Source organism: Azospirillum palustre (genome assembly GCF_002573965.1).
GTDB lineage: Bacteria > Pseudomonadota > Alphaproteobacteria > Azospirillales > Azospirillaceae > Azospirillum > Azospirillum palustre.
In genome coordinates this window covers 367005-424675 of the sequence record NZ_PDKW01000037.1, presented here as the reverse complement: position 1 = coordinate 424675, position 57671 = coordinate 367005, and the positions used below count along the sequence as shown (strand labels likewise).

48 protein-coding genes and 2 pseudogenes (1 of these 50 only partly in view) are annotated in these 57671 nt (G+C 63.9%); 22 read left to right on the top strand and 28 right to left on the bottom strand.

Features of this window, described 5'->3' with window-relative positions; genetic code table 11:
* From CRT60_RS03810 to CRT60_RS03780, 7 genes are all read right to left on the bottom strand, one after another.
* A protein-coding gene (locus CRT60_RS03810) for a siderophore-interacting protein (RefSeq protein ID WP_098735103.1) crosses the window boundary here: on the bottom strand, window positions 1-782 show its 5' portion. Its footprint begins 301 nt before the window's first position; 782 of the gene's 1083 nt are visible here — the first part of the coding sequence; its start codon is at window positions 780-782; its stop codon lies beyond the left edge, outside the window.
* A complete protein-coding gene (fhuB, locus tag CRT60_RS03805; RefSeq protein WP_098735102.1) occupies window positions 782-2776 on the bottom strand; it encodes a Fe(3+)-hydroxamate ABC transporter permease FhuB in 1995 nt (664 codons plus the stop codon). Before fhuB ends, CRT60_RS03810 begins: the two co-directional genes overlap by 1 nt.
* A 4-nt stretch (window positions 2777-2780) precedes the next feature.
* Window positions 2781-3704 carry an ABC transporter substrate-binding protein gene (locus CRT60_RS03800; protein ID WP_098735101.1) on the bottom strand — a complete coding sequence of 308 codons (924 nt, stop codon included), beginning with the start codon at window positions 3702-3704 and terminating at the stop codon, window positions 2781-2783.
* 19 nt (window positions 3705-3723) lie between these two features.
* Complete coding sequence (locus CRT60_RS03795; protein WP_098735100.1) at window positions 3724-6000, bottom strand: TonB-dependent siderophore receptor; 2277 nt, start codon at window positions 5998-6000, stop codon at window positions 3724-3726.
* A 105-nt stretch (window positions 6001-6105) separates the two neighbouring features.
* Complete coding sequence (locus CRT60_RS03790) at window positions 6106-7158, bottom strand: GNAT family N-acetyltransferase (protein WP_098735099.1); 1053 nt, start codon at window positions 7156-7158, stop codon at window positions 6106-6108.
* A 42-nt stretch (window positions 7159-7200) separates the two neighbouring features.
* A complete protein-coding gene (locus CRT60_RS03785; RefSeq protein WP_161957974.1) occupies window positions 7201-8499 on the bottom strand; it encodes a lipase family protein in 1299 nt (432 codons plus the stop codon).
* 8 nt (window positions 8500-8507) lie between these two features.
* The gene (locus CRT60_RS03780; RefSeq protein ID WP_098735097.1) at window positions 8508-9866 is read right to left on the bottom strand and encodes a lysine N(6)-hydroxylase/L-ornithine N(5)-oxygenase family protein; all 1359 of its coding nucleotides are present in this window, start codon (window positions 9864-9866) and stop codon (window positions 8508-8510) included.
* 864 nt (window positions 9867-10730) lie between these two features.
* Between CRT60_RS03780 and CRT60_RS37465 the strand changes: the two are divergent.
* Window positions 10731-11044, top strand: a pseudogene (locus CRT60_RS37465) (transposase); the annotation flags it as partial.
* 65 nt (window positions 11045-11109) lie between these two features.
* On the opposite strand, the pseudogene CRT60_RS03775 reads toward CRT60_RS37465, so the two are convergent.
* From CRT60_RS03775 to CRT60_RS03765, 3 genes and pseudogenes are all read right to left on the bottom strand, one after another.
* Window positions 11110-12044 (bottom strand): annotated as a pseudogene (locus CRT60_RS03775) (IS256 family transposase).
* Between the two features lie 432 nt (window positions 12045-12476).
* Window positions 12477-17114 (bottom strand): chemotaxis protein CheB, encoded by a 4638-nt coding sequence (locus tag CRT60_RS03770; protein ID WP_098735096.1) that lies wholly within the window; start codon window positions 17112-17114, stop codon window positions 12477-12479.
* A gap of 587 nt (window positions 17115-17701) precedes the next feature.
* Complete coding sequence (locus tag CRT60_RS03765; protein WP_098735095.1) at window positions 17702-18349, bottom strand: LuxR C-terminal-related transcriptional regulator; 648 nt, start codon at window positions 18347-18349, stop codon at window positions 17702-17704.
* A gap of 351 nt (window positions 18350-18700) precedes the next feature.
* Between CRT60_RS03765 and CRT60_RS36110 the strand changes: the two genes are divergently transcribed.
* Entirely contained in the window at window positions 18701-19147 is a 447-nt protein-coding gene (locus tag CRT60_RS36110) for a hypothetical protein (RefSeq protein WP_161957972.1), read from the top strand.
* A 117-nt stretch (window positions 19148-19264) separates the two neighbouring features.
* On the opposite strand, the gene CRT60_RS03755 is transcribed toward CRT60_RS36110, so the two are convergent.
* From CRT60_RS03755 to CRT60_RS03745, 3 genes are all read right to left on the bottom strand, one after another.
* Window positions 19265-20005, bottom strand: coding sequence for a YsnF/AvaK domain-containing protein (locus tag CRT60_RS03755; protein WP_098735143.1), 741 nt, complete (start codon window positions 20003-20005; stop codon window positions 19265-19267).
* A 68-nt stretch (window positions 20006-20073) separates the two neighbouring features.
* The gene (locus tag CRT60_RS03750) at window positions 20074-20475 is read right to left on the bottom strand and encodes a YsnF/AvaK domain-containing protein (RefSeq protein ID WP_098735093.1); all 402 of its coding nucleotides are present in this window, start codon (window positions 20473-20475) and stop codon (window positions 20074-20076) included.
* A gap of 51 nt (window positions 20476-20526) precedes the next feature.
* Complete coding sequence (locus tag CRT60_RS03745) at window positions 20527-21087, bottom strand: hypothetical protein (protein WP_098735092.1); 561 nt, start codon at window positions 21085-21087, stop codon at window positions 20527-20529.
* 348 nt (window positions 21088-21435) lie between these two features.
* On the opposite strand from CRT60_RS03745, the gene CRT60_RS36105 reads away from it, so the two are divergent.
* The 8 genes from CRT60_RS36105 (at window position 21436) to CRT60_RS03715 (ending at window position 27203) form a co-directional block, all read left to right on the top strand.
* Window positions 21436-21585: a hypothetical protein gene (locus CRT60_RS36105; protein ID WP_161957971.1), complete on the top strand. Its 150-nt coding sequence runs from the start codon at window positions 21436-21438 to the stop codon at window positions 21583-21585.
* The gene (locus CRT60_RS03740) at window positions 21582-21737 is read left to right on the top strand and encodes a hypothetical protein (protein WP_244592246.1); all 156 of its coding nucleotides are present in this window, start codon (window positions 21582-21584) and stop codon (window positions 21735-21737) included. Before CRT60_RS36105 ends, CRT60_RS03740 begins: the two co-directional genes overlap by 4 nt.
* A 43-nt stretch (window positions 21738-21780) precedes the next feature.
* On the top strand, window positions 21781-22380 hold the full coding sequence (locus CRT60_RS03735) for an exopolysaccharide biosynthesis protein (RefSeq protein ID WP_244592245.1): 600 nt from the start codon (window positions 21781-21783) through the stop codon (window positions 22378-22380).
* 343 nt (window positions 22381-22723) lie between these two features.
* Entirely contained in the window at window positions 22724-22879 is a 156-nt protein-coding gene (locus CRT60_RS36100) for a hypothetical protein (protein ID WP_158279295.1), read from the top strand.
* A gap of 49 nt (window positions 22880-22928) precedes the next feature.
* Window positions 22929-23213, top strand: coding sequence for a hypothetical protein (locus tag CRT60_RS03725; RefSeq protein WP_098735089.1), 285 nt, complete (start codon window positions 22929-22931; stop codon window positions 23211-23213).
* 88 nt (window positions 23214-23301) lie between these two features.
* Window positions 23302-23499, top strand: coding sequence for a hypothetical protein (locus tag CRT60_RS35465; RefSeq protein WP_143273071.1), 198 nt, complete (start codon window positions 23302-23304; stop codon window positions 23497-23499).
* 186 nt (window positions 23500-23685) lie between these two features.
* The gene (locus CRT60_RS03720) at window positions 23686-26841 is read left to right on the top strand and encodes a CheR family methyltransferase (protein ID WP_098735088.1); all 3156 of its coding nucleotides are present in this window, start codon (window positions 23686-23688) and stop codon (window positions 26839-26841) included.
* Entirely contained in the window at window positions 26838-27203 is a 366-nt protein-coding gene (locus CRT60_RS03715; protein WP_098735087.1) for a response regulator, read from the top strand. The genes CRT60_RS03720 and CRT60_RS03715 overlap by 4 nt, the downstream gene beginning before the upstream one ends.
* Window positions 27204-27366: 163 nt before the next feature.
* On the opposite strand, the gene CRT60_RS03710 is transcribed toward CRT60_RS03715, so the two are convergent.
* Window positions 27367-27732 (bottom strand): response regulator, encoded by a 366-nt coding sequence (locus CRT60_RS03710; protein ID WP_098735086.1) that lies wholly within the window; start codon window positions 27730-27732, stop codon window positions 27367-27369.
* A gap of 322 nt (window positions 27733-28054) precedes the next feature.
* On the opposite strand from CRT60_RS03710, the gene CRT60_RS36095 reads away from it, so the two are divergent.
* Complete coding sequence (locus CRT60_RS36095; protein ID WP_161957970.1) at window positions 28055-28228, top strand: hypothetical protein; 174 nt, start codon at window positions 28055-28057, stop codon at window positions 28226-28228.
* 46 nt (window positions 28229-28274) lie between these two features.
* Here CRT60_RS36095 and CRT60_RS03705 read toward each other — a convergent pair whose 3' ends face one another.
* Complete coding sequence (locus tag CRT60_RS03705) at window positions 28275-28787, bottom strand: cation transporting ATPase C-terminal domain-containing protein (protein ID WP_244592244.1); 513 nt, start codon at window positions 28785-28787, stop codon at window positions 28275-28277.
* A 14-nt stretch (window positions 28788-28801) separates the two neighbouring features.
* On the opposite strand from CRT60_RS03705, the gene CRT60_RS03700 reads away from it, so the two are divergent.
* Both CRT60_RS03700 and CRT60_RS03695 read left to right on the top strand, forming a co-directional pair.
* Window positions 28802-29314: a cation transporting ATPase C-terminal domain-containing protein gene (locus CRT60_RS03700; RefSeq protein WP_244592243.1), complete on the top strand. Its 513-nt coding sequence runs from the start codon at window positions 28802-28804 to the stop codon at window positions 29312-29314.
* 538 nt (window positions 29315-29852) lie between these two features.
* Window positions 29853-30218: a response regulator gene (locus CRT60_RS03695; protein ID WP_098735085.1), complete on the top strand. Its 366-nt coding sequence runs from the start codon at window positions 29853-29855 to the stop codon at window positions 30216-30218.
* 78 nt (window positions 30219-30296) lie between these two features.
* Here CRT60_RS03695 and CRT60_RS03690 read toward each other — a convergent pair whose 3' ends face one another.
* From CRT60_RS03690 to CRT60_RS03675, 4 genes are all read right to left on the bottom strand, one after another.
* Window positions 30297-30872, bottom strand: a complete 576-nt coding sequence (locus CRT60_RS03690) for a chemotaxis protein CheB (protein ID WP_098735084.1) — start codon at window positions 30870-30872, stop codon at window positions 30297-30299.
* Between the two features lie 114 nt (window positions 30873-30986).
* Window positions 30987-31352: a response regulator gene (locus CRT60_RS03685; protein ID WP_098735083.1), complete on the bottom strand. Its 366-nt coding sequence runs from the start codon at window positions 31350-31352 to the stop codon at window positions 30987-30989.
* On the bottom strand, window positions 31349-34651 hold the full coding sequence (locus CRT60_RS03680; RefSeq protein ID WP_244592242.1) for a chemotaxis protein CheB: 3303 nt from the start codon (window positions 34649-34651) through the stop codon (window positions 31349-31351). The genes CRT60_RS03685 and CRT60_RS03680 overlap by 4 nt, the downstream gene beginning before the upstream one ends.
* 325 nt (window positions 34652-34976) lie before the next feature.
* Window positions 34977-39566: a chemotaxis protein CheB gene (locus CRT60_RS03675; RefSeq protein ID WP_244592241.1), complete on the bottom strand. Its 4590-nt coding sequence runs from the start codon at window positions 39564-39566 to the stop codon at window positions 34977-34979.
* 626 nt (window positions 39567-40192) lie between these two features.
* Between CRT60_RS03675 and CRT60_RS03670 the strand changes: the two genes are divergently transcribed.
* The gene (locus CRT60_RS03670) at window positions 40193-41305 is read left to right on the top strand and encodes a response regulator (RefSeq protein WP_143273069.1); all 1113 of its coding nucleotides are present in this window, start codon (window positions 40193-40195) and stop codon (window positions 41303-41305) included.
* 95 nt (window positions 41306-41400) lie between these two features.
* Here CRT60_RS03670 and CRT60_RS35460 read toward each other — a convergent pair whose 3' ends face one another.
* The 4 genes from CRT60_RS35460 to CRT60_RS03650 all read right to left on the bottom strand — a co-directional run bounded on the left by CRT60_RS35460 (window position 41401) and on the right by CRT60_RS03650 (window position 43974).
* A complete protein-coding gene (locus CRT60_RS35460; protein WP_143273067.1) occupies window positions 41401-41652 on the bottom strand; it encodes a hypothetical protein in 252 nt (83 codons plus the stop codon).
* A gap of 235 nt (window positions 41653-41887) precedes the next feature.
* A complete protein-coding gene (locus tag CRT60_RS03665) occupies window positions 41888-42175 on the bottom strand; it encodes a hypothetical protein (protein WP_098735080.1) in 288 nt (95 codons plus the stop codon).
* A gap of 76 nt (window positions 42176-42251) precedes the next feature.
* On the bottom strand, window positions 42252-42551 hold the full coding sequence (locus CRT60_RS03660; protein ID WP_143273065.1) for a hypothetical protein: 300 nt from the start codon (window positions 42549-42551) through the stop codon (window positions 42252-42254).
* A gap of 496 nt (window positions 42552-43047) precedes the next feature.
* On the bottom strand, window positions 43048-43974 hold the full coding sequence (locus CRT60_RS03650; protein WP_098735077.1) for a PhnA-like protein: 927 nt from the start codon (window positions 43972-43974) through the stop codon (window positions 43048-43050).
* Window positions 43975-44315: 341 nt separating this feature from the next.
* On the opposite strand from CRT60_RS03650, the gene CRT60_RS03645 reads away from it, so the two are divergent.
* Complete coding sequence (locus CRT60_RS03645; RefSeq protein WP_098735076.1) at window positions 44316-44738, top strand: hypothetical protein; 423 nt, start codon at window positions 44316-44318, stop codon at window positions 44736-44738.
* 36 nt (window positions 44739-44774) lie between these two features.
* Here CRT60_RS03645 and nhaA read toward each other — a convergent pair whose 3' ends face one another.
* From nhaA to CRT60_RS03625, 4 genes are all read right to left on the bottom strand, one after another.
* Window positions 44775-46112: a Na+/H+ antiporter NhaA gene (gene nhaA / locus CRT60_RS03640; protein ID WP_098735075.1), complete on the bottom strand. Its 1338-nt coding sequence runs from the start codon at window positions 46110-46112 to the stop codon at window positions 44775-44777.
* Window positions 46113-46230: 118 nt separating this feature from the next.
* Window positions 46231-46959 carry a YsnF/AvaK domain-containing protein gene (locus tag CRT60_RS03635; RefSeq protein ID WP_098735074.1) on the bottom strand — a complete coding sequence of 243 codons (729 nt, stop codon included), beginning with the start codon at window positions 46957-46959 and terminating at the stop codon, window positions 46231-46233.
* A gap of 55 nt (window positions 46960-47014) precedes the next feature.
* Window positions 47015-47413, bottom strand: a complete 399-nt coding sequence (locus CRT60_RS03630) for a YsnF/AvaK domain-containing protein (RefSeq protein WP_098735073.1) — start codon at window positions 47411-47413, stop codon at window positions 47015-47017.
* A 38-nt stretch (window positions 47414-47451) separates the two neighbouring features.
* The gene (locus tag CRT60_RS03625; protein WP_098735072.1) at window positions 47452-48000 is read right to left on the bottom strand and encodes a hypothetical protein; all 549 of its coding nucleotides are present in this window, start codon (window positions 47998-48000) and stop codon (window positions 47452-47454) included.
* 344 nt (window positions 48001-48344) lie between these two features.
* Between CRT60_RS03625 and CRT60_RS03620 the strand changes: the two genes are divergently transcribed.
* The 4 genes from CRT60_RS03620 (at window position 48345) to CRT60_RS03605 (ending at window position 51433) form a co-directional block, all read left to right on the top strand.
* Complete coding sequence (locus tag CRT60_RS03620) at window positions 48345-49538, top strand: sensor histidine kinase (RefSeq protein ID WP_244592240.1); 1194 nt, start codon at window positions 48345-48347, stop codon at window positions 49536-49538.
* Between the two features lie 44 nt (window positions 49539-49582).
* On the top strand, window positions 49583-50182 hold the full coding sequence (locus CRT60_RS03615) for an exopolysaccharide biosynthesis protein (RefSeq protein WP_167421616.1): 600 nt from the start codon (window positions 49583-49585) through the stop codon (window positions 50180-50182).
* Between the two features lie 586 nt (window positions 50183-50768).
* On the top strand, window positions 50769-51065 hold the full coding sequence (locus tag CRT60_RS03610; RefSeq protein ID WP_098735070.1) for a hypothetical protein: 297 nt from the start codon (window positions 50769-50771) through the stop codon (window positions 51063-51065).
* A gap of 158 nt (window positions 51066-51223) precedes the next feature.
* The gene (locus CRT60_RS03605; protein WP_098735069.1) at window positions 51224-51433 is read left to right on the top strand and encodes a hypothetical protein; all 210 of its coding nucleotides are present in this window, start codon (window positions 51224-51226) and stop codon (window positions 51431-51433) included.
* A 63-nt stretch (window positions 51434-51496) separates the two neighbouring features.
* Here CRT60_RS03605 and CRT60_RS03600 read toward each other — a convergent pair whose 3' ends face one another.
* The gene (locus CRT60_RS03600) at window positions 51497-52888 is read right to left on the bottom strand and encodes a tyrosine-type recombinase/integrase (protein ID WP_098735068.1); all 1392 of its coding nucleotides are present in this window, start codon (window positions 52886-52888) and stop codon (window positions 51497-51499) included.
* Between the two features lie 169 nt (window positions 52889-53057).
* Here CRT60_RS03600 and CRT60_RS03595 point away from each other — a divergent pair, with 169 nt between their 5' ends.
* From CRT60_RS03595 to CRT60_RS03585, 3 genes are all read left to right on the top strand, one after another.
* Window positions 53058-53261: a hypothetical protein gene (locus tag CRT60_RS03595; protein ID WP_098735067.1), complete on the top strand. Its 204-nt coding sequence runs from the start codon at window positions 53058-53060 to the stop codon at window positions 53259-53261.
* Between the two features lie 314 nt (window positions 53262-53575).
* Window positions 53576-54868, top strand: a complete 1293-nt coding sequence (locus CRT60_RS03590; RefSeq protein ID WP_161957969.1) for a CorA family divalent cation transporter — start codon at window positions 53576-53578, stop codon at window positions 54866-54868.
* 12 nt (window positions 54869-54880) lie between these two features.
* Window positions 54881-57655 carry an ATP-binding protein gene (locus CRT60_RS03585; protein WP_143273063.1) on the top strand — a complete coding sequence of 925 codons (2775 nt, stop codon included), beginning with the start codon at window positions 54881-54883 and terminating at the stop codon, window positions 57653-57655.
* Window positions 57656-57671 lie beyond the last annotated feature (16 nt).

The window sequence follows — 57671 nt, the reverse complement described above, 5'->3', positions numbered from 1 at the left end:
AGGGCGGTGCCGTGGGCGTCGGCCGGCAGTTCCTCCAGGATGCGGGCGATGGCGGGAAGCGCCGTTTCGTCGCCGGCCAGCAGGTACCAGGGCGCCGGACGGATGCCGAGCCCGCAGGGACCGGACATGCCGCAGAGGTCGCCGGGCCGTACCTCCATGGCGAAGGAGGTGCCGGGTCCACCGTCGGCATGGAGAACGAAATCGATGTCCAGTTGGCCCGCCTCGGCATCGATGCGCCGCAGCGTGTAGTAGCGGACCGCCGGACGCCGGTCCGGCTCGGGCCAGAGCGGCCGTCCGTCGGGGCCGGGGCGCGGCCAGGACGGCGTCTCCAATCTGGCCGGCGGCAGATAGAGCCGGACGTGCAGGTTGTCCGCCGTGGCGAAGCGGCCGAGGTCACGGCCACGGAAGGTGACGCGGCGCAGGCGCGGCGTCAGGTCCCGAACGGCGGCGACACGGATCTCGCGGAAGTCGGCGAAGAGCGGTCCGGTCTCCACATCGCCGGTCCAGACGATGGCGACATCCTCCCCCAGCAGACCGACCAGCTGTTCACCGACGGAAGCGCGCAGCCGCTCCAGAAGGCCGCGGTCGTCCGCCTCCGCCCGCAGATGCAGGGCGTCGGCCCCGACGGTCAGAGCCAGCCGCCCGAACGCGCCGCTCGCCACCAGGGTTTCGCCCTCGCGGGTGAAGGTCAGGCCATAGGGCTCGGCGGCGGCGACCAGCCGGCCGGCGGCAGCGGAGGGGCGGTCGTGAGGAATCGCGGTATCGCAGGAGAAGCGGGGCATCAGCGCCGTCCCAGCAGCCAGAGAAGGAAGGGTCCGCCGATCATCGAGGCGAGCAGCCCGGCCGGCACCTGATAGGGAAAGATCACGCTGCGGCCGAGCCAGTCGGCTATCAGCATGATCAGGCCGCCGAGCATGGCGGAACCGGCGAGATGGGCCGCCGCCCGCTGCAGGCCGAGCATGCGGGCCAGATGCGGTCCCATCAGCCCGACGAAGCTCAGCGGACCGACGATCAGCGTGGCCGCCGCGGTCAGCAGGGCCGAAAGGCTGAACAGCGCGATTCGGCTGAGCGACGGGCTGACCCCAAGCGCGGCGGCCACCCCGCCACCGAGCGGCAGCAGATCGAGCCAGCGGGCGACGAAGGGAATGGCGCCGATGGCGAGCAGCGCCAGCAGAACCGCTGCCAGCCCGTCGGTCCACCCCACCATGTAGGTCGAACCGGACAGCCAGGTGACGAGCGTTTGCAGGCGCGGATCCTGCCCTGCCATCAGGACGGCGACGACGACGCCGGAGATGGAGCTGGTGGCGATTCCGGCCAGCAGCAACCGGTCGGGCGAGAAGCCGTCCTTGCGGCCGAGCGCCAGCATCGCCGCCAGCACCGCGACCGCCCCCGCCCCGCCGGCCGCGATCTGCGCGCCACGCTCCGGCGCATCCGCCGAGAACATCAGCACGATCACGCCGAGGATCGCGCCGGAGGACACGCCGAGGATTTCCGGCGCCGCCAGCGGATTGCCGGTCATCCGCTGCAGCATGGCACCCGCGACCGCAAGCATGGCCCCGCCGGACAGCGCCGCCAGCGCCCGCGGCAGCCGCCAGGGCCACAACGCGGCAAGATCGCCACCGGAACTCCAGCCCCAGCCATCCGGACCGGGACCGAAGGCGACCGCCATCCACAGGGCCAGGGGCAGCAGCAGGGCAGCGCCGGCAAGCACCAGGGCGGGCCGGGAGGCGCGCGGCGGCTGGGCGGCGGCGGACATCACCGGCGGCGCGGAGGTCCGCAGCCGCGGCAGAAGCCACAGCAGCATCGGCACGCCCAGGACAGCCGTGACGGCACCGGTCGGCAATTCGCGGTAGGTGACCGGCGCCATCAGCACCAGGGCGTCGGTCGCCCACAGCAGGGCGGCACCGCAGAGCGGCGCCCACAGCATCCGCTGCCCCAGCCGGCGGGCGCCGGCCATGCCGACGATGGTCGGGGCGGCCAGCCCGACGAAACTGACCACGCCGACGGCGGCGACGGTGAGGGCGGCCAGCATCACCGCGATCAGCAATCCGGCCAGACGGGCGCCCACAACCGACAGCCCCAGGCTGCGCGCCCCGCCCTCCCCCAGGCCGAGCAGGACCAGCGGGCGCAGGACCAGCGCCGCGGCGACGGCCAGCACCGCCAGCCGGGGCGCCAGAAAGGCGGCCATGCCCCAATCCTGCTGGTCGAGGAAGCCGGCGCCCCACAGGAAGAGGCCGATCAGCAGGTCGTGGTTGAACAGCACCATCACGCCGCTGACCGATCCGGCATAGAGGCTGAGGACGAGGCCGGCCAGCACGACGGTGACCGGCGACAGCCCCTTGCGCCAGGACAGCGCCAGCAGCGCCGCCGCCGACAGTCCGGCACCGGCCAGCGCGACCCATTCCCGGCCCAGCGCCAGCGCTTCGGGCAGCCACAGGGTGGCGACGGCGAGCGACAGGTGCGCGCCGGCGGAAATGCCGAGCGTGGCGGGTTCGGCCAGCGGGTTGCGCAGAACCTGCTGCAGGATGGTGCCGGCAAGCCCCAGCGCCGCCCCGACCATCAGGGCGACGGCGAAACGGGGAAACAGCACGTAATGGGCGGCGAGCTGATCGAGCCGCGCCGGATCGGGATCGACCAGCGCCCTCCACCACAGCTCCGGCGGCAGTTGCCGGCCGAGCACCAGGAAAGATGCCAGCCCGGCCAGCAGGAACAGGCCGGTCACCGGCCAGGCGGGACCGAACCGGCGGGACGGGGTCGGGATCGCGGTGTCAGCCATGGCGTTAGGCAAGCCTTTCGCCGAGCAGGCGGACGAAACGCTCCGCCGCCGGGACGCCGCCATAAAACAGGATGGGCGGCAGGATGGTGACGCGGCCTTCACGCAGGAAGGGCAGCCCGGCGAACAGCGGCAGGTCGGCCAGCGCCTCCAGCGCCCGCTGGCCTTCGCTGCCGATGTTGACCAGTTCGGCATCGGGACGGCCGGTCAGACGGTCCATGGTCACGGTGGCGTGGCCGTAGGGGCCGCTGGGACCGGTCCAGGCATTCTCGATTCCCAGCCGGTCGAGGAGATCCTGATACAGGCTGTTGCGCCCGTGGATGAGAACGCGGCGCCCGTCGAGGACGCTGAGAACATAGAGAGGGCGCAAGGGCACGCCGGACAGGCGCGCCCGCGCCTCGTCCAGCGCCCGCTCGAACCGCGCGACCGCAAGCTCCGCCGCCTCCGACACACCCAGTTCGCCGGCCAACCGGCGCAGGGAGGCGACGGCGAAGGCAAGTTGGCCGCTCCCCCCATTTTCCGTCCCCTGCCCTTCCCCCGATCCCGTGTCGAAAGACTGATAGAGGGTCAGCGGCGCGATCCGCTCCAGCCGGCCGCGCACCGCCGACAGCATGCCATCGGTGACGAAGCGTGCCGGCGCCAGCCGGTCGAGCAGCTCCAGGTTCGGCTCCGCCCTGGCACCGATGTCCGGAACGCTCGAAGGCACCGCCGGCTCGATCACGGAGCGGCGGTAGCGGTCGATCTCTGGCAAGCCATGCGGAACGATGCCCAGGGAAAGCAGCGCCTGCGCACTCGTCCAATCGAGCGCGCAAACCCCGCCGTCCGCCCTCGGCTCCGCCGACCGTGCACCGCCGGCCAGAAGACCGAGCGGCAGCGCGGCGGCGGCATGGAGGAACCGGCGCCGGTCGACGGCGCCGGTCATATCGGGCATCGGGGACAACGGTCCCGCCTTACCAGCTGTACTTCAGCGTCGCCAGGACCTGGCGGCGGTTGCCGTACAGCACCGTGTTGTCGTAGAAGCCCGCCGAATAATACTTCTTGTCGGTCAGGTTGCTGACGTTGAGCGCCACGCTGGCCCCCTGCAGTTCGGACCGCAGGGCCCCCAGGTCGTAGCGGACGGCGGCGTCGGCCAGCGTGTAATCCGGGATGGTCTCGGTGTTGCCGGCATTCTTGGACGAGCCGACATAGCGCGCGCCAACCCCGAAGCCGAGGCCGGTGAGCGGACCGGACTTGAAGGTGTAGTCGCCCCAGGCCGAGGCCATGTGGCGCGGAATCCCCTTCGGACGCAGCCCGACCGAGCTGGCGCTGGAACCGACGGCCGGATTGTCCTTGGTAATCTCGGCATCGACGAAGGCGTAGGAGGCGATCAGGCTGAGCTCCTCCGTCAACTCCATCTTGCCTTCCAGCTCGATGCCGCGGCTGCGGATCTCGCCGTCCTGCACCGCGAAGCCGCTGTAGACCGGGTCGTTGGTGACCACGTTCTGCTGGGTGATGTGGTAGAGCGACGCCGAGATGAAGCTGTTCCAGCCGTTCGGCTGGTACTTCACGCCGACCTCGTACTGGGTGCCGGTCGTCGGCTTGAAGGTGCCGCCGCCGCGCTGCGGCGCGTAGGTGCCGGTGGTCGGCTGGAAGGAGGTCGCATAGCTGGCATAGGGCGCGATGCCATTGTCGAAGACATAGCCCAGCCCGACACGGCCGGTGAAATGATGGTCGCGCGCGGTCTGGGAGCTGCTGGACAGGTTGTCCGTCTCCTTGTCGACCACCCAATCCTGGCGGCCGCTGAGGGTCAGGATCCAGTTGTCGTAGCGCAGCTGGTCCTGGAGGTAGGCGCCGATCTGGGTCAGGTTGCTCTTGCCGTCCACCCAGGGGTTTCCATAGAGGAAATCGGTCCCCGGATAGCTCGGGTTGAGAACGTCGATCACCAGCTCGTTCAGCGAGTTGCGCCGCGTCTCCCGCCCGATGTAATAGCCGTAGTCGACGCCGGCCAGGATGGTGTGCGACACAGCACCGGTCTGCACCTTGCCTTGGACGTTGCTGTCGAGCAGGTAGGTCTCGGTCGTCTTCGGACGGTCCTGCACCCCGACCGGATAATCGCGCCCGTTCACCAGCTCCACCGGCCAGGCGGTGCTGAAGGCGCTGACGAAGTTGACCTTCGAATGCATGTAGCGGGCATTCTGGTGGAAGGTCCAGTTCGGGCTGATCTCATGCTCCAGCTCATAGCCGACGGTCGTGTTCTGCACCTTCCAGTCGGAATAGCCGGGGATGCCGAAGAAGAGATCGGTGCCGATCCGGTCCATCGCATCGCGGGGAATGCTCTGTTCCGCTCCGCTCATCTTCAGCTTCTGATAGCTGGCGAGCAGGGTCATCTTGGTCTTGTCGGTCGGCTTGAAGGTTACGGCCGGCGCGATGTAGAAGCGGTCGTCGGGCGCATGGTCGACCTGGGTGTCGGACAGGCGGCCGAGGCCGGTCAGGCGGTACAGGACCTTGCCGTCGCCATCCACCGGCCCGCCAAAATCGAAGGCGGCCTGACGGCGGTCATGGCTGCCGGTTTGCAGTTCGATCTCGTGCAGCGGCTTGTCGGTCGGCCGCTTGGTGGTGAGATTCACCACGCCGCCGGGCGAGGTCTGGCCGAACAGGACCGACGACGGGCCCTTCACGACATCCACGCGCTCCAGCCCGTAGGGCTCGAAATTGGTGTCGTAGTTGTTGAAGCCGGCACGCAGGCCGTCGCGGTAGATGCCGAACAGGTTGAAATCGCGGAAGCCCCGCATCGAGAAATCAGGGGCGCCGGGGCCGCCCGGATAATCGACCACGGCGATGCCGGGCGAGTATGCGACCGCACCCGCGAAATCCTGCACCGCGCGCTGGTCCAGCTCCTTGCGGGTCACGACGGAGATCGTCTGGGGGATTTCGACCAGCGGCGTCTCGACCTTGGTGCCGACGGCGCTGCGGGTGGCGACATAACCCTCCGTGCCACCGACGACTCCCTGAACGGAAATCGGGTCGAGAACAATGCCGGTGCCCGTGGCGGCCTCTCCGCTGGTGGCCTGCCCGCTGCCCTGGCCGGACTGGCCGCCGTTCGTCGCCTGCTGCGCCAGACCGGCCGGCTGGTTCGCCAGCAGCGCCAGACCGGCCATCGTCGTCGCCAGCAGGAAGGATTTCAAACGCCCGTGCCTGCCCGTCGCCAGACGACCGGCCGATCCGGCCGCGCCAACCTCAATCTCCATCACAGTTCCCCCAACTGAAGCTCCATCCGACGGATTCCGCTCTCTCGCGAAATCCGTCTCCCGGCTCTAAGACGAAGGGGGTAGGCGAATATTAAGGAGAATCTTTCATACGTACGAATTTTCGTGCGCGGCGGCCATCGTCGACGGCTCCGACAGGCCGGGGCAGCGGTCGAAGAAGTCACGGCGGTCGAGCACCATCAGCGCGGCACGCTTGTGCGGGAAGTCGAACTCTCGTTCGCGCAGGAACCCCAGGGACTGCATGTGCCCGATCATGCGGGCGTTGTCGGCCCGCGGCTCCGACACCACGCGGCCGGTGCGGGCATCGTCCAGGAACATCCAGTGCACCAGCGCCGAAAGCCACGACCGGACCTTGTGCGGCCCGCGGTGATGCTCCTCCCCCACCAGCATATGGATGCCACGGTCATGGTCGCCCGGCGCACAGAAGGGAGCGATGCGGTCCTCCTTCGCCCAATAGGCCTCGAAATAGGCGAAGGGTTCATCGTCGAAGCAGCCGATCAGTGTCTGGACATGCGGGTCCGCCGCCAGCCCCTCCAGATAGGCGCGGTGTCGCAGGAAGTCGCCGCCCTCCTGCCAGAAGGCGAGGACCCGGGGGGTGTTCTGCCAACGGTTGAAGCGCTCCAGATCGTCGTCGATGTCGAGGCTGCGCAGCGAAATCCAGAGGCCGAGCGCCGGATCGAACCGGCGGTACAACTCCCCCGCCGGCTTCGGCGGCCGGTGGAGATGCACTCCATCACCCCGCGCAATGGCCGGATAGCCGGTGATGCCCGGACAGCGCAGCCAGGGGCCGGGCAGTTGCCAGAAGGCGTCGCGCCGGCTGATGGCGTCCCCTTCACCATCGGCGAGCAGCAGGCCGGATCGCAGCGATGCCGGGTCGGGCTCGATGCCACGCCAGACAAGACGGCGGCAGGCCGGGTCGCCGGTGAACAGCCAGCACGCCGCCGCCCAGGCGGCATCCATGGCAAGCGGAGCGGGACGTTCGCCGACGAGATCGGGCGCAAGGACGAGGCCGCCCTCGATCGGCTCGCAGGCGGCCGACAGCAGCGGACGGCCGTCGATGGACAGGCGCAGACCGCCGGACCCGGTCTCGGCGGTCAGCCGGCGGCCATCGGGCAAAGGCAGGGTATGGGATGATGTCATGGTGGCGGATTCCAGTTCTTGGCGCCCGCTGCCGCCGTCCCGTCACCGGGCGAGGGCGAGCAGCCGGTCGCGGGTCGCCCCGAAGCACAGATAGACGGCGGCGCTGGTGTGGACCGACACCCCATCCACCTCGGCCGGGATGCGGTCATCCATGTCCAGAACCTCGACAGCCGCCCCGCGGCCGGTGAAGAGCCGCTTGGCGGCAAGGGTGTTGGCGAAGGGCACCACGGCATCCCGCCCGGCTCCGCACAGGACCATCGGCGCGCGCGGTGTCCAGTCCAGCAGGTCGTTGCCGGCGAGGGCGCGGCGGAACGGAGCCTGCGGATCGTCGAAGGAGCGTGTGAAGCCGTCCTGGCGAAGCCGCGCGATCTCCGGTCCCGGCGGCAGCATTCCCTGCCGGAGCACATCGAAGATGTCGAGGCGGCCCGGCATGAATTCCTCGACCGTGGCGTCGAAGGGCGACCGGAACACGTCGGCGGGCGACGCATAGATGTTGCCGTAGACGCGCTGCATCGCCACCACGGCATAGGCGAACAGCGCCGTCGCCAGACCGTTGGGCCCCGCCGGCCCGGTCGCCGACCAGCCGTCGATGAAGGTTTGCTCCAGCGCATAGGGACCGGACATCGGTGCCGTTCCGGCAAGGTGGAACTCGCCGGCATGGTCACGCTCGATGGTGCGCTGGGCCGCCATCGACGCATGCCCTCCCTGGGAATAGCCGGCCAGCAGCACCTTCCCGGACAGCGGGATCCGCGCCTCCCCCGCCACTCTGCGCGCGGCGCGCAACGCATCGACGATGGCGGATGCCTCGCTCTCCGCATGCAGATAGGGATGGAACGGATAGTCCGAGCGGCCGAGCCCGAGATAGTCGGTGGCGGCGACCGCGACGCCGCGGGCGGCGTAGAAGGTCAGCAGCGGGCTGTCCCCCGCCGCCAGCGTATCGTCGGCCTGACTGGCATCCCGCCGCGTCTGGGTGCCCTGTGCCCAGCCCAGCAATTCATGCGGCTCTCCGCAATCCGGACCGCCGGGCAACAGCAGCATGGCCGAGGCGGTCGCCGGTTCGCCATGCACCCCGATGGTGGCATAGGTCACCCGCGACAGGGTGACGTCGCAGCGCGGCCGGCCGATGAAGCCGGCGCGCGATCCGAGCCCGGCCTCGATCGCATCCCGCCGGTAGGTCGCCAGCGTCGCCACCTCAAGCACCGAGCCCCGTGCGAAGGCATGGGCAGCCAGACCGGAGGCCTTCGCCGCGGCATCGTCCGCCGCAGCGGCTGCCGACCCGGCCGCGCAGACGGCGGACAGGATGCACAGCAGCCACAGCCCGGCGCGTCGGCCCCGCATCATCCCGCCCATCAGCGGTTCAACGCGCCGGCAACCAGTCCGGTCGGCCCCGACTGACGCCGGGACCGGCCGTCGGCCGGCGCCAGATCGCGGTAGAGGGCGGCGGCGATCTCCGCCGCCCGGACCGGCAGGACCGACAGCAACGTGTCGCTCAGCCCATGGGTCTCCTCGCAGAAGCCCTGGATGAAGACCGGTGCCGTCAGCTTGGGGTCGGTACTGACGCGATAATCGCGATCGACCCGCAGATCGCCCGTCAGGTCGCCCAGCGGCTCCAGCAGCCGACGGTGGGAGTTGCGCTCGTACCCGGTCGCCAGGACCACCGCGTCATAGCGGATTTCCTCCAGGACACCGTTGGACAGGTCGCGCAGGGTGAGCGCGATGCCGGCTCCGTCGGACGCGACCGCTTCGATCTGCCGCCGGCACAGGAAGCCATGGCGCTGCACGCCGGACACCTTCTGGCGGTAGAGGATGCCGTAGATGCGGTCGATCAACTCGGCATCGACCACCGAATAGTTGGTGTTGTGGTAGTCGCGGATCAGTTGCGCCCGTTCGTCCTCCGGCAGGTTGAACATCACATCGGTGTAGGCCGGCGCGAAGATCTCGTTGACGAAGGGCGTGTCGTCGGCCGGACGCAGGACCGCAGAGCGCAGGATCATGTCGGCCCGCACCGACGGGAAGCTGTCGTTGAGGTCGATGAAGGCCTCGGCGGCACTCTGCCCGCCACCGACCAGGGCGATCCGCATCGGCGTTCCGGCGGCGCAGGGCTGGGTGGCGATCCGCCGCACATAGTCGGCATGATGGAACACACGGGGATCGTCCTTCAGCCCGGCGAACAGCGCCGGAATGCGCGGCGTTCCGCCGGTGCCGACCACCAGCGAGCGGGTCCGGCGCACGCGTTCGATACCGTCGGGGCCGCGGGTGACGACATCCAGCATGCTGATGACGCCGGACCTGTCGGCGACCGGTTCGACGCGCACCACCTCCGTGCCGTAGCGGCAGGCATCGGAGAAGTGGGACGCCACCCAGCAGAGATAGTCGTTGAACTCCATCCGGCAGGGATAGAAGGTGCCGATGTTGATGAAATCGATCAGCCGCTCCTTGCGGTGCAGATAGTTCACGAAGCTGTAGGGGCTCTGCGGATTGCGCAGGGTCACCAGATCCTTGAGGAAGGAGATCTGCAGGTCGCTCTGCTGGACCAGCGTGCCGCCATGCCAGCTGTAGGAGACCTGCCGGTCGAAATAGGCCGTGTCCAGCGCCCGTCCGGAACGCTCCGCCTGTTCTTCGAGGGCGATCGCCAGCCCGATGTTGGAAGGCCCGAACCCGATCCCGGCAAGGTCCAGGGGCTTTTCGGAGAGGCTGAACTGAGTCATGGAATTGTCGTCCGCTGTTGAGAATCCCAAAAACGCCGCCACGGCTGCCGGACGCATGGGCCGGTCCTGCTCCTGCCTGTGCCGGTCGTGCCGGTCGATGGCGTGGCGGGGCTCCAGCCGGATGCCGACCGACCTCAGCCGACCGCCGCCTCCTTCCGGATTCTTGAAAGATGACGAACGCACCCCGCGGAAATTTAGGCCCTTTCGCATCCGAGCCGCTTTGGTGGACAAATCGGCATGGTGACGGCGTCCACCGCGGGGGGCAGCAGCTCCGGGAAACGCCTGGCAAAGATTCGGCACGGACAGGCCGGATTGCGACATTGGAAGCGGCGAACGAGAAGACTGACGTAAACGTCATTCTTCGAACGACCGGCTGTGCCCGCTGATCGAACGGGTGACGATTCGCTTCCGCGCTGCCGGGACCGGCGTCGAGATCGGGTTGGAGGGCGCGATCTGGAGGCGCTGCTCAGCCTCGGGCTGAGCCCAAACGCAGCGAAGGCCGGCGCTGCGGGGGCGGCCGGCCTTCGCGAACAGGTGCGTTCGGTAATGGTGGTTGCGGGGGCACGCGCCCACTGAGAATTGACTCTGCCGCCGGTAGATGTTTAATGCCGTCGGTCGAGCGATGCATTGCCTATAAATTTTGAAGACGACCGCTGAGCTGCCCCCGATATTCAGGTCAGCTCAGCCGATTATGCTGCGCCCGTACGGCCGCCAGGTCCTTCCGAAGCCCGGACGCGAAGCCTTCCAGCGACGTTCCGGCGGGCGGCAGCCAGCCAGTCATCGAGGGTGCTCGTCCCTTGTTTGCGCACCAGCGCGGGGATATCGGCCAGCAGCGTGTCCAGGGACGTCCTGCGCCGGCTCGTAGGCTACAAGTCGCACATCAACATCGACCGCCGGTTCCGCCTGATCCGGCGCTTCCTGGTCACCGACGCGGCACGGCACGATGGCGCGCAGTTGCCGGGCCTGCTCAACCCGGACGCCATCGACAGCCGGGTGTGGGCGGACAGCGCCTACCGTTCAGAGGCCAACAAAGCGGCCATCGCGGCGGCGGGACGCCGCAGCATGGTGCATTTCCAAAAAGCCGAAGGGGCGGCCGACACCGGGGCCGCACCATCGGCCTCGCTCGCGCGACGGTGGAGTTCGGGATCGCCAACCTCGCGTACAATTTTCCGAGATCGTGTCCCCGGCCGTGGTGTAGGAGCGGAAAGGCGCTCATGGTCTCTGGCTGGTCTCGCCGGGATTGTCAGGTGGCCACAGCGCGTAGGTTGACGAGGGGATCATCGCCGAGCGGAGCGGAGGTTTCCAGCGTCATATAGCGCGCCCGCTGAACGGCCCACTCGTCATTCTGCTCCAAGAGGATGGCGCCGATGAGACGTGTAATCGCTTCCTCGTTGGGAAATATACCGACAACCTCGGTGCGTCGCTTGATCTCGCCGTTGAGGCGTTCAATCGGGTTGGTCGATTGGAACTTGGACCGATGCTCTTTGGGAAAGGTCATGTAGGCCAGGACGTCTTCTTCCGCCTCATCCATCAGGGCGGCCAGCTTCGGCAGCTTGACTCGGACCTGATCAGCAACTTGCCGCCACTGCGTGCGTGCGGATGCCGCATCATCCTGCGCGAAGGCGGTGGCGATGAAGGCCGCCACGACACGGCGCCCGCTCTTGCCGGCATGGGCAAGCGCGGGCCTGGAAAAATGCACCCGGCACCTTTGCCACGTCGCCTGGAAGACCCGGGTGACCGCCGCCTTGATGCCGCCATGGGCGTCGGAGATCACCAGCTTAACGCCGTTCAACCCCCGGCGCTTGAGCTTGCGCAGGAACTCGATCCAGAAGGTCTCGGCCTCGGACGGGCCGATGTCCATCCCCAACACTTCGCGACGGCCGTCGGTGTTGACCTCCACGGCGATGGTGACGGCCACCGAGACGATGCGCCCGTTCTGGCGCACCTTCACATACGTGGCAGTCAGCCACAGCCGGCCCGGGTCTCCCAGTCGCGATCCCGATAGCCGTTGCGCTGGACCAGCCGTTCGGCCGACCGTTCACCATGACCGGCGCCGGTCAAACCCTGAACTTCCAGTTCCATCAGCCGCTCGGCGGCGAAGTCGATCATCTCGCGCAGAACATCGGCATCCGCACCCTTCTCAAGCATCGTGCGAAGCGCCATCATCTCATCGGTCATCGTGGTCACCCTCGGTCAAGGTTTTGTTGTGGTGACCAGACTCTACCGAAGCCGCGATGACCGCCCTTCTGTGGATAACCGGCCCGCCTACGCTAGCAATGGAAGGGCACTGCGGCGGGCCGGTTCCCCACAGCTCCTACACCACCCCGTGGGACACGACCATTTCCCATTTCCGTCTGATCTGGCTTGAGAAGCGAACTACGCACTTATATCACCAATAACGCCGCATATTTTCGCCATTTTTTGGACTAAAATCGGGAGTTCAGTCTTCAAAGAACGCTTCTTTTCCACGAGTGCGGGTCTTTCGCTGCCCTCAACGCGCGTGCAGAGGTGGTTTATCGAGATGTTCAGTTGACAGGGTTCCAAATCCGGACGGATGAGGTAGGACCCTGATTTGCTTGACCAGCCTTGGCAGAGGAACCGGGTAGAGGATCAGGCGGTTCCCGGCTCCAAGGACTGGTCCGTCAGGGCGTGTCGTATGGCAGTCAGCAGCGGCTCCGGGCTCAGCGGCTTGTGCAGCAACAGGAAGCCGCTGGCGCTCGCCTCCCGGATGCGCGCGGGCGAGGTGTCGCCGGTCAGAAGAATTCCGGGCAGCCGGGCGGCAAAATGCCGCTCCAGCCGTCGGATTGCCTCCGATCCGGTTTCCGTGCCCTTGAGCCGGAAATCGGCGATGACCAAGTCCGGCACCCGGCTCCCCAACCGCTCCACCGCCGTGTCGCCATCGGATGCCGCCACCACATCATAGCCCAATTCGTGGAGGAAGGCGGCGACCCCGTCGAGAACGGCCGTGTCGTCGTCGATCACCACCACCCGCTCGCCGTTGCCGCCGTCGGATACGACCATCTCCTCGTTCTTCGGAAGGGAATCGTCCGGACCGGCCAACGGAACCAGGATCTCGAACATAGATCCCTGCCCTGGTGCCGATTGGACCCGGATCGGGTGATGGAGCAGCGCGGCGAGGCGCTCCACGATGGAGAGCCCCAGCCCCAACCCCTGCCGCCGGTCACGCTCCGGATTGTCGACCTGATGGAACTCCTCGAAGATCGACGTCAACTGGTTCGACGGAATGCCGCGCCCGGTGTCCCAGACCTGAATGCGCAGGTTCGGCCCGGCACGGCGGCAACCCACCAGGATGCGGCCCTGGTCGGTGTATTTGACCGCGTTGGCGATGAAGTTCCGCAGGATACGCTCCAGCAGCTTGGGGTCGCTCTGCACCGACAGGCTGGTCCGAACGCTGTGCAATGTCAGTTCGGCCGCCTCGGCCAAGGGCGATAGCTCGGCGCACAGCGAATCGATCATCGTCTGGACCGGACATGACCGGAGCGTCACCTGGATGATGCCGGCGTCGAGACGCGACACATCCAGGATGTCGTCGAGCATGGCGGTCATGGCGCCCAGCGCGTTGCCCATGCTGACCAGCAGCTTGGCCGCCGCCTCTCCCTGCGGCTGCATCGCCACCAGATGATGGAACATCAGCAGGGCCTGCACCGGCTGACGCAGGTCGTGGCTGGCAGCGGCGAGAAATCGGGTTTTGCTGGCGCTTGCCAGTTCGGCGGCAGCCTTGGCGGCGGCAAGGGCTTCGCGCACGCGCACCTGCTCCGTTACGTCTTCCATCGCCAACAGGATCAGTTGGCCCGCCTGATTGAGCCGGCGGGCGTTCAGCAGCAGGGTGCGGCGTCCCTCGGCACCCTGCTCGCCGACACCCTGACCGATGGTCAGTTCCAGCGCATCGATGACCGTGCCGTCGGGTACGATCCGTTCCAGCGCCCGGTGCAGGGCGGGATCGCCCAGCAGGCCGCCGGCCGTCTCGGCCAGTTGGACGCCGAGCACGCCGTCCGGCGTGGTGGCGAAGGATCGGTGGAAGGCCGCACTCGCGCCGACCACCCGCAGTGTCTCGTCCAGCACCAGCAGCGGTTCGCGGACAGTGTCGACGATGGCCTGGGCGAAATCGCGCTCGGCCCGCGCCGTGCGCAGCACCCCTGCCCGTTCGATGACCAGCCCCAGCACGCTGGCGATGGCCTGGACGAATTCCAGGTCGGCATTGCTGAACCGTCCGGCCTTGCGGCTCAGAACCGCGAGAATGGATGGTCCGCGTGCCTCGCCGCCGAAGGGAACCGCCAGACCGCTGACGAAGTGGCTGCCCGATAGCGCCATGGAGGAGCGGACACGTTGATCGGTGGCGAAATCCTCGACGATCGACGGCTGCCGGGACCGGAACACCCGTCCGACCAGTGTCGACATGTCGCTGGGAATCCTGACGGCAGGCTCCTGTGGAACGGAGAGGCCGGCACTGCCGATCAGGATCAGATCGTCAGCGTCCCCGGTGCGCCGGCCCGACGGATCCTCGCCGGGACCGAGGATGGCGACGCCGTCCGCTCCCAGCCCTTCGGCAATCAGACGGGCCGCTTCCGCCAGTGTCTCCGGCCCTTCCGCTCCGACGAGGTCCTTGTGTCCGAGATCGGCGATCAGCTTGTACTGGCGGGCCTGCAGAGCCATGGCCAGGCTGGTGCGCTTCAGCGGCGTCACGTCGCTGAAGGTGATCACGACCCCCTCCCCCCGGCCATGCTGCGTCCGATAGGGCTGGATGCGGCGAAGGAAGGTCGCATCGTCGTCCGTCGACACTTCGCGTTCCGACGGCATCAGGGATGACAGCACCGACCGGATGTCGGGCAGCAGGCAAGGATCGGAGAAATGTCGGGAGATGTCTGTGACCAGGCGTCCGGCGTCCTGCGGCAGCAGAGCGAACAGCCGGGTCGCCGACGGCGTGAAACGCTTGATCCGCAGCTCCGACGACAGGAAGACCGTGGCGATGTCGGTGCTGCTCAGCAGATTGCTCAGATCGTTGGTGGTCGCCTCCAACTCGTCGACCTTTTCATGCAGCTGGGAGTTCAGCGTGCTGAGTTCCTCGTTGAGGGATTGCAGCTCTTCCTTGGATGTCTCCAACTCCTCGGTGGTCGACTGGTACTCCTCGCCGATCGACAGGACCTCCTCGTTGGCGATCCGCAGCGCCTCGCTGGTGGCGCTGAGTTCTTCGATGGTGTCGTTCAACTCCTCGCGGGTCATGCGCAGTTCGTTTTCGAGCTGTTCGACGCCGTCGATCTCCATCGGCAGCGGCGCGGTCTCGGCGACCGGCGTGCTTGTTGGTACAGCACGGTCCGCCGTGAATGTCACCAGAAGCAAGTCACTGCCGGCCCGCGGGAAACGCACCGGGATAACCAGAACGGTCACCGGCACCACGACGCCGTGACGCTTGTGCCGAATTCCTGAGATTTGAACCCGGCCATGCAAGGCGAGCGCCTGCGTGACGGCGCGGCGGAGCTGCAGGCGCAATTCCCCGCGTGTCATCGCCGTCAGATCCCAGGGCGGTTCTCCCGTCGGCAGGTCGAGGAAATCGCCGGTCGGACCGAAGAGATATTGGATGCGATGAAGCCCGTCGATCAGAACTGCCGGTGGCGCGTATTCAAGCAGCAGGGCCTGTCGGATGATGTCCGCTGGGCTGGTGCCGCGCAAGGGCGTGGGCGGTGTCGGCACCGGGACCACGGACCGCCCGCCTGTCGGCGGGACCGCCATCGCGCTGCTGCGCGTCGCACCGATCTTGCGGTAAAGGCGCCATTTTTTTGAAAGAGGTGCGAACAGGTCGGAGAGCGTGTCGAGGTTCTCCGCCGTACCGAGGAACAGGCCGCCATTATCCAACAAGGCGAAGTGGAACAGGGCGAAGATGGCCTTCTGCACGTCCGGCTCGATATAGATCAGCATGTTGCGGCAACTGATCAGGTCGAGCTTGGAAAAAGGCGGATCGCTGAGCAGATCGTGCTGGGCGAAGGAAACCACATCGCGCAATGGCTTGACGACCTTGTATCCACCTTCGACCTTGGTGAAGAAGCGGCCCAGCCGTTCGACCGACACGTCGACCGTGATGGTTTCGGGATACAGACCGGTGCGGGCGACGGTCAGCGCCCGATTGTCCACGTCGGTTGCGAAGACCCGGAAGCCGGGGGATAAGCCGCTCCGTGCGCAGGCCTCCATCAACAGGATTGCGATGGAGTAAGCCTCTTCACCGGTGGCGCAGGCCGGGACCCAGACGCGGATCGGCTTGCCCGCCGGCTGGTTCCGCACCAGTGGGACGAGGTAGTCTCCGGCCAGGATGTCGAACGCCGGACCATCGCGGAAAAAGCGTGTCACGCTGATCAGGATGTCGCGGGACAGCAGTTCGATTTCGGCCGGGTGGGTGCCCAGAAAGGCCCGGTATTCCGTCATATCGGCGATATGGTGAATCCCCATGCGCCGTTCGATGCGGCGGATCAGCGACCGCGGCTTGTAAGCCTTGTGATCGCGCTTGGTGTGCGCACTCAGCAGATCGAGGATGCCGTCCAGTGCGCCGTCCGGCGCATCGGCTTTCTGAACCGTTGCCGGGCCGATGTAGGGTTGGTGGACGAAATCGACGATGGCACCGGGCATGCGCTCCGGCGGCAGGATATAGTCGGCCATGCCGGTGGCGATGGCGCTGCCCGGCATGCCGTCGAAGTCGGCGGTCGTCGGATCCTGCACGACCACCAGTCCACCGCATTCCTTGATCGAACGCAGTCCATTGGTGCCGTCGGCGCCGGTACCGGACAGCACGACGCAGATCGCCTTCTCCTGCTGGTCGGTCGCCAGTGTGCGGAAGAAGATGTCGATGGGCAGGGTCGCGTCGACAGACTGCCGCGATTCGCGGATGCGCAGTTGGCCGGCCTCCATGGTCGGCAACCGACCCGCCGGAGCGATGTAGATGTGATCGGCCTCCAGCGGAATCCCGTCATGGGCCGTAAGGACCGGCAGCACCGTCACATTTTTCAACAGATCGGCAAGCAATCGTTCATTGTTCGGGATCCGGTGCTGAATCACCACAAAGGCCAAGCCGCTGTCAGCCGGTACCCCTCTAAGCAGGGCCGTTATGGCTTTGAGACCGCCAGCCGAGGCACCGATACCGACGATCGCCAAAGGGCCGGGCCGTATGCGCGTCTGTTCATCCTGATCCATACCGGGAATGTCCTGACAATGACGATCCGTGCCTTCATCCGCCGACATCATGATCGCCTCCTGCCAATAGATGATCCCAGCCAGCGAAACTTTTAACCAAGCCTCGCCGCGGCGGGGTTCATGGCAGGAGAGCATGGGGCTGGCGTACAGACACTAAACAATTAGAGTACTTATAAATTTACCGCATGATCTCAAATAGACAAAAAGTTAAAATAATCACACCCACAACTTCGCGGTAGTTTCGGGCAAATCGCACAATAATCCAAAAGTTAATACGCAAATTATGGCCTGTCAATCAATAATTTTCATAACTTAGTTATTTTTGATATATGTGAGGTTACACAAAAATAGATGTGTTATTCTGCCAAAAAGCGCTACTCGGAACGGGAAAATATTGATTGCGCATCGACGCGATGCAGCGAAGATGTGGCTCATCCACATCTTCTATAACAACAGGTTGGCAGAACCTGTGCCTGGACTTGCGGGATAGCCGGCTGATCTGTCCGGTTGCGGCCAACCGCTTCGCAATGGGCCGGAGGACGTCAAGTCCCGTGCGGTGCGTGTCACGTCGCCGGCTTCACGCGTCCGTCCATGGCCGGCAGGGCGGCAATCCCAACATGCCGTCGGAGAAAATCAGGTCACTCTGCATCCGCAAAGCCGTTGTTGAGGCCCCAGAGGGCGGCCTGCGTGCGGTTCGAGACTTCGATCTTGCGCAGCAAGCTCTTGAGGTGAATCTTGACGGTCGCCTCGGTGATCCGGAGGTGGTTGGCGATCGTCTTGTTGGAGCTGCCATTCTGCAGGCAGCGCAGAACCTGAGCCTCACGCTTGGAAACACCTTTGTGCGGTACCGCCAGATCGGCGGCACCGTTCAGGCGACCGCCGATCAGCAGTGCGGCCAAGGCGCTGGGGAAGACCGTTTCACCGATCATGACAAGCCGCAACGACTGCGCCAGCGCCTCCATGGACATGTCCTTCATCAAGAACCCGTCCGCACCGGCCTGGATGGCCTTCGTCATGATTTCCGCGTCCAGCGTGCCGGTAAGCACCACCACATGCGTGTCCGGACAGGCCTCCTTCAACGACCGGACAAGATCCGCGAAGTCGCCGATGCCGACGGGGTCGATCAGAATGACCTGCGAAGCGTCGCCCTCCTGGACAATCTGAAGCGCCGCCTTGAGAGACGATGTCTCTTTGGCGATGTGAAAGCCCTGCTCCGCGAACATGGCTTTCAAGCCCTGGCGAAACAGATTGTTCGCATCTATCAAGGATACGGAAACAAAAGACATTACCAGATACTCCAAGTTTCTAGGATGATCTGGCAGTCTTGCGCTCAAAATATTGGAATAGCGACCCGCTCTTCGGAGAAGATTTCAGTTCTTGATAAGAGAGAATTTTGAAATTCGTGCTTGAACAAACGAGGAAAGTCCTGGCCCGTCCGGTCACGCCCGGCCAGCGGGCACGGAGTCCGGGATCATGGCGTGCAGAGCTGTCCCCGATGGAATGGAGAAGGGGCGTCATGGACGTCCCTCCGATACGGACCCCGGCGTCAGGGTGTCAGCCATCGCCGGAATTACCGGATATGGAGGCTCCATAACCGCCTGTGCCGCTCCGTCATTGCCGGCACAGGACCAGCGGACATGGCAGGGTTCCCCTGCCGCCGATTGCGCCAGCACGACGCTGGCGAAGCCCAACCGTTCCGCCGCTTGCGCTTCCCGAATGGCTTTGGTGAGCGCATCGATCTGGTCGGCGCAGGGCGGATAAACGAAGCCGTCCGCCCGGACGATCCATCCGGCGTGAGTTTTAAGAATGAAGAAGGCCAGCCTTGTCCGGGAATTCATAAAGCGTCTCCGATGTGGGCCGGTTTGTCGGCAATGGCGGCAGCCATGCCATCCGGATCGAGTCACGCCAGAAAACACCTCGGATTCGCGATCCTCGGCAAAAATGAGCAGGCCTGGGGTGACTTTGGAATAGTTAAAGTGGGGTTCCCAAAGATTTCCACAATGGGATATCCCCGAAATGCGTCAGTGGACATTCAAGATCTTAAGATCGGTTTTGTGTTTCTATTGAGAGAAATCTACCGATAAACGACAATTGAAGCTGTGAGTTTTTTCGAAAGACCTTCAACAGCTCCGCCGCAGGTTATGTCCGCTGCGGCGGGAGGCGGCCGAACGGCCGCCCCGTCATGGTGTGCACGTTTCAGATCAGCGCTTGTTGCCGGGCTTGTTGCCGACGGGCTCCACCTTGACGTCGCTGCGGCGGGCGACGGTTCCCACGGTCTTTTCCTGTTCGGAAGCGGTCTTGGACAGCACGACCTCCCCGACCACGCGGGCTTCCTTGGTAATTTCCGGCGTTTCGGAGGTCGCCGTCAGCTCGACGGTCTTCTCGCCGAACGCAGCCTTCTCCTCGTCGGGGCGGAGAGGACGGTCAACCTTGCGATGTTCCACGCCCACCGCCTCGTCGCGCAGCGTTACGGTCTCCCGAATTGGGGTTTCCGTGATCTCCGACACGGCTTTCAATCCGCCTTTGGCGACCCGGCGCTTGCCGATCTCGACCTCCTCCTTCACCGACTGGAGGGTTTCCTGCTCGACGGTGGCGCCATTGCCCGCCTTCTGGGCCGGCTTCTGCGCTGCCGCAACGGCAGGCAGGGTGTCAGGCAGGTCGATGGCTCCATTCTCGTCGAGGATCGCCTCCGCCGCATCGGCGTCCCGGTCGGCGATGTCGGCAGCGACCAGGATGTGGCCGTGCCGGACGGCCATGCCGTATTGATCGGCCAAGTCCTTTTCAAATCCATGTCCCAGCAGTCCCTGGGCTGCCTCGTCGGCGCTGTCGGCACCGTCGAAGGTCTCGATGTCGACCTCCTGGCAACCTGCCGCGACCAACGCCTGGAACGCATTCCTGGCCGAACCGCTTTCCTTGTAAAGTCCGATGACGATCGTGCTCATGATGGTCTCCAATGGAATTTCGGGTGTTTCGGGTAGTTTGTGTATTTGTTTGTGTAGTTCCGGGCGGGTCAGACCTCGGAGTCCTCTTCCAACGCCGGATCCCGGTCGATCACCACTTCCTGACGGCGCAGCGTGACGGTGTCGGACATCCTGCCGACCGTGGTGCGGCGGGTGATCCGGACCTCCTCCACCAGCTTCAGGCGAACCTCCACCGTCGCCACCTCCTCGATCACCGAGATGACGGTGGTGTCGCCGTCCTGACGGTCGGGGATCGGGCCGTCGACGAACCGTCCGATGGGAACCCGCTCGACCTCCAGTGTTTCCATCGACAGGTCGGCTTCTACCGACTGTTCCCGCTCATGGCTGAAGGTGCTGGCGCGGACGGTCCCGGTGACCTGTCGGCGTTTGCGGACGCCCACCTGCTCTTCGACGGTGAGAAGCGTCTGCGTCTCCTTTTCCGAACCGGTCAACGGAGATCCTCCCGAGATACTGTCATGCGGTTTTGGAGAGTGCCGGCGGCGTCAGGCGCCAGGCCGGGGCGGGCTGTACGCGGTGTCTTGCGACATCCGGGACGCGGCCTGGGCGACGCGGACATTGACCTCGAAGAAGGCCAGCCATCCGCCGAGCAGGTAGCGTTGTCCCGCCGTCATGATGTCCTGCGGGCCGCGGGCCTGGAGCATGCTGCCCAACAGCTCGTTCTGGCGTTCCGCGGCTTGGCCCATGAAGGAGACCGCTTCTGACATGGCCGTTCCGTAGCCTGCCATCAGGGCGCCGCCGAGTGCCGTGGCCCGACCGCCACTCTCGTCGAGCCCGTCTTTGACAGCACGGTCAAATCTTTGTCCGGCGGTCCGGACGGTTTCCGGAAAGCCCTGGTTGCCTGAAGCGCCGGGCAGCTTCGGCGGCCAGGGCCTCGGCTGCTGACCAAGCTCACGGGCAGGTTTCGCTGTGTGCTCCTCGCTGGCGCTGCGGATGCCGGCCTCCTTCGGCGCGTCGTTGCCCGCCGCGGCTTCGTCGCTGGCACTGCGAATGGTGGGGCGATTGGTCGGGCGAATTGTGGATGTGGGATGAGTGCCGTCGTCCATGACGTCTCCATGACTGTTTGGGGTGCGAGAGCTGAAAGGGAGCGCTGTGCTCTACCTCGATGACTTAATCCTATATTATACCGCACCGCAAAATATCAATGCCTTCTAAAATAGAATCTGAAATTAAGAACTATAAATTGCTAAATATAAAGGATATGTTCTTTTGGTATCGCGAAGCTATATTTTACATACGCAAGAATGCCAGGAGATTTTTTGCTATGGATCAATCGTTATGTTTTGCCATTCGGGGCCAATCTGGCGAACGGGCTCTGCCACTTCTTCGCCTGGGAAGACTGCATTTAGCGGCTATATCCTTTTCGAACAATGGATCGGACGAAGGAGCGCTGCATGACCGATAATCCCCGCGACCAACAGGACGCAGAGAGAATGGTCAGGATTGAGGCAGCGCGCGGTGGCCGCTTTGTGGTGGCCGCGGAAACGACCCTGATGCCCATGCTGATCGCCGATCCCACCTCTCGTACGAAGTTCTGCGCATGAGCATCGGTGACGATGGCATCGGCATGGCCGACGAACGACGCACGGGGTCGCTCGGCCTCACCTTGATGGAGTTGCTGGCCGAGCAGGTCAAAGGCGGTCTGGCCGTCGGGTCCGGCGCCGGCACGACCGTTACGGTGTCGATCCCGGCATGACACATCGCTGTCGCCCCACCGAAACGGCCGGAGCGATGCGGTCATGACCTCGGTCTTGCCCCCACATGTCCCGACATCCGAGGTTTTGCGTGGCCTGCTCGCCGAAGCTCCGGCCGAGGGCGTTACATTCGGCTGGCTGCTGGACAGGCTGCACAAGCGCTCCTTCGGCGTCGTTCTTCTGTTGCTGGCACTGATCGGGCTGACTCCGGGAACATCGCCGGTCGTCGGGCTGCTGCTGACCATTCCCGCCCTCCAGATGATCCTCGCGCGGGAGACTCCGGCCTTTCCCAGGACGATCATGTCGCGGCGTTTCTCGACACAGCGCCTGGTCCGTATGGTCGATCGTACCGTGCCGGTGCTGAGGCGCATGGAGACGGTCATACGCCCACGCTGGAAGTTGCCGTTCGAGACGACGACGCGCGTGGTCGGATTGGTCGTCCTCGTGCTGGCAGGCGTCTTCTTCGTTCCCATTCCGCTGAGCAATGTCGTCCCGGCGGTGACGATCATGCTGATCGCCTTGGCCTATCTGGAAGAGGACGGGGTGTTGCTGGCAGTGTCGTTGGCGATGGCCGCCGCCGTTCTCATCGCCACGGCGATCACCGTCTGGCAGTCGGTCGAGGCGGTCCGGTCCATGTTTTTTTGAGCCGTGGCTCACATCGGTCAGGGCCGCGTATGGCTCTGCGGGGGGAAGACCATCCGTCCGGACATGATCGACAATGCTGTTGGACGGGCGTCCCATCCGGCAAAGCGGCGTATGGCAGGTTCTTGCCGCGGGCTTTGGCATGCAAGCCGTTGCTCAATCGCGCCAAATGGAGAGAAGGCAGCCATAAGGGATGCTCAAGAATCATTCAGGTAGAGGGTCCTGTCCAGCGGAGTCAGTCGGCAGCACGACTCAAATAAGCATCAATGTAATTATTTGCTCTTCCCCATTGTAATAAAATTTGCCGACGCCATATTTCGAACCAAATATCCGGAAGGAGATCGCCATGTCGCTCACGCACGGGACGTTGTCGGAGTGGATGGTTTCAGAGCGTGCCGCCTGGGCTTTGTCCGCGCCGAAATGGAAGAACATGGCTTATCTGACACTTGGCGTCTCAGTCGGCTTTCTTGCCGGGTTGCTGTTCTCCAGTTCGGGCGGATAGACAGCTGCTTTCAAGGAAATCCGCCGGACATGAATGGGAGCACCCTCCGATGACCAACGCATTCACCCGCACCACCAGCAGGACCGTAACGTTCGCCCATCCTTTTGCCTTGAGCGGCGTCGACGGGGTGCAACCGGCGGGAAGCTACATCGTGGAGACCGACGAGGAGTTGATCGACTCGCTCTCCTTCCCTGTGTATCGGCGCAGCGCGACCTGGATCCGTCTTCCGCAGTCCAATCGCGGAATGGCCATGGAGCAGACGGTGCTCATCGACCCCGATGAACTGGGCCGGCTCCTGGAGCCGGCGGACAACGGAAATCCCCTGCCCGGATGAACCCCGTTGCGAGGCCCGGGCAAAGCAATGTTCCGCCCATCGCAAAAAGCCGCTCCGCACCGAAGTTTACCGCAGAGGAGATGTCGTCATGCAAACCGTGCAACTGAAACATCGTTCGTCGTCAGTCCATTTCCTGAACGGGAAAATGTTCATTCAGACCGCGTCCGTGCCTTCGGTGCCCCTGAAGATCGGCGATGAGCGTCTACGCCAGCGGGAGCGCGGCACTCCGCTACGCAACTGGGACGATGACGGTGGTGCGCAACCAAAGCAGGGTGCTAAAGAGTGAGTTGACCGTCTGCGTCGGAATTTGGCATCGACTGTGAGGAAGAACGCCACCAGGGACGGCCGGCCATCGTCCCGCGGGGGTGCTCCAGTTGAAATGTAGAAAAGCTCATGGCCGACAAGAGCGCCATCCCCGGCATCCTCAAACGACATCGATCCGGATCGTCAGGATCTGTGGAAGGGCAGCAGCATGAGCGACAAGGCATCCTTCCCAATCGTCGGGATCGGCGCATCCGCTGGCGGGGTGGAGGCCTTGGAGGGGCTGTTCGGTGCCGTTCCCGCCGACAGCGGCATGGCCTTCGTGGTCGTGACGCATCTGTCACCGGAACACGAAAGCCTGCTGGCCGACATCATCGGCCGATGCACGCCCACGCCGGCGCATCAGGCCTGCGACGGGGATTTGGTCGAGGCGAACCGCATCTACACCCTGCAGCCCGGAACCCTGCTGACCATCGACAGCGGCCGGCTGCATGTCCGGCCGGACAGCGCCTCCCGCCGCGAGCGCAACCCGATCGACCTCTTCCTCAGCTCGCTCGCCAGCGACTGCGGTGAAAGAGCGGTCGGCATCATCCTGTCGGGTGGCGGCAGCGACGGCACCCTGGGCGTCAAGGCGATCAAGGAACGGGGCGGCTTCACCATCGCCCAGGGGCATGACGGAATTCCCCGCCATGACGGCATGCCGAACAGCGCCATCGCCACCGGCGTCGTCGACCTTGTCGCGCCGGTGGAAACGATTGCGGCGACGCTGGTGGACTACGCGCGAACCGCCACGTCGCTGGGCGATCTGACGGGTGAGAAGGATGTTCAAGAGGATGCGCGGCTGGAAGCGGCACGCAGGAGCATCACCACCATTCTGCGCAATCAGATCGGGCACGATTTCCAGGGCTACAAGCACAACACTTTCCTCCGCCGTGTCCAACGCAGGATGCAGGCCCTGCGGCTGACGGACATCGACAGCTATGTCGAACACCTGCGTCAGGACCGCACGGAAGCCGCGGCACTGTTTCGCGATCTGCTGATCGGCGTCACCACCTTCTTCCGCGACGGCGAGACCTTCCAGGCGCTGGAGGACCTCGTCATCCCGCATCTGTTCACCGGGAAAAGCGCCGGCGATGCGGTGCGCGTCTGGGTTCCGGGATGCGCCACCGGCGAGGAGGTGTACTCCATCGCCATGCTGCTGTCCGAACATGCGGAAACCCTCCACAGCGTGCCGAAGATCCAGGTCTTCGCCACCGACATCGACGAGCATGCCCTGGAGGTGGCACGCACCGGGCGCTATCCCGCCAATCTGGTGCGGGATGTGCCGGCAGACCGGCTTAAACGCCATTTCACTGAGGACGGCACCAGCTATCTCGTTCGCAAGGAGGTGCGCGACCTGTGCATCTTCTCGGCGCACAGCGTCGTCCGTGACCCGCCCTTTTCACGCATCGACCTGATTTCGTGCCGCAATCTGCTCATTTACCTGGGGATGGGACTTCAGGATCAGGTCATCCCGATGTTCCACTATGCATTGCGCCCCGGCGGCTATCTTTTCCTCGGCGTGGCCGAGACGATCGGGCAGCATCAGACGCTGTTCGTGCCCATGGACAAAAAGCATCGCCTGTTCCGCCGACAGGATGCGGTTTCCGTCACCATTCCCTTCGCCATGGCGGAGCATGGCGGCCGCACCACCCGCGGATCGGCCGAGAACCCCCGTTCGATCCAGTCCAATGCCGCCAATCTGCGTGGGCATGTGGAGGCGCGCGTGCTGGAGCGTTTCGCTCCGGCCCATGTCGTCGTCAACCAGAACGGCGAGGTGGTCTATTATTCCGCCAACACCGGCAAGTATCTTCAGGCGCCTCCCGGCGCTCCGAACCGCCAGCTTCTGGCGATGGCCCGCAAGGGACTGCGGCTCGATCTTCGCGGCGCCCTGCACGAGGCGATGCAGACCCACAAGCCGGTAACCCGCAAACACCTGGCGGTGGAGGTGGACGATCGTGTCCAAGTGCTCGATCTGACGATCGAGCCGTTCGACCGCGAAGGGGAACCCTTTTCCCTGGTCCTGTTTTCCGATGTCGGAGGCCCAAGTCCCGCGGAGGAGATCTACGGCAAGGAGCGTCACTGGGGCCAGGATCCCGTTGCGGTGGAGCAGCTGGAACGTGAACTGCGCGATACCAAGGAGCGTCTCCAGAGCACGATCGAAGAGTATGAAACCTCATTGGAGGAACTGAAGTCCGCCAACGAGGAACTCATCTCGGTCAACGAGGAACTGCAATCGACCAATGAAGAGCTGGAAACGGCCAAGGAGGAAACGCAGTCGGTCAATGAAGAGCTTCACGCCGTCAACATCGAACTCAACGGCAAGGTCGAGGAACTCGATCAGTCCAACAACGATCTCCAGAATCTGTTCAACAGCACCCAGATCGGGATCATTTTCCTGGACCGATCCCTGCTGATCCGGAGTTTCACGCCGGCGGTCACCCGGATTTTCAATCTGATCGCGAGCGACCGCGGCCGTCCGCTGACCGATATCGTCAGCCATCTCGATCAGGTCGATCTGGATCGGGATCTGAGACATGCGCTTACCGACCCGGCGACCGTGGAAAAGGCGGTTCGGTCCAGGGACGGGACCAGGCACTACATGATGCGCATCCTGCCTTACCGGAAAGCCCGCAACGATCTGGAAGGCTTGTTGTTGACCTTCGTGGACGTGACGTCGCTCAAGGAGGCCGAGGAGCAGCAGCGCCAGCTCATCGGTGAACTTGACCACCGCGTCAAGAACATGCTGGCCGTCGTCACCGCCTTGGCCCAGCAGACGCTGAAGGCGATTGCCGAGGCACCGGAATGCACGGCGTTTCTCGGCCGCCTGCAGGCGATCGCCAGCACCTACGATCTGCTGACCCGTGACGGTTGGGGGAATATCCCCCTCAGCGACGTCGTGCTCAATGAAGTGAAGCCTTATGCCACCAGCGAAGGACGCTTCGCCGTTGACGGACCTGCCGTTCAACTCCGGCCCAAGGCCGCGTTGGCGCTCGGCATGGTGATCCACGAGTTGGTGACCAACGCGCTGAAATACGGCGCATTGTCCGTGGCGGACGGGCGCGTCGCCGTGACCTGGGAATTCGGGCAAAGGGATGCCGATGCGGTGCTGCTTGTCCATTGGCGCGAGACGGACGGTCCCCCGGTGTCGCCTCCCACCCATCACGGCTTCGGCTCCAAACTGATCACCCAGCAAATCCGCTACGAACTGCGTGGCGATGTCATGGTGGATTACGCTCCGGCTGGCCTCCAGGCGACGTTCACCGTACCGGTCGCCCAGACGAGGAGCGACGACGAAAGCCCCGCCTCCCTTGAGAATACCCGATGACCGGAAAGCATCTGGAAGGCTGCCGGATCATGATCGTCGAGGACGAATTGTTGATCGCCATGGCATTGGAGGAGATCCTGCAGGATGCGGGAGCGACCATCGTCGGCATGGCCAGCTGCGTGGCGGATGCCTTGGCGCTGATCGAACGGGAAGATTTCGATGCCGCCATCCTGGATGTCCGGCTCGACGATGAGCGGGTGACCGCCGTCGCCGACGCGCTCGAAGCCGGCGCGAAGCCTTTTGTCTTCCACTCGGGATACGGGCCGGAGCTGCTTCCGCAACGACACCGGCACAGACCGCTGCTCCGGAAGCTCTGCGCCCCCGCTGCCATCGTTCGCATGTTGTGCACTGCCATGGCCTGAGCGGGCACCGACGAGCCCATCAAAGTGGAAAATTATAAAAGGCACGGCGCCGGATGGCCGCGTCCACCGTCGATCCAACGATGATGAGGGACAGAACCGACCCATAAGAGGCCGGCAGAGAGTCGGCGTCTTTTGCTGCAATGGGCCTTCCGCCCGGTTCCAGTTATTTCATCGCCTCGTACAGTGCATGGACGACACTGGATGAAAGCGATGGCTTGCGGAGCAGGGGGCGATGACGATGGCTGCTTGGAAGATGTTCCGGACCATATCCCGAATGGAAAACGAATGGAATGCCTCGTTTTTCCAAAGCTTCGGCAACGTCATCGACCGGCTCTTCATCCAATCGGGCGTCCAGAAGCGCAACATCGAAGGGGGCGGCTTCAATCAGCGCAAGAGCGTCCACGGTCGAAGCGGCAAGCCGAACCACACTGGCGCCTGCCTCCAAGACTGCCGCCTCCAATACGACGGTGACGAGGAATTCGTCCTCCACGATGAGGACACGACGGTCGTTCAGCAGCTTTTCGGACATCCGCCGCTCCCTTTAATCAGGCGTCCCGTAGACCATATGCCTTTGGCCTTCGCTGTACAGTTGGACAAAAGCAATGGCTATGCACGCTGATGGGAGTCGGCTTTCTCATAATGGTGGCGTAAACATATGAAAATGCTATAAAAAGTGGTATCCCCGATTTGGGAAAGGAAAAATATCCCAGCTCCTGCAATTTGGCGTTGGCCCACGTGCCGGTTCCGAAGAAAGTTTGGCCCTGCCATTCCAACCCAGCAATGATTGGATGGACTTGCCCGGAGAAAATGAAGGGCCTCCATCTATAGCCCGAGGGACTGGGAGGTTTGGCATGGGTAACGGTCAACGGCGCAAGGGGACCAAAGAGTTCAAGCAAGAAGCCGTTCGGCTGATCGCGACGAGTTGTCAGACCCTCCCAACTCAGAACGTCGAGGCCCGCGTCGGCTGCAAGGTCTTCAACATCATGACCGGCCTCGGGATGCCAGTTTCCCGCAGGGTCGCCTGAACGCCAACTTCCCAGGATGGAGCCCGTCGACGCCCTGAGTGCCGCATCACCGTCGTGGAGCGATGTAGTGGAAGAACACCCGTTTGACGATCTCCACGAGGACCAGATAGGTGACGACGGCGGCCACCAGGAACAGGTAGAAGGAGGCTGGAGGAACCACGAAGCCGAAGAAGGATGCCAGCGCCGTCAGCGGCAGCAGCGCGCCGACGGCGGCAGCTCCCAGCGACAACCCGGCCAGGATTGCGTTGGGTCGGCTGAGCCAGGGGCTGCGGCGGGTGCGGATCACGAAGATGACCAGCACCTGGGTGGCAAGGCTCTCGACGAACCATCCGGTCTGGAAGAGCGCCTCATCGGCGTTGAACAGGTGAAGCAAGGCGTAGAAGGTCAGGAAATCGAACAGAGAGCTGACTGGACCCAGCACCAGCATGAAGCGCTGGATCAGCCGCAGATCCCACTGCACCGGCAGGGCCAACGCCTCCGTCTCCACGGTGTCGAGCGGAACGCCGGCCTCCGACGCATCGTAGAGCAGGTTGTTGAGCAGCACCTGGGTCGGCAGCATCGGCAGGCCTGCCGATGCTGCCGACCCAGGTGCTGCTCAACAACCTGCTCTACGATGCGTCGGAGGCCGGCGTTCCGCTCGACAACGTGGAGGCGGAGGCGTTGGCCCTGCCGGTGCAGTGGGATCTGCGGCTGATCCAGCGCTTCATGCTGGTGTTGGGTCCAGTCAGCTCGCTGTTCGACTTCCTGACCTTTTACGCCTTGCTTCACCTGTTCAACGCCGATGAGGCGCTCTTCCAGACCGGATGGTTCGTGGAGAGTCTTGCCACCCAGGTGCTGGTCATCTTCGTGATCCGCACCCGCCGCAGCCCATGGCTCAGCCGACCCAACGCAATACTGGCCGGGTTGTCGCTGGGAGCTGCCGCCGTCGGCGCGCTGCTGCCGCTGACCCCGCTGGCATCCTTCTTCGGCTTCGTGGTGCCGCCGACATCCTTCTATCTGTTCTTGGTAGCCGCCGTCGTCACCTATCTCGTCCTCGTGGAGATCATCAAGCAGGTGTTCTTCCGTTATGTCGCTCCACGACAGTGATGTGGAACTCAGGGCGTCGAGAAGGGCTCCATCCTGAAAAGTCGGCGTTCAGACGACCCTGCGCGAGACTGGCATCCCGAGGCCGGTCATGATGTTGAAAACCTTGCCGCTGCGGGCCTCGACCTTCTGTGTCGGGAGGGTTCGGCCACTCGTCGCGATCAGTCGAACGGCTTATCGCTTGAACTTTTCCGTCACCTTACGCCGTTGACCGTTACCCGTGCCAAAACTCCTAGCCCCTCAGGCTAAAGATGGAGGCCCTTCATTTTCTCCGGGCAAGTCCATCCAATCATGGCTGGGTTGGAATGGCAGGGCCAAACTTTCGTCGGAACCGGCACACCGGACAACGCAAAATTGTCGGCTTTGAAATATTTTTCTTTTCTCAGATCGAAAGCGCCACCAATTATAGTGCTGGCAGTTATTATTGCCAATATCAGAAAAGAGATCTCCATCGGCGCGCGGGTCCATAGCTTTTGCCCGGCAACACATCGGCGACCACTGGCATATCTTCTGGAGAAACCCCAAAACAGGAGGGCTGCGGATGTCTGGAAGGCTGCTGAACGACCGTCGTGTCCTCATCGTTGAGGACGAGTTCCTCGTTACCGTCGTATTGGAGGCGGCAGTCTTGGAGGCAGGCGCCAGTGTGGTTCGGCTTGCCGCTTCGACCGTGGACGCTCTCGCTCTGATCGAAGCCGAAACCTTCCATGTTGCGCTTCTGGATGCCAGATTGGACGAAGAACCGGTCACCTCCGTTGCCGAGGCTCTGGACGCACGGGGCATCCCCTTTGTTTTTCACTCGGGATATGGCCCCGAGCATCTGCCAAGCTCCCACTGTCATCGCCCCCTGCTCCGTAAGCCGTCGCTTTCGTCCACTGTCGTACAAGCGCTGCATGAGGCGATGAAATGATTGGAACCGAAGGATCGTCCACAATGCAGCGAAAGCTGCCGAGTTCCTCAGACAGTCACCGTTGCCTGACGCGATTGGCTACATCCCTTCGGCCAAATCGACCAGAAGTGAAGGCATATCGTCGATGTGGAGGATGTGGTCCGGGTGATCGTCACGCAGGGCGCTGAGCGGCATCGAGGGTGCTTCGGCTTCGTGAGGTTGCTGAACGATGATAAGGCCGCCCTGCGCCTTGATGGCTCTGGCGCCTGCCGTTGCGTCGAAATCCCCGCCGGTCAGCACGACCCCGACCGTTCTCGCCCCGTATGTCGCTGCCGCAGACTCGAAAAGCGGGTCCGCTGCCGGGCGGGTGTGGCGGACCTTAGGGCCGCGATCAAGGTGAATGGCCCCCGGCTGCAGCCGCATGTGGAGATCGGGCGGCGCAACGTAGATCCGACCGCGTTCGATGGGCTGGCCATGAACGGGATGATAGGCAGGGATGGGGCCGGCTCGGCTCAGGAGATGAGGCAGAAGACTGGGACGGTTGGTACCGATGTGGACGACGACAAAAAGGGTCGCTGCCAAGTCGGCAGGAAGTTGGCTGACCAGTCGCTGGAGCGCCTGAACGCCACCAGCGGACGCCGCAACGACAACAATGTCCCGAGACTGCCGATCCATGCCGGACTCTTATCGTTCAGTTCTGTCCATCACCGCCGGATCAACAGCGGACGCGACCATCCGGCACCATCGCCTTCAGAAATTTCCCACCTTGCCCGGTTCACCGCTCCCCGTTCAGCCGATGGCAGCGTACAGCATGCGGACGATGGCAGCGGGATTGGACGGCTTGCGAAGCAACGGCCGGTGACGGTGCCGTGACGGCAGATGCTCCGGTCCATATCCCGAGTGGAAGACGAAGGGCTTTGCGCCGGCTTCGAGCGCGTCGGCGATGGCGGTCACCCGCTCATCATCGAGGCGGGCATCCAGCACGGCGGCGTCGAAGTCTTCCCGCTCGATCAGCGCCAGAGCATCCGCCACGCAGCCGGCCATGCCGACTATCGTGGCTCCCGCGTCCTGCAGAATTTCCTCCAGCATCATGGCGATCAGCAGTTCGTCCTCGACGATCACGATCCGGCAGCCGTCCAGACGCTTTGCAGTCACCGGGCGCTCTCAGGGAAGTCGGGAGCGTCGTCGTCGCTCCTCAGTTGGGCAATCGGTACGGTGAAGGTCGCCTCAAGGCCGGTCGGACGGTAATCGACCGTGGCGTCGCCACGCAGTTCGTAGCGGATCTGCTGGGTGATCAGCTTGGAGCCGAAGCCATGATGGGAGGGCGGCGACAGCACCGGGCCGTCCGTCTCGCGCCAATGGACAAGCAGTGCCGCATCGGCATCCTTCTCCCCGATCTCCCAGGTCACGACGACGCGACCCTCGGCCACCGACAATGCGCCGTATTTGACGGCGTTGGTCACCAGCTCGTGGATCACCATACCGAGCGCCAGAGCGGCCTTGGGCCGGAGCTGAACGGCGGGTCCTTCAACGACGAACCGTCCTTCGCTGCCGGCATAGGGTTTCGCCTCGTTGAGCACGATGTCATTCAGGGGAATATTCCCCCAACGGTCACGGGTCAGCAGATCGTAGGTGCTGGCAACCGCCTGCAGGCGCCCGAGAAACGCGGTACATTCCGGAGCCTTGGCGATCGTCTTCAGCGTCTGCTGGGCCAAGGCGATCACAACGGCGAGCATGTTCTTGACCCGATGGTCGAGTTCGCCGATCAGCTGGCGCTGCTGCTCCTCGGCCTCCTTGAGTGACGTTACGTCCACAAAGGTCAACAACAGGCCTTCCAGATCGTTGCGGGCGTTCCGGTACGGCAGGATGCGCATGATGTAGTGCTTGGTGCCGTCCCGGGAGCGGACCGCCTTTTCCACCGGCTCCGTCCCCGCAAGGGCTTGGCCGAGGTCGTGGTCAAGATCCAATTGATCGAGATGACTGACGATATCGGTCAGCGGGCGGCCGCGGTCGCTCGCGATCAAATTGAAAATCCGGGTGACCGCCGGCGTGAAGCTCCGGATCAGCAGGCAGCGGTCCAGGAAGACGATCCCGATCTGGGTGCTGTTGAACAGATTCTGGAGGTCGTTGTTGGACTGATCCAGCTCCTCGACCTTGCTGTTGAGCTCGATGTTGACGGCGTGGAGCTCTTCGTTGACGGACTGCGTTTCCTCCTTGGCCGTTTCCAGCTCTTCGTTGGTCGATTGCAGCTCCTCATTGACCGAGATGAGCTCCTCGTTGGCGGACTTCAACTCCTCCAGGGAGGTCTCGTATTCTTCAATCGTGCTCTGAAGACGTTCCTTGGTGTCGCGAAGTTCACGCTCCAACTGCTCGACCACAACGGGATCCTGACCCCACTGACTTTCCTTGCCGTAAATCTCCTCCGGCGGACTGGGGCGGCCGACGTCGGAAAACAGAACCAGGAAGAAGGCCTCCCCCTCTCGGTCGAACGGTTCGATCGTCAGATCCAGCACTTGGACGCGATCGTCCACCTCCACCGCAAGGTGCTTGCGGGTCACCGGCTTGTGGGTCTGCATCGCCTCGTGCACGGCGCCGCGCAGATCCAGCCGCAGCCCCTTACGGGCCATCGCCAGAAGCTGGCGGTTCGGGGCGCCGGGAGGCGCCTGAAGGTACTTGCCGGTGTTGGCGGAATAATAGACCACCTCACCGTTCTGGTTGACGACGATGTGGGCCGGGGCGAAACGCTCCAGAACGCGCGCCTCCACATGCCCGCGCAGGTTGGCGGCATTGGACTGGATGGAGCGGGGCGTCTCAGCCCCTCCACGAACCGAGCGGCCGCCATGCTCCGCCAAGGCGAAGGGGATTGTCACCGAAGCGGTGTCCTGCCGGCGGAACAGACGGTGCTTCTTGTCGATGGGCACAAACAGGGCCTGATGCTGCCCGATCGTCTCGGCCACGCCGAGGAACAGATAGCTGCTGGGTCGCAACGCATAGTGGAACATGGGGATGACCTGATCCTGAAGCTCCACCCCCAGGTAGATGAGCAGGTTGCGGCAGGAAATTAGGTCGATGCGCGAAAACGGCGGGTCGCGGACAAGGCTGTGCGCCGAGAAGATGCACAGGTCGCGCACCTCCTTGCGGACGACATAGCTGGTGCCGTCTTCGATGAAATGGCGTTTGAGCCGGTCAGCCGGGACATCCCGCACCAGACTGGCGGGATAGCGCCCGGTACGGGCCACCTCGAGGGCATGCTCGTCGATGTCGGTGGCAAAGACCTGGATCTTCGGTACGGAGTGGAGGGATTCCGCATATTCCGACAGCAGCATGGCGATGGAATACACCTCCTCGCCGGTGGCGCAGCCGGGAACCCAGACGCGCACTGCATCGCCGGTGCTCTTCCCGGCGAACAGATGCGGGATGACGAGCTCCTCCAGCGCCTGGAAGGTCTCGCCATCGCGGAAGAAGGTGGTGACGCCGATCAACAGGTCGCGAAACAGCGCCGCGGCTTCGGTGCGATCCTCGCGCAGATAGCCGACATAGCTGTCGATGTCCGTCAGCCGCAGGGCCTGCATCCTGCGTTGGACCCGGCGCAGAAAGGTGTTGTGCTTGTAGCCGCGGAAGTCGTGTCCGACTTGGTTGCGCAGGATCGTGGTGATGCTTCGGCGCGCCGCCTCCAGCCGCGCATCCTCACGCACCTCCTTCTCGCTCGTCAGGTCGCCCAGCGGCGTGGCGGTTCGCGTGTAGTCCACCAGCGTCGCCGCCATCGTCTCCACCGGCGCGACAAGGTCGACGACGCCGGTGGCGATGGCGCTGTTCGGCATTCCGTCATGGCGGTGGATGCCGTCATGGCCCTGCGCAATGGTGAAGCCGCCCCGCTCCTTGATCGCCTTGACGCCCAGGGTGCCGTCGCTGCCGCTGCCCGACAGGATGATGCCGACGGCCCTTTCACCCCGGTCGCTGGCTAGGGAATTGAGGAAGAGGTCGATCGGGTTGCGGTCGCGATGGGCGGCATTGTCCGGCCGGACACGCAACCGGCCGCCTTCGATCGTCAGCAGGGTTCCGGATTGCAGGGTGTAGATGTGGTCGGGTTCGACCAAATCCCCGTCAACGGCTTGGCGTGCCGGTGTGGGGGTACACCGACCGATGATGTCCGCCAGAAGGCTTTCATGCTGCGGCGCCAGATGGGTGACGACCACGAAGGCCATGCCGCTGTCGGCGGGCAAGGTACGGAACAGTCCCTCCAAGGCCTCCACCCCTCCAGCGGACGCGCCGATTCCGACGATCGGGAAGGATGCCTTGTCGTTCATGCTGCTGCCCTTCCGCGGCTCCCGAAGGACCGAACCGAATTCATTTGAGGATACCGCTGATGGCGTATTCGCTGACAGTGCATTTCTCGATATTTCAACTGAGACGATCCACGGTTCGGCAACCCGGCGTCCCCGTCGGCGTTCCATTCTACCGTCGATGCCAAATTTTTACGCCAACGGTCAACTCACTCTTTAGCATCCTCTCGCGGTCGTGCACCACCAGCGTCGTCCCAGTTGCGGAATTGGGAGCCGCGCTCCCGCTGGTATTGACGTTGGCCGGGAACCGTCACGGCTATCGGAAGCACACACTCGGTTTGGATGAACATTTTCCCGTGTAGAAAATGGACAGACGATGTGCTGTTGCTTTGATTTTCGTGTAGTGCCCGCCTGAGGATGCGGCACATGGTGCTTTCCGCATCCACCGGCAAACTCTGCAATGGAACCATCGGCCCTCTCGTCCTCAACCTCATCCTCAGGCGCTTCCCGGCTTCAATGGTTGGGTTGTGAGGGACCGTCTTATGGCGGTCAGCAGAGGCTCCGGGCTGAGCGGCTTGTGCAGCAGCAGGAAGCCGCTGGCACTCGCTTCCCGGATGCGCGCGGGCGAGGTATCACCTGTCAGGAGGATCCCGGGCAGCCGGGTGGCGAAGTGCCGCTCCAGCCGCCGGATTGCTTCAGATCCGGTTTCCGTGCCCCTGAGCCGGAAATCGGCGATGACCAGGTCCGGCGCCCGGCTCTCCAGTCGCTCCACCGCCATGTCGCCGTCGGATGCCGCCACCACATCATAATTCAATTCATGGAGGAAGGCGGCAACCCCGTCGAGAACCGCCGGGTCGTCGTCGATCACCACCACCCGCTCGCCGTTGCCGCCATCGGGTATCGCCGTCTCCTCCTCTTTCGGAACGGGATCCTCCGGACTGGCCAACGGAACCAGGATCTCGAACATCGATCCCCGCCCTGGTGTCGATTGGACCTGGATCGGGTGCTGAAGCAGCGTGGCAAGGCGTTCCACGATGGCAAGCCCCAGCCCGAGCCCCTGCCGCCGGTCGCGCTCCGGATTGTCGACCTGATGGAATTCCTCGAAGATCGACGCCAGCTGGTTCGGCGGAATGCCGCGCCCGGTGTCCCAAACCTGGATACGCAGGTTCGGGCCGGCGCGGCGGCACCCCACCAGGATGTGGCCCTGGTCGGTGTATTTGATCGCGTTGGCAATGAAGTTCCGCAGGATGCGTTCCAGCAGCTTGGGATCGCTCCGCACCGTCAGGCCGGTCCGGACGCCGTGCAGCGTCAGCTCGGCGGCTTCGGCCAGCGGCGAAAGCTCGGCGTGCAGCGCGGCGATCATCGCCTGGATCGGGAATGACCGAAGCGTCACGTCGATGACGCCGGCGTCCAGGCGCGACACATCCAGGATATCGTCCAGCATGGCGGTCATGGCGCCCAACGCGTTGCCCATACTCACCAGCAGCTTGCCCGCCGCCTCGCCTTGTGGCTGCATTGCCACCAGATGATGGAACATGATCAGTGCCTGGACCGGCTGACGCAGATCGTGGCTGGCGGCGGCGAGAAAGCGGGTCTTGCTGGCGCTTGCCTGTTCGGCGGCCGCCTTGGCGGCGGCGAGGGCTTCGCGGACTCGCACCTGCTCGGTGACGTCCTCCAGGGCCAACAAGATCAGCCCGCCAGCCTTGTTCAAGCGGCGGGCATTCAGCAGCAGCGTGCGGCGTCGGGCGAAATACCGGTCATCGGTGTCTTGGCCGCCGGACCCTTGGCTGCCGGACTTTTGACCGCCCGGCTCTCGACCGACAGTCAGCTCCAGCGCCTCGATGACCGTGCCGTCGGGTATAATCCGTTCCAGCGCCTGGTGAAGGGCGGGATCGGCCAGCAGACCGCCGGCCATCTCCGCCAGATCGATACCGAGCACGCCATCCGGCGTGGTGGCGAAGGATTGGTGGAAGGCAGCACTGGCGCCGACCACCCGCAACGTCTCGTCCAGCACCAGAAGCGGTTCGCGAACCGTATCGACGATGGCCTGGGCGAAGTCGCGCTCCGCCCGCGCCGCGCGCAGCACCCCGGCCCGTTCGATGACCAGCCCCAGCACGCTGGCGATGGCCTGGACGAATTCCAGGTCGGCATCGCTGAACCGCCCGGCGGTGTGGCTGAGCACCGCAAGGACGGATGGTCCCCGTGCCTCGCTGCCGAAGGGGACTGCCAGACCGCTGGCAGTCCGGCAGCCGGGCAGCGCCACGGGGGAGCGGACGCGCCGATCGGTGGCGAAATCCTCGACGATCAGCGGCTGCCGGGACCGGAACACCCGTCCGATCAGCGTCGCCATGTCGCTGGGGATCCTGACCTCGGAATCCTGCGGAAGGGAGAAGCCGACACTGCCGAGCAGGATCAGATCCTCGGCGTCCCCGGTGCGCCGGCCGGAGGGATCCTCGCCGGGGCCGAGGATGGCGACGCCGTCCACGTCAAGCCCCTCGGCGATGAGGTGGGCCGCTTCCACCAGCGTATCCGGCCCCTCCACTCCGATGGGGTCCTTGCGCCCGAGATCGGCGATCAGCTTGTACTGGCGCGCGCGCAGGGCCATGGCCAGACTGGTGCGCTTCAGCGGCGTCACGTCGCTGAAGGTGATGACGACCCCCTCCACCCGAGCGTGCTGCGTGCGATAGGGCTGGATACGGCGCAGGTAGGTGGTGTCGCCGTCCATCGACACCTCCCGTTCCGAAGGCGTCACTGACGACAACACCGACCGGATGTCGGCCAGCAGGTATGGGTCGGAGAAATGGCGGGCGATGTCGGTGATCGGGCGTCCGGTATCCTGCGGCAGCAGAGCGAACAGCCGGGTCGCCGTCGGAGTGAAACGCTTGATCCGCAGGTCCGACGACAGGAAGATCGTGGCGATGTCGGTGCTGCTCAGCAGATTGCCGAGGTCGTTGGTGGTCGCCTCCAACTCGTCGACCTTTTCATGGAGCTGGGCGTTCAGCGTGCTGAGTTCCTCGTTGAGGGATTGCAGCTCTTCCTTGGAGGTCTCCAGCTCCTCGGTGGTCGACTGGTACTCCTCCCCGATCGACAGGATCTCCTCGTTGGCGGCCCGCAACGCCGCGCTGGTGGCGCTGAGTTCTTCGATGGTGTCGTTCAACTCTTCACGGGTCATGCGCAGCTCGCTTTCGAGCTGTTCGACGCCGTCCATATCGGCCGGCGGCGGCGCGGCCTCGCCGGCCGGCATGCTTGGCGCCGTGTCGCCGGCCGTGAAGGTGACCAGGAGCAGATCGTTGCCGGCCCGGGGGAAGCGCACCGGGATCACCAGAATGGTCACCGATACCACGACGCCCTGGCGGTTGTGCCTGATCCCGGAAATCTGGATACGGCCGTGCGAGGCGATCGCCTGGGCGACGGCGCGGCGCAGTTGCAGGCGCAACTCCCCGCGCGTCATCGCCGTCAGATCCCAGGGCGGCTCCCCCGTCGGCAGGTCGAGAAACTCGCCGGTCGGACCGAACAGGTATTGGACGCGATGCAGCCCGTCGATCAGAACCGCCGCCGGGGCGTATTCGAGCAACAGGGCCTGTCGGATGATGTCGGCCGGGCTGGTCCCACGCAAGGAGGTGGGCGGAGCCGGCACCGTGATCGCAGACCGCCCGCTCGTCGGCGGGACCGTCACCGCGCTGCCGCGTGTCGTGCCGATTTTCCGGTAAAGGCGCCATTTCTTCGATAATGGTGCGAACAGGTCGGAGCGCGCGTCAATGGATTCCGCGGTGCCGAGGAGCAGGCCGCCATTCTCGACCAGAGCGAAATTGAACAGCGCGAAGATGGACTTCTGCACGTCCGGCTCGATGTAGATCAGCATGTTGCGGCAGCTGATCAGATCGAGCTTCGAAAAGGGCGGGTCGCTGAGCAGGTCGTGCTGGGCGAAGGATACCGCGTCGCGCAACGGCTTGGCCACCTTGTAGCCGCCCTCGGCCTTGGTGAAATAGCGGTCGAGCCGTTCGACCGACACGTCGACGGCGATGGTTTCCGGATACAGACCGGTGCGGGCGATGGTCAGCGCCCGGCTGTCCACATCGGTGGCGAACACCCGGAAGTCGGGGGATGATCCGCTCTGCGCGCAGGCTTCCATCAGCAGGATGGCGATGGAGTATGCCTCTTCCCCGGTGGCGCAGGCCGGGACCCAGACGCGGATCGGCTTCCCCGCCGGCCGATTCCGCACCAGCGGGGCGATGAAATCGCCGGCCAAGACCTCGAAAGCCGGATCGTCGCGGAAAAAGCGGGTCACGCTGATCAGAATGTCGCGCGACAGCAGTTCGATCTCTGCCGGGTGCGTGCCCAGAAAGGATCGATATTCCGGCATGTCGGCGATGTGGTGAATCCCCATGCGCCGTTCGATGCGGCGGGCCAGCGATCGCGGCTTGTATGCCCGGTGGTCGCGCTTGGTCTGTGCGTTCAACAGGTCGAGGATGGCGCTCAGTGCGGCGTTCGGTACGTCCGGCTGCTCTGCCGCCACGGGGCCGAGATAGGGCTGGTGAACGAAATCGACGATGACGCCGGGCATACGTTCCGGCGCCAGGATGTAATCGGCCATGCCGGTGGCGATGGCGCTGCCCGGCATGCCGTCGAAATCGGCGGTTGTCGGGTCCTGCACGACCACCAGCCCGCCGCATTCTTTGATCGAGCGCAGACCATTGGTGCCGTCCGCACCGGTGCCGGACAGCACGACGCAGATCGCCTTCTCCTGTTGGTCGGTCGCCAACGTGCGGAAGAAGATGTCGATGGGCAGGGTCGCGTCAGTCGACAGCTGCGATTCGCGAATGCGCAGCTGGCCGGCCTCCATGGTCGGCAACCAGCCTGCCGGAGCGATGTAGACGTGATCTGCCTCCAGCGGAATCCCGTCATGGGCCGTATGGACCGACAGCGGCGTCACTTTTGCCAGGAGGTCGGACAGCAGCCTTTCATTGTTCGGAATCCGATGCTGGATCACCACGAAGGCAAGGCGGCTGGCCGCCGGCACGGCGCTGAGCAGCGCGGTGATGGCCTTGAGGCCGCCAGCCGAGGCGCCGATTCCAACAATTGCCAAAGGGCCGGACCGCGTGTCCCGCCCTTCAGCCGGAGCCATGGACGGTGTGTCCTGGCAATGCCGATCCCTGCTTTCATCCGATGACATCTTGTCCGCCTCCAGCCCCATACCACGACCCCCACTCGGTCTTTGCCGACATCCACTGTTCTGGTCCACCAAATCGCTATGGTGGGAGGGTATTAGGCCGGTACGCGGATATTCACCAATTCAGATGCTTAGAAGCTTACGACACATTGGCGATCGGAGGAAAAAATTAAAAGAAGCCGCTGTGGATATTCATATGCACACTTCTGCAATTGAATTTATATTTCCGAATTCCAGAGCGTGAACTGTTTGTAATCAATGGATTGCGCCTGAAGTTACGCCCGGCCGGCCGCTGTGGCGTTCGGGGTCATGTGGTCCAGGACTCTGGAGGGCGGTTGCGCCGGCCACGGCGCAGGCCATGGTGAGACGGGCCAGCACGGCCCCCCGCATCAGGCTGGCTTGTCCCGGCGGCGCTCGGCTTTCGTCCAGCGCAGTTGTTCGCGCAGCACGTCGGCACCATGGGGGTATTGCCCGTCGTTGGAGTGGAACAGCGTGGTCATGGGCGTTCCTCCGGTCGGTGTGCGGATGACGGGATGCCCGCCATGGGCGGAATTGCCGAATGCGGAGTCTCGGTGGCTGCCCTTGGAACTCCGGCGGCGCCGGAACAGGACCAGCGGACAGTACAGGGTTCCCCCGCCGCTGATTGTGCCAGCACGGCGCTGGCGAAGCCGAGGCGTTCCGTTGCTCTGGCTTCGCGAACGGCTTGCGGTGCCCAGCTGACGCATTCGCTGCTCGCCTTCGCCCGGCGTCAGATGCTCACGCCGAAGCCGGCACACATGCTTCCCCTTATCGCGGGCATGCGGCCCTTGCTGGAACGCACGCTGGGCGGCCTGATCCGTTTCGACATCGATGTTCCACCGGGCACGGCGCCGGTGATGGTCGATCCGGCGCGGCTGGAATCGGCGATCCTCAATCTGGCGATCAATGCAAGGGATGCGATGCCCCAAGGCGGGGTTCTGACCTTGCGTGCCGACAACATCGCCATCAGGCGGCAGGGCGAACCGGGATGCCCGGCGGAGTTGGCACCCGGCGACTATGTCGCGATCAGCCTGACCGATACCGGCATCGGCATGGAGGAGGCGACGCTGGCCAGGGCCTTCGAACCCTTCTTCACCACCAAGGGTGTCGGTGGGGGCTCGGGCCCCGGCCTGTCGATGGTCTATGGCATGGTTGCCCAATCCGGCGGCGGCGTGACGATCGCCAGCAAGGTCGGCAAGGGGACCTCGGTGACCATCTTCATCCCGCGCGCGTCGGAGGCGCGGGCTTTGACCCAGGAGCCGCCGTCCGAGACGATTCCGGGGGACGGTGCCGTAGTGCTGCTGGTCGATGACGACCTGCTGGTCCGGGCCGGTGCGGCGGCCGTCCTGAAGATGCTTGGGTACCAGGTGATTGCCGCCACGAGTGGATTGGAGGCATTGAAGGTTCTTCAGGAGCGGATGCCGGTCGATGTCATGATCACCGACTATGCCATGCCGGGCATGAGCGGCGTCGCCCTGATCCAGGAGACCCGGCGTCTTGCGCCGTCGCTGCCCGTTCTGCTCATCACCGGCTATACCGACAGACCGGAAGGGATCGAGCGCTGCGCGGTTCTCCATAAACCCTTCAAACCACAGGCTCTGGCGGAGCAGATCGCGACCCTTCTGAGGGTGAGTTGACCGGCACCCAAGGGGGGAGGCCGATCCCTAAGCTGGAACGGCACGGTATCAGGCAACGCATTGTGATGATGCGACTGCGCGTAAAGCAGGATCACTCATGACTGTGCGTTATTCCGACGCTGACGCTCCTGCTGGTGGTGGCGCCTGTTTACGATGCTGTCAACCGCCGAACCAGGATGGATAACCACCAGAATCTCATCTTTCGAATGCTCCTCGATGTCCCCAAAAAGATGGCTTGAATGATCCTTCTTCAGCCAATAATCCGGATATGGCTCCCAAAACTCGAAACCGTTCGCACGCAGGAAATGAACGGCATTTGCCCGGCTGTCGAAAAGATGGGTTTCCATGATGACCTCACAATGAAGGTTCCCACATTATATATGCACTTTTACTAGTACTTATGAGGTGTAAGATCAGATATTTTAGGGGGCGAGGTCGGTTTGTTTGCAAAATTCACCTATTTTTTAATATATCTGGAGTCTGCTTGGGCCCTTCTGCGTGGTGCGAGACGGTAAACCGCCCGATGCATCGGAGTTGGCGGGAGTGTCCGACGGACAATGGCCATTCCGACAAATTGTCCGGTCAATTGAAGTCGATGTTCGACAGCGCATCCGGGCACTTGACTGCCAGCATGGCGAATGCCCGGTCATGCCGCTGCGTCAAAAGGGAGAGCTGGACGATATCCTGCTTGGTCGCCGGCTGTTCGCTATGCTGTTTAAAATCCTGGACGGCTTGCTCGAACAACTTCTTCGTGTTGATGACTTCATCCACCAGCTGGTCGCAGGTCGCGTTTCCATAGGTGAGCGCAGAGGCTCCACCGGAGATGACGGAGATCAAGGCGGTGAAAACAACGGCTTGGGCCTTAAACATGCTTTCCTCCCATGGTCGTGATGGCCGCTTTATTGGCGACAGGAAGACACCTCCCGTTGCGGGTCTGAGCCCCCCGTCACCGGCGCTCCAGCGTGCCTTGCCGGCGGCCGTCGCTATCCCGGATGACCAGTTCATTCTTATTGAAGCCGGGCACGACATTGCCGCTCCGGCGCCCATTGCTGTCACGCAGCACATGGCTGCCGCCAACCTCCTCCTCGATCCGCCCGATGGGCCGGCCCTCACGGCTGCGCACGACACCGGCGCCGTCGACGTAATTGCCCGGATCGAAGAGAATCGTCGGGTTGCGTTCGTCGGCGGAAGCCGCAGACGCGCCACCCACGAGCGTCAGGAGCAAAAGGACAGCGGCGGCTTTCATTTCGAAAAGGTCCTTGTCAGCCCGGTTGATGTCAGCCCGGCTGGGCAACGATCCTCCTGTATGTGGCGATCGTCAGGGATGAGCTGTGAGGTTCCGGCATGTCCTCCTTTGCCGGCTTCCCGGCGGTCGCCTCTTGTGAACTCTGTCATCGCGTCCCGATGGGGACTTGCGACCGAAGGGGAATGCCGGGGACGAGCCGCGGCATGGCGATCACGGACGGGTCCGCAGCATTATCCAGCGCATCATTGCACTGGCCGGATACATCAAGGCGAAGCAGAGCGTCGACCAGGGGATCTCCACTGCCAGGGGGGAGGTGCCTGGCTTCACCCGGATCTCCGCCTCAAGCAGACCAACGATGCTGACAAGCAAGTATGTGCAAGCGCAAAACCAGACAAGCGACATAATCCCTCCACAAGGAGACACCATGTCGCTTCACCATTAACGAAACGCCAACGTTAAACCCGCTATCCCGAATCAATGGCGTCGATCCGCGGCGTCAATCGGCAATTGCCGAATGCTCATGCCGCTGGGTGCCCAGGCGGCCGCCGACCGCGGCGGCCACGGCGCCCAGCAGCAGGGCGATGGTGCCCCAGATGCCCGCGGCGGACAGGGTGTTGCTGGTTGCCTCCGCCGCGTTGGTCGCCGTCTCGGTGGCCTGCTGCTTGGCTGCGCCGAACTGCTGCTCGACCTGCTGAAGCCGCTGACGCGCCTGATCCTCGGGGACCCCGGCCTGTTGCGCAATGATGGAAACCGCCTGCTGACGCGCCTGATCCGCCTGCGGCCCGCCGGTCGCCATCGTGGTCAGGGCGCTGAGCAACTGGGTGCGGGCATCGTTGCCGCTGCGCTGTTGATCGGCCGGGCGCAACAGGTCCTCGGCCCGCCCCCGCAACTCCTCGGCGGACAGTCCCGATGCGCGAACGACCTCCGGAACAGCCTGTTGCACCGTCTGCGCCACGCCCGAGGTTGCGCTGCCCAGCGCACTGAACGCCCCACCTGTGATGCCACCCAGCGTGGTGGTCACGAGATAGGCGCTGATCAGCAGCGCGAAAGCCCAGGTCAGCAGACCATGGATCAGGCCATCGCCATGGACCGCCACCCCGGCAAGCCGGGCCGCCACATAGCCGCCGATGCCAAGCGCCACCATGTAGCTTATCGTCCACCACAGTCCCGCGCCGATCCCGAAGGAACTCGCCTGTGGCAAACCTTCACGGCCCGCGGCGGGATCGATGGCCGTCATTCCGATGCCGAGCCCGAGCATGCTCAGCAGCAGCTGGATCGCCAGGGCGAGCACGACGCCCGCAAAGACGCCCGCCCACGATACGCGGCGATGAACACCCGGCCTCACCTCCACGTCCGAACCGGTCAGAATTGTGCGGTGCGGTGCCGCGTCGGGCGCCGTGTAGACGCCTTGCTTCGTGATCATGGTCGTGGTCCTTGGGCCTGGGGGGATGCAAAAGTCTGGCGTCTCCGTCGGCCAGGACGGCAAATGGCCGGATGGAGAAGCATGAGGCGTCGGACACTCTTCAACCACTCAACATCAGAAGTGTGATGATGGTTCCCTGTGATGATGGCAAGTGGACATTGTCGTCTCATGCGTTTTCATTACAATTTATCCTTATAATTTGTTTATCTCGAATCAATTTCATGAGCTTTATTCATATGTGAAATATGACAACGTCGACGGCCTGTAGTCACGATCGCTCGATGATATAAGATCGGAATGGCACATATAATGGATGAAAACTCTTTCACGGGGAGGCTGACATGCCATTGCGCGCCGAATACACCCTGCACCAGTCCAACTTGGGCGATTTCCTCTCTGCTCCAGTTTGGATGGAAAAGAATGGAACGCCGCTCAGCGTCCTCTCGGCACTGGCTCGGCTTGACCTCGATCCCTGGGCCGAAGGATCTCGCCTGGCGGCGTTATCAAAGGATGCGGCGACGTCACGGCTTGCCGCCATCCTTCGTCAGCTTCCTGAGAAACAGCCTGGGACAACGGACACCGACAGGATCGCGGATCGTCTCGTGGCGCTTTTGCCCAAAGAGGGATCTGCCGCAACCACCACTGCCATGCCGACCAACGACATCGCCGGTCGGATGGGCGGTGCAATTGGCGGCAACCGTTGGATCATCCTTGCCTTGGCGGCGCTCCTTGCCGCCCTGGTGACGAACGGGCTGTGGTTCTGATCCGGGCGGCTCTGAGACAGGCGGCCGAAGGAGCCATCACGGCCGCTTGTCCGTCAGCGCCGTCTGTCGCCTTGCGGAGGTCAACCAGGTCAGCGCCAAGAGGCCGCATCCTGCCGAGACGATGGAGGCGGCCAGGATGCCGAGCTTGGCGGCACCGATCAGGGACGGGTCGAACGCCAGCTCGGCAATGAACAGCGCCATCGTAAAGCCGATGCCCGTCAGCAGCGAACCGGCAGCGAGAAGGCCCCAGGACAGCTCCGCCGGGAGAATGGCCAGGCGCAGCGTCACGGCCACAACGCTGAAGGTCACCACCCCGACAGGCTTGCCAAAGACGAAAGCCAGCAGAATTGCCAGAGTCAGGGGGGCGTCGATCCCTTCGGCCGACAGCGGCAGACCGGCATTCGCCAAGGCGAAGAGGGGCATGATCAGGAAGGCGATCCAGGGATGCAGCAGGATCTCCAGGCGTTCGATTGGAGACAGCGCCTCACGGGTCGCGACGCCGGCCCGGCGCAGGTCGTGACGGTCGGCCGTGTCGCCGCTCCAATGCTCCCCCGGCGGGTAGGCGGTAACGCGCCCCAGGATGCTGCGCAGGCGGTGATCGCTCACCCAGCTGCGCGCCGGCGTCATCAGGCCGAGAAGGACACCGGCCAGCGTCGGATGGACGCCCGAAACGTCCAGAGCCAACCAGATCGCTCCGCCCAGCGCGAAATAGGCCGGGAGGTTGCGGACGCCTGCGCGGGCGATGCCCGCCACGACGCCAACCCCCAGCCCGGCCAGTCCGAGGGCCGCCGGATCGAGCGCGCTGCCATAGCCGATCGCGATCACGAGGATCGCGCCGATGTCGTCGAAGATCGCCAGCGACAGCAGGAATAGCCGAAGGCTGTGGGGGATGCGCGTCCCGAGGACTGCCAGGCAGCCGATCACGAAGGCAGTATCGGTCGCTGTGACCGCCCCCCAGCCATGAACGCTGTCCCCGTCACCCACCACCAGGAGGAAAAGGGCGGCGGGCACGATCATTCCACCCAATGCCGCGGCGATCGAAAGCGCGGCCATCCGCGGACTGCGGAGCTCGCCCAACACCATTTCCCGTTTCAGTTCAAGCGCGGCGACGAAGAAGAACAGCGTCATCAGTCCGTCGTTGATCCAGTGCTTCAACGACCGGGAGAACTCGATGGCGCCCAGATGAAGTCCGGCCTGGGTCTCCCAGATGGCCAGGAACGGTGCGGACCATGGGGAGTTGGACAGAAGCAGGGTCAGGGCGGTGCACAGCAACAGGGCGCCGCCGGCCGCCGCCTCGATCCGCAGGAAACGTGCGAGTGGCCTGGTGATGCGATCCACCGGCTCTTTCGGCAGCCTCCCGGCCTCCTCGCTCATGTCTTTCGATCTTGCATCGGGGGTGCCGGATGCCGGACGGCCACCCCGGCTTATGTCCGGGATGGCCGTCGGAGGCGGGCGGTTCACGTCCGCCCTGCCACGCCTTGTGTGCTTCGGGTCAGCGCTTGTTGCCGGACTTGCCGCCGACCAGCTCTACCTTGACGTCGGTGCGGCGGGCGACGGCCTCCACGGTCTTTTCCCGTTCCGACGCCGTCTTGGACAGCACGACCTCCTCGACGACGCGGGCCTCCTTGGTGATCTCCGGCATTTCGGAGGTCGCCGTCAGTTCGACGGTCTTCTCGCCGAAGGCGGCCTTCTCCTCGTCGGGGCTCAGGGGGCGGTCAATCTTGCGGTGTTCCACATCCACCGTCTCGTCGCGCACCGTGACGGTGTCCTTGACCGGCGTCTCGGTGACCTCGGAGGTGAGCTTCATCCCACCCTTGGAAACCCGGCGCTTGCCGATCTCAACCTCCTCCTTCACCGATTGGAGGGTCTCCTGCTCGACAGTGCCGCCATTGCGCGCCTTTTGGGCCGGCTTATGCGCTGCGGGTGCGTCGGGCAGGTCGATGGTCCCATTCTCGTCGAGAATTGCCTCCGCCGCATCGGCATCCTGATCGGCGATATCGGCCGCAACCAGAGTGTGGCCCTGACGGAGGGCAGCGCCATACTGGTCCGCCAGTTCCTTCTCGAAGCCGTGCCCCAGCAGGCTCTGGGCGGCCTTGTCGGCGCTGTCGGCGCCGCCGAAGGTTTCGATGTCCGTTTCCTGGCAGCCCGCCGCGATCAGGGCCTGGAAGGCCTTCTTGGCGGAACCGGTTTCCTTGTAAAGTCCAACGACGATCGTGCTCATGATGGTCTCCGATAGGATTTCGACTGTTTGGGATTTTTGAAGCGGTCCGCGCCGGTCAGGCCTCTGGGTCGTCCGGCGCGGGATCCTGGTCGATCGCCACATCCTGACGGCGCAGCGTGACGTGGTCGGTCATCCTGCGGCTTTCCGTGCGGCGGGTGATCCGGACCTCTTCCACCAGCTTCAGGCGGACCTCCACGACCGCGACCTCCTCGATCACCGAGATGACGGTGGTGTCGCCGTCCTGGCGGTCGGGGATCGGACCATCGACGAAGCGCCCGATGGGCACCCGCTCGACCTCCAGCGTCTCCACCGACAGATCGGCTTCGACCGGCTGTTCCCGCTCATGGCTGAGGGTGCGGGCGCGGACGGTCCCGGTGACCTGCCGGCGCTTGGCGACGCCCACCTGCTCTTCGACGGCGAGAAGCGTCTGCGTCTCGTTTTCCGAACTGGTCAACGGAGGTCCTCCTGCGGTTTTTTGGCGGGTCGGCGGCGTCAGGCGTCGGGATGCGGCGCGTTGTGCTTGGCATCCTGGGTCAGACGGGACGCGGCCTGAGCGACGCGGACATTGACCTCGAAGAAGGCCAGCCAGCCGCCGAGCAGGTAGCGGTGCCCCGCCGTCACGATGTCCTGCGGGCCACGAGCCTTGAGCATGCTGCCCATCATCTCGTTCTGACGCTCGACGGCCTGGTTCATGAAGGAGACGGCTTCCGAAAAGGCCGTTCCATAGCCTGCCATCAGGGCGCCGCCGAGTGCCGTCGCCTGACCGCTCCCGCTATCGAGGCCCTGGTTGAATGCGCGATTGAACCTTTGGCCGGCAGCCTGGACGGTTTCAGGAAATCCCTGGTTGCCCGACGTGCCGGGCAGCGTCGGCGGCCAGGGCCTCGGCTGCTGTCCGAAGCCACGGCCGGCTTTCGGCGCATGCTCCTCGCTGGCGCTTCGGATGGTGGCGCCCTTTGACGCATCCTTGCCCGCCGGGATTTCGTCGCTTGCGCTGCGAATGGTCGGGCGAGTGGTGGGGGTGGGTTGCGTGCCGTCGTCCATATCAAAACCATATCTGTTCGGGTGGGGTGTCGGGGAGCGCTGTGCTCGACCTGAATGACTTAGTCTTATATTATGCTGCACTGCAAAAATACAACGTCGCAAGAAATATAATTTGAAAAAACACGCGATTAATCGCAAAATAATAAGGAGGTATTCTTTTGATGATTTGGGAGTTTATCTTGTACGTATGCAGAAAGCTTATGAAAATTCTGCAGGAGGCAATTGATATATTTTTCTATATAATGGACAGGGCCGTGAAGGGCCTCTGCCACTTATTCGTCTGAGAACGCTGCACCGTGCAGCGATACTCTTTCAGTAGAAGCGAATGGACCAGGGAGCGTTGCATGCCCGGTAATTCCCGCGACCAGAAGGACGCAGAGAAGATGGTCAATGAGGAGGAGGCGCGTGGCGGTCCCTTCGTGGTGGCGGCGGAAACGACCCTGATGCCGATGCTGATCGCCGATCCGACCCTGCCGGACGTGCCGATCGTCTTCGTCAATGACGCGTTCATCAGGCTCGGCGGCTACGCACGGGAGGAGGTGCTGGGCAGGAGCTATCACCTTCTGTCCGGCTCCGACACCGATCCGGAGGTGGCGCGCGCCATCGACCTGGCCCTGCGCGCCGGGGAAGCCATCGTGCGCCCGGTGCAGCTCTACCGGAAGGACGGCAAGGAACTGTGGGTGCTTCAGCATGTCGCTCCCGTCTTCGAGGACGACCGGATCCGCTACCACTTCGCGTCCTTTGTCGACATCACCGCGCGCAAGGCGGCGGAAAATGAACTGCGGCAACTCAACGAGGAGCTGGATCGCCGCGTCTCGTTGCGCACCGGCCGGCTGGACGAGCTGAACCGCCAACTCGCCGTCGAAGTGGAGCGTCGCACCGAGGTGGAGCGGGTGCTGCGCAACACGTTGCACGACAAGGACATGCTGCTGCGCGACAAGGACGACCTGATGCGGGAGGTGAACCATCGGGTCAAGAACACCTTGCAGATGGCGTCATCCTTCCTGCGCATCCAGCTGGACGCAACCCGGAATCAGGAGCCGGCCGTGCAGGATGCGCTGCACAGCGCTGTGGAGCGGCTGGACCGCATGGCCGAGATTCACGAGAAGCTTTACCGGGCACAGGGGCTGCAGGAGATCGAATTCGGCGGCTATCTGGGGATGCTGTGCCGTGACCTGCTGGCATCTTTCGAAACCGAACAAGGCCAGCAGGTGGTCCTGGATGTCGATGCCGACGAAGCGTTTCTGAAGCCGGACCAGGCTATCCCGCTCGCCCTGATCGCCAACGAGGCGATGATCAACGCGTTGAAATACGCCTTCCCGGGCGGGCGGTCCGGCCGCATCGCCGTCTCGTTCCGCCATACCTCGCGCAACCTTCTGCGGATGACCGTCAGCGACGACGGCGTCGGCATGCCCGAGACCCGGCGCTCCGGTTCGCTCGGCCTGACCTTGATGGAGTTGCTGGCCGAGCAGATCGACGGCGGCGTGACCGTCAAATCCGACAGAGGCACGGCCGTCACGGTGTCGATCCCGGCATGACCGGCCCTGCGCCGGTTGCCGGAAGGGGGAGGAGCGATGCCGCCATGGACCCGGTCATAAACCCGCATATCCCGACATCCGAGGTTCTGCGTGGCTTGCTGGCCGAGGCTCCGGCCGACTGCGTGTCGTTCGGCTGGCTGCTGGACAAACTCCACAAGCGCTCCTTCGGCATCGTTCTGCTGCTGCTGGCGCTGATCGGGCTGGCTCCGGGAACGTCACCGGTCGTCGGCCTGCTGCTGACGATTCCGGCGATCCAGATGATCCTGGCGCGCGCGAGTCCAGCCTTCCCCCGGATCATCGCTTCCCGGCGCTTTTCGACACAGCGCCTGGTCCGGCTGGTCGATCGTGCCGTGCCTGTGTTGAGGCCCATGGAGACGGTCATACGCCCGCGCTGGAAGACGCCGTTCGACGCGACGACGCGCGTGGTCGGGCTGGTCGTTCTCGCGCTGACAAGCGTCTTCTTCGTCCCGATTCCCCTGAGCAACATCGTGCCGGCGGTGACGATCATGCTGATCGCCCTGGCTTATCTCGAGGAGGACGGGGTGTTGCTGGCGTTGTCCCTGGCCGCCGCCGCCGCCGTTCTCTTCGTTGCGACTTTCACCATCTGGCAATCGGTCGAGGCGGTCCGGTTCATGGCGTCTTGAGCCGGGCATCGCAACGGCGTCGCCGCGACCTGCCCCGATGGAGCGGGGGAAATGATCGCACTCCAAATTGAGGTGGAAAATCGTATATTGATTAAGACAATCAAAGTGTATGTGATTTCATATCAAATGAGCTTCGGTGTAAATATTTGGAGACGATTATTGTTATGTAAATTATTGACACCATATTGATTATGAAGACCGTAACGGGGAGGCTGCGATGACGCTCAGGAATACGACGCTATCAGAGTGGACCGCTTCAGAGCGTGCAGCCTGGGCTTCGTCCGCGCCGAAATGGAAAATCATGGCCTATCTGACACTTGGCATGTCAGTCGGCTTTCTCGCAGGGTTGGCGTTCTCGGGCTTCAGCGGATAGCGTGTCTGCTGCAAGATGAACGTCCTGCAAAGAGGACGGCTGCGCTCGACCACCCGGAGATCCTCTGCAGGACGCCATCCGCCGCAAGCCCGTCACTTCGAACGGGCACATCGCTCGCCATCAAAATGCGATTACCAAGTCATTCGTCCAACCGGCGACCTGACCTGGAGAGCACCTTCTGAAACCGCCGGACACGCACGGGAGCACCGTTCGATGAGCACCGCATTCACCCGCACAACCACCAGGACCGTGACGTTCACCCGTCCCTTCGAATTGAACGGCATGGACGGAATGCAGCCGGCGGGAAGCTACGTCGTGGAAACCGACGAGGAACTGATCGACTCGCTCTCTTTCCCTGTGTACCGGCGCACTGCGACCTGGATCCATCTGCCGCATGCCGATGGACGCTCCAATGGAGGGATGGGTATGGCGCAGACAGCGCTCATCGATCCGGATGAACTGGACAAGATCCTGGCATCGGCGGAAGCGGAACCCCGATACGGTTCGTAGGGGTACGGTTCGCAGGGGCATGGTTCGCAGGGCACGTGAAATCGGGTCAGGACCGGTTGGGTGCCTTCATGCCGGGATGACTGTCACGGCGAGGAACACACGAGAGCGGTGCAGTCAGTCCAGGTCTTATTGGACCGCACCGGAGAGGAGAGGCCGTCATGCAAGCCACCCACCCGAGCAAACACCCGAGCAAGCATTTGTCGTCGGTCCATTTTCTGCACGGGAAAATGTTCATTCAGACCGCTTCGGCGCTCCCGGTTGCCGTGAACATTGCCGATGAGCGGCAACGCCGGCTGGAGCGTGGTGCCCGGCTTCGTGGCTGGGACGACGACGGTGGTGCGCAGCCGCAGGAGCACGCCAAGGAGTGACGCGCTGTTCAATCGAATTTCAAGTCCGATCGCCCAAGCCCGATCGTCAATGATCCCGGATCGTTACAGCGGCTTCCTCCCATCCTTTCCACGCCGCACCCGCGCCACCGCCCCGCGTGTCGCCCGCAAGCGCTCGGTGTAGCGGGCCGGCATCACCGGCGAGGACCAGCGCCCCGCCTGCATCAGCCCGGGCAGGTCGACGCCGGCGGCCAGCAGGTCCTGGGCGGCGCCGACGCGCAAGCTGTGGCCGCTGAAGCCGACGGCAAGCGGGTCCGCTTCGCCGGTCCGCCGCTCCACCACGCGGCGCACCGCCGCCGGGCTCATCCGTTCGCCGGCGCCGCTGCGCGACAGATGGCAGAACAGGAATGCGCCTTCCCGGGTGTGCGGCTCCTCATCTCCCGGTTCGGCCGGCCACCGCGGCGCCACCGCCCGCCAGGCCGTGAGCGCCGCGACGGTTTCGGCCGAGAGCCAGGCCTCGGCCCCGTGCCCCTCCTGATCGGTCTTGGAGCGACGGATGCGGATGGTCGCCTCGCCCGGCTGCGCGTCCGGGGTCAAGGCCAAGTCGACCGGATGGAGGTCGTCCCAGCGCAGCGCCACCAGCTCGTCGGCGCGGGCCAGGGTGTCGCGCCCGACCAGCAACAGCGCGCGGTCGCGCAGGTCGATCGGCTTCAGCGGTTTCGACCGGTCCGGCTGCTCCTGATCGAGCCGGTCGAGGATCGGCGCCAGCACCGCATCGGTCAAGGCGGCCGCCTGCCGCCGCTGGCCATGCGGCAAGCGGGCATGGCCACGGCGTTCCAAGTCGACACGCCAGTGCCGGCACGGGTTCTCGTGGCCGGCGGCCCGGTGCAGCAAGGCGATCGACGCGAGGTAACGCGCCACGGTCGTCGGCTTGCGGGCCTTGCCGATCTCCCGGATGTAGCGCCGCACCGTTTCCGGATCGGCCGGCAGCCAGGACAGCCGTTGCTGCCCGCACCAGGCTGCGAACCGGCGGGCGTCGGCTTCGGTGGCGCGCAGCGTCGCGGGGGCGTAACCGCGCTGGGCAACGTCCATGAAGGCAAGCAGCGCGGCCATGGCGGCATCGGTGAGGGTGGGCGCGGGCACCGGCACCGCCACGGCCGACCCGGCGCACGGATTGGCGAAGCCGCCGGCGGCGTGCCACCACGCGAGCGAACTGCGGTAGCGCCGCAGGGTGGCGGTCGACCGGCCATCGGCCGCAGCCGCGGCAAGGAAAGCGTCCACCGTCTCGCGGCTGGCCGGCATGGCTTGGCGCTTGGTCTGTCCGCACCAGCTCACGAACAGACGCCCGTCGCCGAGCAGGGCGCGTCGGGTGGACGCCGCCATCGTCCGGGTGGTGAAGGCGGCGCGGAGGCGATCAACGTCATCGGCTGACAGGACGGGCTCAAACGCGAAGGGAATGGCGGCGTCCGTGGCCGTCAGCGTGCGGTCTGTGGGCATGGCGCCATCCTAGCGGCGCCGAGCGCCGGGGTCTATGGCCTAATAACGCCTTGATAACTGTCATTATCGAATCGTTATCGGTAACCAGTTATCCCTGCTTCCCGATGTTGGTGCAGTTAACAAAGATCACTGCATTCAGCTATCCTGGCGCGGCTTTCCCGGAGCCGCGATGACCGTCCTCTCCCTTCTCCCCGCCCTGCTCGCCGCCGAACGCGCGCTCGGCCGCCTCGACCAGGCCCTCGCCGATCCGGCGCGGCGCCGGCGCCTCGCCGCCGATGCCGCCCGCCGCTCGGCTGCCGCGGTGATCCGGCTCGACGGCCACCGCCTCGACGCCCACGACTTCCAGCGCGCCCTCGCTGTCGCTTTCTCCTGAGATTTTTCATTGAAAAATTTGAGCGTTAAATAACCCAGATCACATAGCGCAAGAGGGGCTGAGCCCTTTATTAAAACCAATGAAAACAGTTTTATAGCTTCTAGGAAAGATTTGAATTGCAAACTTTGCCGTAGTCACTCCGCCTTGTGGTGTGGAAACCAACGGCATATGCGCAGCAGGCAGAAAGGAAGATTTTCTCACCCGTATGGGTTGACAAATGTCGGTTACGCATATAGAAATCGACCGTAATATGAGATATGATGCTATCCTAAGAAAAGTTACTTTCTGTGATAATGATTAATTGGTCCTGCTTCTTGGTCGCGCCGCTCTTCCTTACCAGAGAAGACAGGGCGCGTGCGCAGCATTCACAATCCTGGAAAAGCTGGGTCCTGCGGTTGATCGAGCCTGATCGGGAGGCCTTAGAGGAAGCAAGTCGGTTCTTTCTTCCCGGCTGCCGTGACTTCTTCATGCCTAGGGCACGCGAACTCAAAAATTCATCACGATGGACCTTCTTGCCTGACATGTTGCCGGAGCTGGTTGGACCAGAGGGCCTTCCTTGGGCGCAGATTGAGTGGGTGGACCTGCTCTGGACGGATGTCCATCCTCTTCTGCTAATTAAGGTCAGCGGAAACAGGCCCTTCAATCCTGACGATGCGAAATGGACTGCAACTGCAGCCGCCTCTTGGCACCCGGCACATCCTGGGGCGAGTCCTGCCATCTGGCGGGTTGGCGGACGTGAACTCCACCTCCGGCAATGGATCCTGGGCGACGTTCTGGCTTTGCCGTCCGAACGCTGGGATGAAGTCGATGGACGTGTCCACTGGTTTGGCCAGGACCTGCCGAACTTCAATCTCTGCCATGCCGAAGGGGGATGGCCCGAAGATCAAGTGCGAGACGATCTTGTGCTGCATTTTGCGCTCGGGATGTCGTCGTGGAAGGAGGAGTTCGGTCCAGACACCACGACCCAGCAGGCCATTCTTGCTCATCACCTGCAAGAATGGGCGAACTGGCGGCTCTACGAGTGGCGCAACAGGCTGACACTGTTTCTGGCGGGTGCAGCCACCCATGGTCAACCGCGGAACACGGAAACCTATTACAGTTTGCTGTTTGCGACTGTTTGCTACCAAAGAGTCCGGTTGACCGATTTCCTTGATCAAGCAACTGGCCCGGACGCCGGGATCGCAAGGCTGCGCCACAGCTTCGCTGCATTTCGCCGGCAGTACCTGCCCCATCGCGTGACGACATACGTGATGGGTGACCGGATCTACGACTTCCTGCGTGCGGCGAACCACCTTCCCGAGATCCAGAAGGAGATCGAGGAGCAGATCCGTTTGGCGGACGAGGCGGAGCGGTTGGATCTCGGGCGTCAGGAGAATCTGACCATGATTGTCCTGACCACGGTGGCAGCACTGTTCCTGCCGGCTTCGCTGCTGACTGGTGCGTTCGGGATGAACAAGATGAGCGACCTCACGCTCGAACCCGTCTTCTGGTGGGGACTGCTGGCAGCCTACGTCCTGGGGGCGCTCTTGGTAGGCGGGTTGACCGTCGCGTTCGGCCGCTACCGGCTACTGCCGAAACTCTCTGCGCTCCTACTCGGCCGCAATTAAGAAAGGTTCACCGTGACCTCAGTTGAAACGCCGGTGAGGCCCAAGGAAGCCGCCACGCTCACCGCACGGGAGTTTCTGGAGGCTGTCGTCGCCGGCTGGCCGGTGCAATTGGCTAACGGCGACACCTTCCATCTGGAAGATTCGCAGCAGCGCCATGCCCTGCAGTTTTTCCTAGACCACCGGGTTGGCCAGGATATCTTCGCAAAGCCATTTGGCAGGGGCACTGAAGATCTTGCCAAGGCGATCATGGATTGGCTGGACCAACCATTCCAGCCGCCAGCCGTAACAGACCGCGTGCGCTTCGGTGCCAAACCGCGCTGGACCGTCATTAAGATCGAGATCACGCAATTCGGCGGCCTCCATCCCTACTGCCTGGCCGACGGCTGCACCCCTCCGCCGCTGGTCATTGAGGTGGAACGGGACGTGGTGTTGATCCGCGGCCAGAACGGCGCGGGGAAGAGTTCCATCGCCAAAGCGCTGACTTTCGCGCTGACCGGGCACATTCCCTGCGCCTCCAGCGAACCTCAGCCGTTCGAGACGCTGGTCAACACATACGCCTTGCCCAACGGCGACGAGATCCTGTTGCCGACCGTCGTCCCCATGCCGACTGCCGAGCAATGGCGCGCACGGAGCCAAGCCGGCGGAGCGATAATCGAGACCAGGGTCGAGGTCACGCTGACCAATGCGATGGGACAGGTTGTGGTCGTCCGCCGCGAGGTCGCGCCACTGGTCAAGGGCCGCTTCACCAGCCGCTTGTTGGTCAACGGGAAGCTAACCCAAGCTCTGGAAGACGCCCTTGAGGTGTCCCGCCTGGGGTTAGAACTCAGCGTCCTGCATATGGCGCGTCTTCCCTACATTGTGCTTGGTCGTCCGGAGAGCTTGGGCAAGGGCGTCCAGGAACTGACCGAGTTCCGCCCCATCAACGATCTTGCGGAAGTGTCCGTTGCCAAGTTCGCAAGCTTCCTGAAGGGCACATTCACGACCAACCGCCGGAACGACCAAAAGGTGACGGTGAGTGATTTTGCGGACAAAGCCGGCGCCTTGACGATGCTGTTCGAGAAGAGCCCGTCGAAGCCGCCGGCCGCTGCTTCTCCAACATCGGGAGACAAATGCAAGGTCAGCCTTGACGCCATCGACAACGACCTGCGCCGGAGAACGGCCTCGGTTGTCGCCGAGGTCGCCAAGGCTGCGGGCGTCCCGGAAACAGGCGTCGCTCTAGATGGGCTCGATGAGAAACTGGTCCGTACCCGCACGACCCTGACCGGCGGTACGCCGCCACGGGACTCCCTCGCGGCAGTGGTCGGCAGGCTGGCCACAATCGATGCGGCGACGGTCGAGGAGGTTCGCAAGCAGGTGCAGGCACTGGCGGATCGCGCCAACGAGTTTGCCCGGCAGCACGCGGAGAAGACCGCCTTCGTTCGCCGTCGCCTGTACGCCCGCGTCGCCGCTTGGCTGAAGGAGCAGGGCCGGGAAGGAGAACCGGATGCCTGCCCCGTTTGCCTTCGCTCCCTTACCGAAGCGGACCACGACCACGATCTGGGAATGCCCATCGCCACGGCATTGGCCCAGGCGCAAGAAGATCTCGCCGACCTGCAGTTCACACTCGATCAATTCATCGAGCAGGCGGCAAATGATTTCAAGAAAGACTTGCCGGAGGCCGTCGCAAGTGAGTTGAAGCACATCCGGATGCTGGGGCCGACTTCGCTCCGCGCCGACTGGGCGAAGAGTACCGCCGGCGACATAGCGGCCCGGCTCAAGGATGTTCCCACTTTGGCAGCTCTGGTCGGGCGGGCGGAGGAAGCCCTTGCAGCCGGTGCGGTCGGTCTGCCTGATCCGACGTTGTCGGTCTTGCCGAGCCTGCATCCCGATCTGGCTGGATCGCGGGTTGAAAAGGCTGTCCAAGTGACGACCACTCTGCTGGATGCGGCGACATGGGCCGCAGACACGGCGGAACGGCGCTCCACGGTGGTATCGGCAGCCTACGGAGTGGGGCTGGCCGAGGGTGAGGATTTGCCGGGGGGATGCTTGCTCGCAGCCATCGATGGCTTGCGCACCCTGTTGCACGATCACGTGCCCGTGGCAGCGGCGCAGGTCCACTTGCGCGAGTTGCGCATGCTCCTGACGCGTTGGGTCGACGAGGAAACCCGGATCGCCAAGGCCACCAGAGCCGCGGACGCTCTCGAAGGCCTCAAGGTGCTGAAGCAAGCGGTCGACGTCCAAGTGGGCGGTCTGCTGGCCACCCTGAACAAGGAGACCAGCACGTTTCTGAATCTGGTTTACCGGGCGTCCAGCAACGTTGGCCCCACCCTTGTGGCGCTTGGTCACGACGGTTCCGCCCTTGTATCGCGCGCCGAGCAAGGCGACGTAGTGGGTGATGCCGCCCAGATCACGAACAGCTCGCGCCAGAGGGCGCAGCTCTTCTCGTTCGTGCTGGCGCTCACCCAATATGTCTGGGAGCGCGATGGCGGCTTGCAGTTTGTGCTCCTCGACGACCCGCAAAGCTTGTTCGATGAGGACAACCAGCGGACTCTAGCAAAGGGCCTTGTGGCGTGCACGCGCCAGGAGTTCAAGCCGTTCGTCCTCACCTTCGACCGTGTCTTTTCAGCCAGGGTGGCGCGTGCCGGAGACCTCCGTATTGGCGCGGCGGTGAGCGAGAAGGTTTCCCGATGGGATCTCGTGGCTCGGCCGGACGAATACGACATCGTGAGGCTCGATCCCCACCAGGATGCATATTTCGGCGGAAAGCACCCAGCGGGAACGGCGGAAAGCGCCCGGGCAGAACGGTGAAAGCGCCCAGCCGTTT

Excerpts from the sequence above, each read along its gene's own strand:
- CRT60_RS03745 (WP_098735092.1), bottom strand. The coding sequence starts at position 21,087 with ATGGACGACGGCACTCATCCCACATCCACAATTCGCCCGACCAATCGC.
- CRT60_RS03785 (WP_161957974.1), bottom strand. The coding sequence starts at position 8,499 with ATGATGCGGGGCCGACGCGCCGGGCTGTGGCTGCTGTGCATCCTGTCC.
- CRT60_RS36110 (WP_161957972.1), top strand. The coding sequence starts at position 18,701 with ATGGCAGGGTTCCCCTGCCGCCGATTGCGCCAGCACGACGCTGGCGAA.
- CRT60_RS03725 (WP_098735089.1), top strand. The coding sequence starts at position 22,929 with ATGACCAACGCATTCACCCGCACCACCAGCAGGACCGTAACGTTCGCC.
- CRT60_RS03650 (WP_098735077.1), bottom strand. The coding sequence starts at position 43,974 with ATGATCACGAAGCAAGGCGTCTACACGGCGCCCGACGCGGCACCGCAC.
- CRT60_RS35465 (WP_143273071.1), top strand. The coding sequence starts at position 23,302 with ATGCAAACCGTGCAACTGAAACATCGTTCGTCGTCAGTCCATTTCCTG.
- CRT60_RS03625 (WP_098735072.1), bottom strand. The coding sequence starts at position 48,000 with ATGGACGACGGCACGCAACCCACCCCCACCACTCGCCCGACCATTCGC.
- CRT60_RS03700 (WP_244592243.1), top strand. The coding sequence starts at position 28,802 with ATGCTGCCGACCCAGGTGCTGCTCAACAACCTGCTCTACGATGCGTCG.
- CRT60_RS03605 (WP_098735069.1), top strand. The coding sequence starts at position 51,224 with ATGCAAGCCACCCACCCGAGCAAACACCCGAGCAAGCATTTGTCGTCG.
- nhaA (WP_098735075.1), bottom strand. The coding sequence starts at position 46,112 with ATGAGCGAGGAGGCCGGGAGGCTGCCGAAAGAGCCGGTGGATCGCATC.
- CRT60_RS03645 (WP_098735076.1), top strand. The coding sequence starts at position 44,316 with ATGCCATTGCGCGCCGAATACACCCTGCACCAGTCCAACTTGGGCGAT.
- CRT60_RS03600 (WP_098735068.1), bottom strand. The coding sequence starts at position 52,888 with ATGCCCACAGACCGCACGCTGACGGCCACGGACGCCGCCATTCCCTTC.
- CRT60_RS36100 (WP_158279295.1), top strand. The coding sequence starts at position 22,724 with ATGTCGCTCACGCACGGGACGTTGTCGGAGTGGATGGTTTCAGAGCGT.
- CRT60_RS03770 (WP_098735096.1), bottom strand. The coding sequence starts at position 17,114 with ATGATGTCGGCGGATGAAGGCACGGATCGTCATTGTCAGGACATTCCC.
- CRT60_RS03635 (WP_098735074.1), bottom strand. The coding sequence starts at position 46,959 with ATGAGCACGATCGTCGTTGGACTTTACAAGGAAACCGGTTCCGCCAAG.
- CRT60_RS03595 (WP_098735067.1), top strand. The coding sequence starts at position 53,058 with ATGACCGTCCTCTCCCTTCTCCCCGCCCTGCTCGCCGCCGAACGCGCG.
- CRT60_RS36105 (WP_161957971.1), top strand. The coding sequence starts at position 21,436 with ATGACCGATAATCCCCGCGACCAACAGGACGCAGAGAGAATGGTCAGG.
- fhuB (WP_098735102.1), bottom strand. The coding sequence starts at position 2,776 with ATGGCTGACACCGCGATCCCGACCCCGTCCCGCCGGTTCGGTCCCGCC.
- CRT60_RS03680 (WP_244592242.1), bottom strand. The coding sequence starts at position 34,651 with ATGGAACGCCGACGGGGACGCCGGGTTGCCGAACCGTGGATCGTCTCA.
- CRT60_RS03780 (WP_098735097.1), bottom strand. The coding sequence starts at position 9,866 with ATGACTCAGTTCAGCCTCTCCGAAAAGCCCCTGGACCTTGCCGGGATC.
- CRT60_RS03790 (WP_098735099.1), bottom strand. The coding sequence starts at position 7,158 with ATGACATCATCCCATACCCTGCCTTTGCCCGATGGCCGCCGGCTGACC.
- CRT60_RS03710 (WP_098735086.1), bottom strand. The coding sequence starts at position 27,732 with ATGTCCGAAAAGCTGCTGAACGACCGTCGTGTCCTCATCGTGGAGGAC.
- CRT60_RS03610 (WP_098735070.1), top strand. The coding sequence starts at position 50,769 with ATGAGCACCGCATTCACCCGCACAACCACCAGGACCGTGACGTTCACC.
- CRT60_RS03740 (WP_244592246.1), top strand. The coding sequence starts at position 21,582 with ATGAGCATCGGTGACGATGGCATCGGCATGGCCGACGAACGACGCACG.
- CRT60_RS03620 (WP_244592240.1), top strand. The coding sequence starts at position 48,345 with ATGCCCGGTAATTCCCGCGACCAGAAGGACGCAGAGAAGATGGTCAAT.
- CRT60_RS03695 (WP_098735085.1), top strand. The coding sequence starts at position 29,853 with ATGTCTGGAAGGCTGCTGAACGACCGTCGTGTCCTCATCGTTGAGGAC.
- CRT60_RS03690 (WP_098735084.1), bottom strand. The coding sequence starts at position 30,872 with ATGGATCGGCAGTCTCGGGACATTGTTGTCGTTGCGGCGTCCGCTGGT.
- CRT60_RS03660 (WP_143273065.1), bottom strand. The coding sequence starts at position 42,551 with ATGAAAGCCGCCGCTGTCCTTTTGCTCCTGACGCTCGTGGGTGGCGCG.
- CRT60_RS36095 (WP_161957970.1), top strand. The coding sequence starts at position 28,055 with ATGGGTAACGGTCAACGGCGCAAGGGGACCAAAGAGTTCAAGCAAGAA.
- CRT60_RS03665 (WP_098735080.1), bottom strand. The coding sequence starts at position 42,175 with ATGTTTAAGGCCCAAGCCGTTGTTTTCACCGCCTTGATCTCCGTCATC.
- CRT60_RS03670 (WP_143273069.1), top strand. The coding sequence starts at position 40,193 with ATGGGCGGAATTGCCGAATGCGGAGTCTCGGTGGCTGCCCTTGGAACT.
- CRT60_RS03795 (WP_098735100.1), bottom strand. The coding sequence starts at position 6,000 with ATGGAGATTGAGGTTGGCGCGGCCGGATCGGCCGGTCGTCTGGCGACG.
- CRT60_RS03715 (WP_098735087.1), top strand. The coding sequence starts at position 26,838 with ATGACCGGAAAGCATCTGGAAGGCTGCCGGATCATGATCGTCGAGGAC.
- CRT60_RS03735 (WP_244592245.1), top strand. The coding sequence starts at position 21,781 with ATGACCTCGGTCTTGCCCCCACATGTCCCGACATCCGAGGTTTTGCGT.
- CRT60_RS03800 (WP_098735101.1), bottom strand. The coding sequence starts at position 3,704 with ATGCCCGATATGACCGGCGCCGTCGACCGGCGCCGGTTCCTCCATGCC.
- CRT60_RS03755 (WP_098735143.1), bottom strand. The coding sequence starts at position 20,005 with ATGAGCACGATCGTCATCGGACTTTACAAGGAAAGCGGTTCGGCCAGG.
- CRT60_RS03705 (WP_244592244.1), bottom strand. The coding sequence starts at position 28,787 with ATGCTGCCGACCCAGGTGCTGCTCAACAACCTGCTCTACGATGCGTCG.
- CRT60_RS03615 (WP_167421616.1), top strand. The coding sequence starts at position 49,583 with ATGGACCCGGTCATAAACCCGCATATCCCGACATCCGAGGTTCTGCGT.
- CRT60_RS03765 (WP_098735095.1), bottom strand. The coding sequence starts at position 18,349 with ATGTCTTTTGTTTCCGTATCCTTGATAGATGCGAACAATCTGTTTCGC.
- CRT60_RS35460 (WP_143273067.1), bottom strand. The coding sequence starts at position 41,652 with ATGGAAACCCATCTTTTCGACAGCCGGGCAAATGCCGTTCATTTCCTG.
- CRT60_RS03720 (WP_098735088.1), top strand. The coding sequence starts at position 23,686 with ATGAGCGACAAGGCATCCTTCCCAATCGTCGGGATCGGCGCATCCGCT.